This window comes from Pararhizobium sp. DWP3-4, assembly GCF_049898205.1.
Classification (GTDB): domain Bacteria; phylum Pseudomonadota; class Alphaproteobacteria; order Rhizobiales; family Rhizobiaceae; genus Pararhizobium.
Map to the genome: position 1 here is coordinate 56558 of NZ_JAFCXF010000013.1, position 56821 is coordinate 113378.

General features: G+C 60.9%; 54 protein-coding genes (2 of these 54 cut by a window edge). 26 read left to right on the top strand and 28 right to left on the bottom strand.

Annotation, left to right across the window (positions count from 1 at the left end; all coding sequences use genetic code 11):
- Nucleotides 1-401, top strand: the final stretch of a protein-coding gene (gene pncB, locus ACP7E6_RS25250) for a nicotinate phosphoribosyltransferase (protein WP_426232437.1). 904 nt of this gene lie to the left of the window's left edge; 401 of the gene's 1305 nt are visible here — the last part of the coding sequence; its start codon lies beyond the left edge, outside the window; the stop codon is at nt 399-401.
- A 106-nt stretch (nt 402-507) separates the two neighbouring features.
- Here pncB and ACP7E6_RS25255 read toward each other — a convergent pair whose 3' ends face one another.
- On the bottom strand, nt 508-771 hold the full coding sequence (locus ACP7E6_RS25255) for a hypothetical protein (RefSeq protein ID WP_426232438.1): 264 nt from the start codon (nt 769-771) through the stop codon (nt 508-510).
- A gap of 128 nt (nt 772-899) precedes the next feature.
- On the opposite strand from ACP7E6_RS25255, the gene ACP7E6_RS25260 reads away from it, so the two are divergent.
- The 5 genes from ACP7E6_RS25260 (at nt 900) to ACP7E6_RS25280 (ending at nt 6496) form a co-directional block, all read left to right on the top strand.
- Nucleotides 900-1607, top strand: a complete 708-nt coding sequence (locus ACP7E6_RS25260; protein WP_426232439.1) for a TetR/AcrR family transcriptional regulator — start codon at nt 900-902, stop codon at nt 1605-1607.
- 111 nt (nt 1608-1718) lie between these two features.
- Complete coding sequence (locus tag ACP7E6_RS25265) at nt 1719-2540, top strand: N-formylglutamate amidohydrolase (protein WP_426232440.1); 822 nt, start codon at nt 1719-1721, stop codon at nt 2538-2540.
- Nucleotides 2537-4435 carry a flavohemoglobin expression-modulating QEGLA motif protein gene (locus ACP7E6_RS25270; protein WP_426232441.1) on the top strand — a complete coding sequence of 633 codons (1899 nt, stop codon included), beginning with the start codon at nt 2537-2539 and terminating at the stop codon, nt 4433-4435. Before ACP7E6_RS25265 ends, ACP7E6_RS25270 begins: the two co-directional genes overlap by 4 nt.
- Before the next feature lie 8 nt (nt 4436-4443).
- A complete protein-coding gene (locus ACP7E6_RS25275) occupies nt 4444-5490 on the top strand; it encodes a glutathione synthetase (protein WP_426232442.1) in 1047 nt (348 codons plus the stop codon).
- A 325-nt stretch (nt 5491-5815) separates the two neighbouring features.
- A complete protein-coding gene (locus ACP7E6_RS25280) occupies nt 5816-6496 on the top strand; it encodes a spermidine synthase (protein ID WP_426232443.1) in 681 nt (226 codons plus the stop codon).
- A 13-nt stretch (nt 6497-6509) separates the two neighbouring features.
- Here the strand turns inward: ACP7E6_RS25280 and ACP7E6_RS25285 are convergent, their stop codons facing one another.
- On the bottom strand, nt 6510-6878 hold the full coding sequence (locus tag ACP7E6_RS25285) for a hypothetical protein (protein WP_426232444.1): 369 nt from the start codon (nt 6876-6878) through the stop codon (nt 6510-6512).
- A gap of 324 nt (nt 6879-7202) precedes the next feature.
- Here ACP7E6_RS25285 and ACP7E6_RS25290 point away from each other — a divergent pair, with 324 nt between their 5' ends.
- Both ACP7E6_RS25290 and glgA read left to right on the top strand, forming a co-directional pair.
- Nucleotides 7203-7439, top strand: coding sequence for a DUF2934 domain-containing protein (locus ACP7E6_RS25290; RefSeq protein ID WP_426232445.1), 237 nt, complete (start codon nt 7203-7205; stop codon nt 7437-7439).
- 260 nt (nt 7440-7699) lie between these two features.
- The gene (gene glgA / locus ACP7E6_RS25295; RefSeq protein WP_426232446.1) at nt 7700-9178 is read left to right on the top strand and encodes a glycogen synthase GlgA; all 1479 of its coding nucleotides are present in this window, start codon (nt 7700-7702) and stop codon (nt 9176-9178) included.
- A gap of 38 nt (nt 9179-9216) precedes the next feature.
- On the opposite strand, the gene glgX is transcribed toward glgA, so the two are convergent.
- Both glgX and ACP7E6_RS25305 read right to left on the bottom strand, forming a co-directional pair.
- A complete protein-coding gene (gene glgX / locus ACP7E6_RS25300) occupies nt 9217-11304 on the bottom strand; it encodes a glycogen debranching protein GlgX (protein WP_426232447.1) in 2088 nt (695 codons plus the stop codon).
- On the bottom strand, nt 11304-11582 hold the full coding sequence (locus ACP7E6_RS25305) for a hypothetical protein (protein ID WP_426232448.1): 279 nt from the start codon (nt 11580-11582) through the stop codon (nt 11304-11306). The genes glgX and ACP7E6_RS25305 overlap by 1 nt, the downstream gene beginning before the upstream one ends.
- 11 nt (nt 11583-11593) lie before the next feature.
- Between ACP7E6_RS25305 and ACP7E6_RS25310 the strand changes: the two genes are divergently transcribed.
- Entirely contained in the window at nt 11594-14833 is a 3240-nt protein-coding gene (locus tag ACP7E6_RS25310; RefSeq protein WP_426232449.1) for a PAS domain S-box protein, read from the top strand.
- A gap of 162 nt (nt 14834-14995) precedes the next feature.
- Nucleotides 14996-17146 carry a mechanosensitive ion channel family protein gene (locus tag ACP7E6_RS25315; RefSeq protein ID WP_426232450.1) on the top strand — a complete coding sequence of 717 codons (2151 nt, stop codon included), beginning with the start codon at nt 14996-14998 and terminating at the stop codon, nt 17144-17146.
- A 5-nt stretch (nt 17147-17151) separates the two neighbouring features.
- On the opposite strand, the gene ACP7E6_RS25320 is transcribed toward ACP7E6_RS25315, so the two are convergent.
- The 5 genes from ACP7E6_RS25320 to ACP7E6_RS25340 all read right to left on the bottom strand — a co-directional run bounded on the left by ACP7E6_RS25320 (nt 17152) and on the right by ACP7E6_RS25340 (nt 19060).
- Nucleotides 17152-17472, bottom strand: a complete 321-nt coding sequence (locus ACP7E6_RS25320; RefSeq protein ID WP_426232451.1) for a type II toxin-antitoxin system PemK/MazF family toxin — start codon at nt 17470-17472, stop codon at nt 17152-17154.
- A complete protein-coding gene (locus ACP7E6_RS25325) occupies nt 17466-17720 on the bottom strand; it encodes an AbrB/MazE/SpoVT family DNA-binding domain-containing protein (protein ID WP_426232452.1) in 255 nt (84 codons plus the stop codon). Before ACP7E6_RS25325 ends, ACP7E6_RS25320 begins: the two co-directional genes overlap by 7 nt.
- Nucleotides 17721-17858: 138 nt before the next feature.
- Nucleotides 17859-18239 (bottom strand): DUF6481 family protein, encoded by a 381-nt coding sequence (locus ACP7E6_RS25330; protein WP_426232453.1) that lies wholly within the window; start codon nt 18237-18239, stop codon nt 17859-17861.
- Between the two features lie 218 nt (nt 18240-18457).
- Complete coding sequence (locus ACP7E6_RS25335; RefSeq protein ID WP_426232454.1) at nt 18458-18844, bottom strand: hypothetical protein; 387 nt, start codon at nt 18842-18844, stop codon at nt 18458-18460.
- Nucleotides 18845-18850: 6 nt separating this feature from the next.
- The gene (locus ACP7E6_RS25340; RefSeq protein ID WP_113242549.1) at nt 18851-19060 is read right to left on the bottom strand and encodes a cold-shock protein; all 210 of its coding nucleotides are present in this window, start codon (nt 19058-19060) and stop codon (nt 18851-18853) included.
- Nucleotides 19061-19525: 465 nt separating this feature from the next.
- Here ACP7E6_RS25340 and ACP7E6_RS25345 point away from each other — a divergent pair, with 465 nt between their 5' ends.
- Entirely contained in the window at nt 19526-20458 is a 933-nt protein-coding gene (locus ACP7E6_RS25345; RefSeq protein ID WP_426232455.1) for a VOC family protein, read from the top strand.
- Between the two features lie 11 nt (nt 20459-20469).
- Complete coding sequence (locus tag ACP7E6_RS25350; protein WP_426232456.1) at nt 20470-21069, top strand: alpha/beta hydrolase; 600 nt, start codon at nt 20470-20472, stop codon at nt 21067-21069.
- A 150-nt stretch (nt 21070-21219) separates the two neighbouring features.
- On the opposite strand, the gene ggt is transcribed toward ACP7E6_RS25350, so the two are convergent.
- The 4 genes from ggt to ACP7E6_RS25370 all read right to left on the bottom strand — a co-directional run bounded on the left by ggt (nt 21220) and on the right by ACP7E6_RS25370 (nt 26697).
- On the bottom strand, nt 21220-22965 hold the full coding sequence (gene ggt / locus ACP7E6_RS25355) for a gamma-glutamyltransferase (protein ID WP_426232457.1): 1746 nt from the start codon (nt 22963-22965) through the stop codon (nt 21220-21222).
- A gap of 116 nt (nt 22966-23081) precedes the next feature.
- Nucleotides 23082-24458 (bottom strand): FAD-binding oxidoreductase, encoded by a 1377-nt coding sequence (locus ACP7E6_RS25360; protein ID WP_426232458.1) that lies wholly within the window; start codon nt 24456-24458, stop codon nt 23082-23084.
- Between the two features lie 16 nt (nt 24459-24474).
- A complete protein-coding gene (locus ACP7E6_RS25365) occupies nt 24475-25647 on the bottom strand; it encodes an alpha-hydroxy acid oxidase (protein ID WP_426232459.1) in 1173 nt (390 codons plus the stop codon).
- Nucleotides 25648-25803: 156 nt separating this feature from the next.
- A complete protein-coding gene (locus tag ACP7E6_RS25370) occupies nt 25804-26697 on the bottom strand; it encodes a CPBP family intramembrane glutamic endopeptidase (RefSeq protein ID WP_426232460.1) in 894 nt (297 codons plus the stop codon).
- Between the two features lie 28 nt (nt 26698-26725).
- On the opposite strand from ACP7E6_RS25370, the gene ACP7E6_RS25375 reads away from it, so the two are divergent.
- On the top strand, nt 26726-27160 hold the full coding sequence (locus tag ACP7E6_RS25375) for a copper resistance protein (RefSeq protein ID WP_426232497.1): 435 nt from the start codon (nt 26726-26728) through the stop codon (nt 27158-27160).
- Between the two features lie 116 nt (nt 27161-27276).
- Here ACP7E6_RS25375 and ACP7E6_RS25380 read toward each other — a convergent pair whose 3' ends face one another.
- Both ACP7E6_RS25380 and ACP7E6_RS25385 read right to left on the bottom strand, forming a co-directional pair.
- On the bottom strand, nt 27277-28194 hold the full coding sequence (locus ACP7E6_RS25380) for a dimethylarginine dimethylaminohydrolase family protein (RefSeq protein WP_426232461.1): 918 nt from the start codon (nt 28192-28194) through the stop codon (nt 27277-27279).
- A 2-nt stretch (nt 28195-28196) separates the two neighbouring features.
- The gene (locus ACP7E6_RS25385) at nt 28197-29783 is read right to left on the bottom strand and encodes an amidohydrolase (protein WP_426232462.1); all 1587 of its coding nucleotides are present in this window, start codon (nt 29781-29783) and stop codon (nt 28197-28199) included.
- Nucleotides 29784-29941: 158 nt separating this feature from the next.
- Between ACP7E6_RS25385 and ACP7E6_RS25390 the strand changes: the two genes are divergently transcribed.
- From ACP7E6_RS25390 to ACP7E6_RS25415, 6 genes are all read left to right on the top strand, one after another.
- Complete coding sequence (locus ACP7E6_RS25390; RefSeq protein WP_426232463.1) at nt 29942-30838, top strand: LysR substrate-binding domain-containing protein; 897 nt, start codon at nt 29942-29944, stop codon at nt 30836-30838.
- Nucleotides 30839-30956: 118 nt separating this feature from the next.
- On the top strand, nt 30957-32030 hold the full coding sequence (locus tag ACP7E6_RS25395) for an ABC transporter ATP-binding protein (protein ID WP_426232464.1): 1074 nt from the start codon (nt 30957-30959) through the stop codon (nt 32028-32030).
- Between the two features lie 67 nt (nt 32031-32097).
- Nucleotides 32098-33177, top strand: a complete 1080-nt coding sequence (locus ACP7E6_RS25400; protein ID WP_426232465.1) for an ABC transporter substrate-binding protein — start codon at nt 32098-32100, stop codon at nt 33175-33177.
- Nucleotides 33178-33362: 185 nt separating this feature from the next.
- The gene (locus ACP7E6_RS25405) at nt 33363-34190 is read left to right on the top strand and encodes an ABC transporter permease (protein WP_426232466.1); all 828 of its coding nucleotides are present in this window, start codon (nt 33363-33365) and stop codon (nt 34188-34190) included.
- Between the two features lie 4 nt (nt 34191-34194).
- On the top strand, nt 34195-35001 hold the full coding sequence (locus tag ACP7E6_RS25410) for an ABC transporter permease (protein WP_426232467.1): 807 nt from the start codon (nt 34195-34197) through the stop codon (nt 34999-35001).
- A 78-nt stretch (nt 35002-35079) separates the two neighbouring features.
- Nucleotides 35080-36693: a 5-guanidino-2-oxopentanoate decarboxylase gene (locus ACP7E6_RS25415; protein ID WP_426232468.1), complete on the top strand. Its 1614-nt coding sequence runs from the start codon at nt 35080-35082 to the stop codon at nt 36691-36693.
- A 12-nt stretch (nt 36694-36705) separates the two neighbouring features.
- Here the strand turns inward: ACP7E6_RS25415 and ACP7E6_RS25420 are convergent, their stop codons facing one another.
- Nucleotides 36706-37914, bottom strand: a complete 1209-nt coding sequence (locus ACP7E6_RS25420; protein ID WP_426232469.1) for an MFS transporter — start codon at nt 37912-37914, stop codon at nt 36706-36708.
- Nucleotides 37915-38034: 120 nt separating this feature from the next.
- Between ACP7E6_RS25420 and ACP7E6_RS25425 the strand changes: the two genes are divergently transcribed.
- From ACP7E6_RS25425 to ACP7E6_RS25445, 5 genes are all read left to right on the top strand, one after another.
- Entirely contained in the window at nt 38035-38601 is a 567-nt protein-coding gene (locus tag ACP7E6_RS25425; RefSeq protein ID WP_426232470.1) for a TetR/AcrR family transcriptional regulator, read from the top strand.
- A 141-nt stretch (nt 38602-38742) separates the two neighbouring features.
- Complete coding sequence (locus tag ACP7E6_RS25430) at nt 38743-38892, top strand: demethoxyubiquinone hydroxylase family protein (RefSeq protein WP_426232471.1); 150 nt, start codon at nt 38743-38745, stop codon at nt 38890-38892.
- On the top strand, nt 38885-39313 hold the full coding sequence (locus ACP7E6_RS25435; protein WP_426232472.1) for a demethoxyubiquinone hydroxylase family protein: 429 nt from the start codon (nt 38885-38887) through the stop codon (nt 39311-39313). The genes ACP7E6_RS25430 and ACP7E6_RS25435 overlap by 8 nt, the downstream gene beginning before the upstream one ends.
- A gap of 97 nt (nt 39314-39410) precedes the next feature.
- Entirely contained in the window at nt 39411-39644 is a 234-nt protein-coding gene (locus ACP7E6_RS25440; protein ID WP_426232473.1) for an AbrB/MazE/SpoVT family DNA-binding domain-containing protein, read from the top strand.
- Nucleotides 39641-40045 carry a type II toxin-antitoxin system VapC family toxin gene (locus ACP7E6_RS25445; RefSeq protein ID WP_426232474.1) on the top strand — a complete coding sequence of 135 codons (405 nt, stop codon included), beginning with the start codon at nt 39641-39643 and terminating at the stop codon, nt 40043-40045. The genes ACP7E6_RS25440 and ACP7E6_RS25445 overlap by 4 nt, the downstream gene beginning before the upstream one ends.
- Nucleotides 40046-40392: 347 nt before the next feature.
- On the opposite strand, the gene ACP7E6_RS25450 is transcribed toward ACP7E6_RS25445, so the two are convergent.
- The 3 genes from ACP7E6_RS25450 to ACP7E6_RS25460 all read right to left on the bottom strand — a co-directional run bounded on the left by ACP7E6_RS25450 (nt 40393) and on the right by ACP7E6_RS25460 (nt 45865).
- On the bottom strand, nt 40393-43566 hold the full coding sequence (locus ACP7E6_RS25450) for an efflux RND transporter permease subunit (protein WP_426232475.1): 3174 nt from the start codon (nt 43564-43566) through the stop codon (nt 40393-40395).
- A complete protein-coding gene (locus ACP7E6_RS25455) occupies nt 43563-44717 on the bottom strand; it encodes an efflux RND transporter periplasmic adaptor subunit (protein WP_426232476.1) in 1155 nt (384 codons plus the stop codon). Before ACP7E6_RS25455 ends, ACP7E6_RS25450 begins: the two co-directional genes overlap by 4 nt.
- Nucleotides 44718-45124: 407 nt before the next feature.
- Complete coding sequence (locus ACP7E6_RS25460; protein ID WP_426232477.1) at nt 45125-45865, bottom strand: SDR family oxidoreductase; 741 nt, start codon at nt 45863-45865, stop codon at nt 45125-45127.
- Between the two features lie 122 nt (nt 45866-45987).
- Between ACP7E6_RS25460 and ACP7E6_RS25465 the strand changes: the two genes are divergently transcribed.
- Together ACP7E6_RS25465 and ACP7E6_RS25470 are read left to right on the top strand one after the other, a co-directional pair.
- A complete protein-coding gene (locus ACP7E6_RS25465) occupies nt 45988-46887 on the top strand; it encodes a LysR family transcriptional regulator (RefSeq protein WP_426232478.1) in 900 nt (299 codons plus the stop codon).
- A gap of 185 nt (nt 46888-47072) precedes the next feature.
- A complete protein-coding gene (locus tag ACP7E6_RS25470; protein WP_426232479.1) occupies nt 47073-48293 on the top strand; it encodes an adenylate/guanylate cyclase domain-containing protein in 1221 nt (406 codons plus the stop codon).
- 1 nt (nt 48294) lies between these two features.
- Here the strand turns inward: ACP7E6_RS25470 and ACP7E6_RS25475 are convergent, their stop codons facing one another.
- The 9 genes from ACP7E6_RS25475 to ACP7E6_RS25515 all read right to left on the bottom strand — a co-directional run.
- The gene (locus ACP7E6_RS25475; protein ID WP_426232480.1) at nt 48295-49533 is read right to left on the bottom strand and encodes an RNA polymerase sigma factor; all 1239 of its coding nucleotides are present in this window, start codon (nt 49531-49533) and stop codon (nt 48295-48297) included.
- Nucleotides 49533-49886 carry a YciI family protein gene (locus tag ACP7E6_RS25480; protein WP_426232481.1) on the bottom strand — a complete coding sequence of 118 codons (354 nt, stop codon included), beginning with the start codon at nt 49884-49886 and terminating at the stop codon, nt 49533-49535. Before ACP7E6_RS25480 ends, ACP7E6_RS25475 begins: the two co-directional genes overlap by 1 nt.
- Nucleotides 49887-50065: 179 nt before the next feature.
- Nucleotides 50066-50632 (bottom strand): isochorismatase family protein, encoded by a 567-nt coding sequence (locus ACP7E6_RS25485; RefSeq protein ID WP_426232482.1) that lies wholly within the window; start codon nt 50630-50632, stop codon nt 50066-50068.
- Between the two features lie 57 nt (nt 50633-50689).
- Nucleotides 50690-51286, bottom strand: a complete 597-nt coding sequence (locus tag ACP7E6_RS25490; protein WP_426232483.1) for a class I SAM-dependent methyltransferase — start codon at nt 51284-51286, stop codon at nt 50690-50692.
- Between the two features lie 105 nt (nt 51287-51391).
- Nucleotides 51392-52462: an ABC transporter ATP-binding protein gene (locus tag ACP7E6_RS25495; protein ID WP_426232484.1), complete on the bottom strand. Its 1071-nt coding sequence runs from the start codon at nt 52460-52462 to the stop codon at nt 51392-51394.
- 4 nt (nt 52463-52466) lie between these two features.
- Nucleotides 52467-53300, bottom strand: a complete 834-nt coding sequence (locus tag ACP7E6_RS25500) for a carbohydrate ABC transporter permease (RefSeq protein WP_426232485.1) — start codon at nt 53298-53300, stop codon at nt 52467-52469.
- A gap of 4 nt (nt 53301-53304) precedes the next feature.
- Nucleotides 53305-54246: a carbohydrate ABC transporter permease gene (locus ACP7E6_RS25505; RefSeq protein ID WP_426232486.1), complete on the bottom strand. Its 942-nt coding sequence runs from the start codon at nt 54244-54246 to the stop codon at nt 53305-53307.
- Nucleotides 54247-54357: 111 nt separating this feature from the next.
- A complete protein-coding gene (locus ACP7E6_RS25510) occupies nt 54358-55617 on the bottom strand; it encodes an ABC transporter substrate-binding protein (RefSeq protein ID WP_426232487.1) in 1260 nt (419 codons plus the stop codon).
- Between the two features lie 44 nt (nt 55618-55661).
- Nucleotides 55662-56821: the 3' portion of a PLP-dependent transferase gene (locus ACP7E6_RS25515; RefSeq protein WP_426232488.1), read on the bottom strand. 13 nt of this gene lie beyond the right edge of the window; the window shows 1160 of its 1173 coding nt (coding positions 14-1173); its start codon lies off the right edge, out of view; the stop codon is at nt 55662-55664.

The following is a 56821-nucleotide window of genomic DNA, read 5'->3' on the forward strand; positions in this document are numbered from 1 at the left end:
CCGGCTTCCGGCCCGACAGCGCACCGCCGATCGAAGGCGGCGAAAAAATCATCGCCTGGTGGAAGAAGATGGGACGCGATCCCAAGGAAAAGCTGCTGATTTTCTCGGACGGTCTGGATGTCGAAACGATCCTGGAAACCTACCGGCATTTTCAGGGGCGCGTGCGCATGAGTTTCGGCTGGGGGACCAACCTGACGAACGATTTTGCCGGCTGCGCGCCGACGCAAATCAGCGGCCTCAATCCGATTTCCATCGTCTGCAAGGTCAGCGATGCCAACGGCCATCCGGCTGTCAAACTGTCGGACAATCCGCGCAAGGCGACGGGCGAGCCTTCGGAAGTCGAACGCTATCTCACGTTCTTCGGAACGGAAGATTTTGCCGAGCTGGACGTCAAGGTCTGAGCGTGGGCCGCCGAAGGTGATCCCATAAAAAAACCCAGCCGGCGGAGGTGCCCGGCTGGGTCTGTTGCGCATTCTTTTGAGGGATGCGCCGGGAGAACTGGTCTCGTTACGCGCTCATACGTAGACAGTCGGAGCGCGAAGCGAGCGGATGGACCATCGACAGCAGGCGGCGCTTGGGAGCCGCGAGCAGGTTGGCCGTATGATTTTTGGCGCTCACCGTTCCCGGCTGCATCTGGCGAAGGGCGCTGGCAGCGGAGTAGAGAAGCGTTTTCATTTCATTGGTCGTGACGCCATCCGCACGCATAACGGCACGGATCATCGGGTCCAGCAGGACCTCATGGATGGTCAGATCACTGTTTGCCTGGTGCATTGGGGTATTCCTTCGGGTTCGTCGTCTTTTCCGGCGGGCGGATCCCGGCCGGTGTCTTAAACTTGACATCGTTGCATTGCGGTGTTACTAGTAAGTAACATTCGAATAGTTACCGACCGGTCACACCTATGTCAAGAAGCCTCGTCAATAAAAATTCGAAATCCGTATCGTCTGCGAAACCGGCAGATGTAAGGCTGGAAAACGGTGACGCTGTGCAGGTGCGCCAGGCGCCGCGCGATCGTATTGTTTCAACGGCTTGTGAGCTGTTCCGGCAACACGGCATCCGCGGTATCGGCGTCGATGCGATCGCCGAAGCTGCCGAGACCAACAAGATGACGCTCTACCGTCATTTCGGCTCGAAAGACGACCTCATCTGCGAGACATTGCGGTTCACCTCGGAAAAAGCCGCCGCCTTCTGGGATCAGCTCGAAGCCTCCCATCCAAACGATCCGATGGCGCAGCTTCACAGCTGGGTGAAAGCCCGGGCACGGTGTCTAGCCGACGATAAATATGGCTGTGACCTCGCCAATGCGGCGGTTGAACTGAAGGAGCAGGGCCATCCCGCCCATGCGGTGATCGAAAACTTCAAGCTCGACCAACAACGCCGTCTTGAAAAGCTTTGTCGCGATGCCGGCGTGAGCGAGCCGGAGCTGCTCTCCGATACCCTGTCCATGCTGATGGAGGGCGCGCAGGTGAGCAAGCTGGCGACCGGCAGCGAAGGCCCGTCGATGCGCTTCTTGCGCGCCTGCGAGGCGGCGATCGCCTCTTTCCGCCAGCCGGCGAACGCTGCGTTGGCTCCGACGCCTGAAACGGCCTGTACGATCTTGCCCGCATAGGATGATGGCCGCTTACATCGAAGCTTTCGATGGAACAAATTGGCGTCGCGTCCATTTACTCGGTGATTGAAAAGCGTTGCCCTCTTGCTGCGCGTCAACGAGAAGGACGGCATGCCCCCTTTCCAAGACTATATTGTCGATCCGGACCCCACGGCCTGGTGGTCCGCCCACCGTGGCGCCTCACCCATTATCGGCACGGCCATTCACAACGGCCATCATATCCGTAGCGGACTGCAGGATTACCTTGGTCTCAGCGCCGATCAGCGGCTGCGGGAAGAGGATCCGTTCACCGAATTCTTCATCCGCGATCTGCCCAACCGCATCATCGTCCACCGCTCCCGCTTCGAGATCGATATCAACCGTGCCCGTGAAGGCGCCATCTATCTGTCGCCGGAACAGGCCTGGGGATTGCAGGTCTGGGCGCAGCCGCTGCCGGATGATGCAATCGCGGCTTCGCTTGGCGTGCACGACGCCTATTATGCCATGCTGGAAACCTATCTGCGCGGCATCGAGCAACAGTATGGGGCCTTCGTCCTTCTCGACATTCACAGCTACAATCACCGCCGCGACGGCGCCGATGGCCCCGAAACGCCGTTTGAAAAAGCGCCGCAGATCAACATCGGCACGTCGTCGATGGATCGCCAGCGCTGGGCACCGGTCCTCGATCCGTTGATCGAACAGTTACGCAGCTTTGAATTTCGTGGCCGGCGCATGGATGTTCGTGAAAACGTCGCCTTTCAGGGTAAAGGCGAGCAGACGCGGTTCGTCCACGAACGGTTTCCGGACACCGGCTGCGCCATCGCCATCGAGTTCAAGAAATTCTTCATGGACGAGTGGACCGGCGAGCCGGATATCGAGACGCTGAAGGCGATGCGGGACATGATCCGCCTGTCGCTTCCCGTTCTGCATGAGACCCTGAAGGTGCGGTCATGACCAACCCGGGCCATAAATATGGCGATGCCGGTGCCGGTTACCCAAAATGGCTGGGGGAAATCCTGGACAGCATCCGCATCGGCAAATCGGTGCGCAAGGATTTCGGCAATGGCGGCCGCCTTCATATCGACCGGCCCTTGCCCTTCCTGTCCGTCCATATCGGCAAGGGCAGGGACGATCTTGCGGCAAGAGATATTGCCGCTGCCAACGCGTCCTATCTGGTGGTCGACGACATCGAGGACGCCCTGCCGATCATAGAGGCGGTAGGAGCGGTTCTGAGCGAGCGTTTTGGCGCCTTCCTGCTCTTGGACATCGACGAACTCGATCATGACACGCTGATCACCGATGACGCGCCTTATCTGCCACCCTTCGAGATCCGGATTGCCTCGACAGATGACATGGGCGCTCAAAAAGCGGCGACGGCGTTGGCAGAGGGCGCCGACCTGCGACAGGTCAAGTTCCGGACCCCGCACGTCGATCGGGTTGACCTCAAGGCGGATTCCCAGGCCGCGACCCTCGCCGGGCAAACCGGCTTCCCGCTTGTCGCCTTCCGGTTCGCGCCGATCTACCGGCAGCCTGAATCGGGCAACATCTATCCCGACTTGCGCGAGCGGCTGGTCGCCAACATCTTCGACGCCGGCCTGAAGGCGTTCGCGGCCTTTGTCGGCGCGACGCAAAGCCTGAAGCTGACGACGCACCGGGCGCTCGGCCGCAAGGCTTTCGTCGATGCCGTCAGCCGCGCCGACCGCAGCATCGATGACGTTGCTTCAAGCTTCGATTTCCTGCTGGCGGTCACGCCGATCAATACCGATGCTGCCTGGCAGGGGTTCAAGGCGGGCAAGTTCAAGAAGGAACCGCAATTTCTTTACAGGCCATTGTCGGTGCAGGTGGAGGCCGAAAAACGGAAACTGTTTTCCGTCGCTTTCGACCGCTTCGAGGATCCGGTTCTCTACCATCTCTACCGGGAGAAGCAGCAGGAACTGGATCTGCAACTGTCGCTGATCTCAGCGCGCGAAACCCGACGCTTCGTCGAATATGGCCGTGCCCTCTATGGTCCGGTGGAGCCGTCGCTCTATCGGGCGGCGACCGAGATCCTGGCGAAAACGGCAGTGCTCGGTGGCGATGGCGATGATATCGAGAGCGATCCCCACACCGCCGATTGTCATGAGGTCGAAGCTGCGGCCCGTGCGATGATCGCAGAGTATCACCGCCAGTATCCGGGTTTTTCGGCCGAGGTCGAATTGCGGGACGACCTGCCGTCCGGCATGCTGGTTTCGGGCGAACGCCTGCTGATTTCCCGCCACACCCTGATGCCAAAGGCCCGCGTTCATGCGCTGTTGAGTCACGAGATCGGGGTCCATCTCCTGACCTATTTCAACGGTTCGGCGCAGGGGCTGCGGCTCTTCCGCTCTGGCCTTGCCGGGTACGAGGGCATGCAGGAAGGCCTTGCCGTGTTTTCCGAATACATGGCCGGCGGCATGACCGTCGGGCGGCTACGGCTGATCGCCGCCCGTGTGGTAGCCTGTTCGGCGATGCTGGAGGGACGTCCGTTCACCAGCACCTACGCCATGCTCGTCGATGAACATGGGTTCGGTCCGGTTGCCGCCTTCCACCTGGCCATGCGGCTCTATCGGGGCGGCGGGCTTGCCAAGGACGCGATCTATCTGCGCGGCCTGCTGGAATTGCTCAGCCACCTGAAGTCGGGCGGTGCGCTGGACCCATTCTGGATGGGCAAGATTTCCGCTTCGCATTTCCGGGTGATGCAGGAGTTGAGCCTGCGTGGCCTGCTCAAGGCGCCCGTCATCCGCCCGGCTTTTCTCACCCATCCGCAAGCACAGGTCCGCCTCGACAAGGCGCGGGCAGGACTGAACCCCCTGGATATGATCATCAGTTAGGAGCCACCATGCGCGTCGCATTCTTCGTCAACTCGATCGAGAGTGAGGAACCTTTTTTCAGCACCACCGCATTGGCAATGGCGGCACTCGCCCGTGGCCATGACGTCTGCTATATCGCGCCGGGCGATTTTGTCCTGCGCCCGGATGATAGCCTGATGGTGCGGGCGACGACGGTCGCCGCCGGAAAATACAAGAACGCCCAGGCTTTCCACGATCATTTCCAGGGCAAGGACGCCAAGGTCCAGACGATCGATGTGCGCGAGGTCGATGTCATCTTCCTGCGCAACGATCCGTCGCTCGATTCCGACGACCGGCCGTGGGCTGCCCATATCGGGGCGATGTTCGGGCGGCTGGCGAGCGAAAGGGGATCGATCGTCGTCAACGACCCCGCCGGTCTGGCGCTGGCTCAGAACAAGCTCTATTTTCAGGGTTTCCCCGAGGCGGTGCGCCCGGAAACGCTGATCTCTAAGAGTATCGAAGAAATCCGCGCCTTTATCGCCAATCATCGCAAAGGCGTTATCCTGAAGCCGCTTCAAGGGTCCGGTGGCAAGAACGTCTTCAAGATCGCCACGCCCGACGATGCCAATCTCAACCAGATCTTCGAAGCCGTCAGCGGCGAGGGTTACCTCATCGCTCAAGGCTATCTGCCGGAAGCCAAGGCGGGCGATATCCGGTTCTTCATGATGAACGGCAAGCCGCTCGAACGCGATGGTGCCTATGCAGCCTTCCGCCGGGTTCCGGCCAAGGGCGAGGTCCGGTCCAACATGCACGCGGCCGGAACGGCCGAGGCCGTTAAGATCACCGACGAGATCCTCGCCGTTGCCGAGATGGTTCGCCCGAAGCTGATCGAAGACGGCATGTTCCTCGTCGGGCTCGACATCGTCGGTGACAAGATCCTCGAAATCAACGTGTTCACGCCGGGCGGGCTTCCGGAGATCGCCGCCATGCATAAGGTCAATTTTTCCGACGACATCATCGAAGCGCTGGAGACAAAGGCGGCCATCCGCAAGGCCTATGGCGGTGCCATGTCGAACCGGGCATTGGCGACGCTGTAGAGCGCTTCATCTTTAAACGGAAGCGATTCTGTTGGCTCAAACGGCCGCTCCACACGAAGGGTGGCGCAGAGCGATGCCGATCCATCGGTCAAGCCATCCGACACAGTGGACGGCCGTTTTCAGCCAACCCGAAGGGCCGGATGAATTTCGGCCATTACCGGCGGCGGCCGTCTCGACCGCAGCTTATGCTGCGCTCTTCGCCAACCGCCTTGGTCCTGGCCGAAATTCCTTCCGGCAGAATGCTTCCGTTTAAAGATGAAGCGCTCTCGGCTGTTTTCGAGGCCCATTTGTGCTATCGCGGGCGCCTCAACGATTGGAAGCGCCCGTGATACCCTGGACCCTGATTGATACCGCGATGATGCCCGATGGCGGCGGCGAGCTGCGGCTGAAGCAACGCGGCAGCGAATTTTCCATCATGCTCGGTACGATCGAACTGATGAACAACCGGTTGAGCGGTTCGGAAGAGGCACTTGCCCGCCTGTCGTATGAGCGGGTCCGCAGTCATCCACGTCCGCATATGCTGATCGGCGGGCTTGGAATGGGGTTTACGCTGAGAGCGGCACTGGCTGAACTCCCCTTGGACGCCCGAATAACGGTCGGAGAGCTTGTGCCTGCCGTTGTTGCCTGGGCACGCGGACCGATGGCGGAGGTGTTTGCCGGTTGTCTTGATGACGCACGGGTATCGATCCGCGAAGGCGATGTCGGTCGTCTTATCCAATCTGCGGCCGGCGAATACGACGCAATCCTGCTTGATGTCGACAACGGTCCGGAGGGGCTGACCCGCAGTGCAAACGATGATCTGTACAGCGTCGGCGGTCTGCGCGCAGCGCGCACGGCACTGAAGCCAAACGGCGTTCTATCCGTCTGGTCATCAGCCCCGGATGCAGCCTTTACCCGCAGGCTGAAACAAGCCGGCTTTGCTGTCGAAGAACTGTCGGTGCGCGCCAGCACCAAGGGCCGCGGTGCCCGGCATGTGATCTGGATGGCGACGAAGACCGGCCGCTGACCTTGTCCAGCCGTTAAAGGCCTTCGCGCTCCAGCAAGATGCGTACCTCGTCGAAGCGGCGTTTGTTTTCCTCATTCTTCTCTTCAGCGGAATAGCAGGTGCTGGCGAGACAAAACCGCTTCAGTCCGAACGGTGCCTTGGCGTTGTCAGACTGGCATTCGATCGTATCGACCATGTCTTTTTTCTCGACGCCGTCGCGCGTCGAATAGGTCATACGCGCGCCCGGTGGTTTCAGTTCCGGGAAGGACTGGACAACGCCCGTATGCAGGGTGTCGGTCATCAGCAGGTTCTTTGCCACCTTCACACAGAGATCTTCAACCTTCATCGACTGAGCTGCAGCCGGCGAGGCGAGCAGCACCAGGGCAAACACGAATTTTTTCATGACACACTCCTATATCGCCGGCCCCCAAAGCCGATACGCTCGACTTAACGGCGATGGTCGCTTTTGGTTCCACAGAAGATGGTGCAAAACGCCTTCATGGGTTGTGATAACCATCGCCCGTACGCCGATTTAGCGTAGCAGAATGCGAATCGTTTTTAACCGCGTCCATTTCGCAATCTTGGGAGCGTGTAATTGCGTTGCAAAACCCGTCCGGTTCAGCCATCGCCGGGATGCACACGATAGAATCCGCCAGGGGCTTACCGGGCGGAACCAAGCGCTCTCGTCGCAGTTTTCTATCTGGCCACGTTGCAAGGAGAGAAGCAGATGACGGATATCAGTGAAGACGACATCAAACTGCGGGCTTACGCTCTGTGGGAAGCCGATGGCCGCCCTGAGGGCAGTCATGACATGCATTGGTTGCAGGCATTGAGGGAATTGACCGAGGAGGCCGATGCGGCGGCGCAAGACATCCAAGCGCCGGTCAAGACCTCCAAACTTTCCGTCGTAAAGAACGAAACCCCAATCATACCCATCGCGCGTAAACGCGGCAAGACTGCCTGAGTTTCGACAGTCCGTGGGGTGCCGTGGGATCGACACTCCACGTCTCGGCGCCAGGGTCTCGCGGCACCACCCTTCCGGCGCGCGAGAGGCAATGGAAAGTTCAGCCGTTCCAGCCGATTGTTTTTGCGATGCAAAATTTTTCGCACCGCGCTGCGCTTTTCTGCGGACAGCGGCGTCACTTTACAACATCATGGGGTTCGCCGACGTGCTCGTGAATGTGCGTTGCAGTGCCAACCGGTGGTAAAAGGAACGTGACCCGCGTGAAGATACTTTCGGTGACGTCGGAAATTTTCCCATTGATCAAGACCGGCGGGCTTGCGGATGTGACAGGCTCGCTGCCAAAGGCCCTTGAGGGCTACAATTGCTATACGCGCACGCTGGTTCCTGGTTACCCGCAGCTGTTTGCAAAACTTCCCGATGCCAGGCAGGTCTATTTCTTCCCCGACTTGTTCGGTGCCCCGGCCTCGCTTCTGGAAGCCCGGTACGAGAAACTTGATCTGCTGATCCTCGATGCGCCGGCCCTCTACAATCGTCCCGGCGGTCCCTATCTCGACGAGACTGGCCGCGATCATCCGGACAATTGGAAACGCTTTGCAGTCTTGTCCTATGTGGCATCGGCCATCGCAGGCGGATTGCTTGCGGACTGGTCTCCAGATGTCGTGCACACCCACGACTGGCAGACTGCATTGACCTCCGTCTACATGCAGTATTCGAGCAATGCCAAGAAGGTTCCGAGCGTCCTGACCATCCACAACCTGGCATTCCAGGGGCAGTTTCCAACCTCCGTCGTCAGCCAGATCGGTCTGCCGCCGGAAGCCGTGTCGCTCGATTGCCTCGAATATTACGGCGATGTCAGCTATCTGAAGGGCGGTATCCGCACTGCCAGCGCCATCACGACCGTCAGCCCCACCTACGCGCGCGAAGTCATCGGGCCGGAGCTCGGCATGGGCATGGCCGGTGCGCTGAGTTCCCGTCCACGGACATTGACGGGAATCGTCAACGGCATCGACATGGAGATCTGGAACCCGGCCACGGACGCCTACCTGCCGGTCAACTACGATCACAAGCGGATCAGGCTGCGCGGTCAGAACCGTGCCAAACTGCTGGAGACCTTTCGGCTCGACGACGGCCCCGGGCCGGTCTTTGCCGCCGTGACGCGGCTGACCTGGCAAAAGGGCGGCGATATGCTGGCCGAGGTGGCGGAGGAAGTTGCCGCCCTCGGCGGCCGGCTGATCGTGCTCGGCAAGGGCGAGGAGCATATCGAGACGGCACTTCTGGCCATCGCCGGCCGCCATCCCGACCGCATCGGCGTGCGCATCGGCTATGACGAGGCCACCGCCCATCTCATCCATGGCGGCTGCGACGTCATCATCCAGCCGTCGCGCTTCGAGCCCTGTGGTCTCACCCAGCTTTATGCCTTGCGGTATGGTGCCGTTCCGGTTGTGTCGCGCACGGGCGGTCTGTCGGAAACGATCATCGATGCCAACGACGCGGCGATTTCCGCCCGGGTGGCGACCGGCTTCCAGTTTCATCCGCCAACGGCCGAGAACCTGCGGCTGTCCATCCATCGCGCTTTTGCCGCCTATCGCGAGCCAAAAAAATGGGCGCGTCTGCAGAACCAGGGCATGAAGGCCAACTTCTCCTGGGAGCGGAGCGCCGAACAGTATGCGGCGCTCTACACCCAGCTCATTCCCGGCCGCAGGGCGCGGCCTGCCCAGAGGGCAAAGGCTGCGGAATAAAGCGCCCGTTGGGCGCGCTGGTTAGCCGTTATGCCGTGTCACACGGGATGAAGCAGTGTCAGGCTGCGAGCTGGAAGCTCCAAGACGGTTTGGGCGTCTTTCGCGGTCTCAGTTTCCGAAACGTCCGCTGTGGAGAGTGCGAAAGCCCACGTCCCGGACGGTGACCCCGGCAGCGTGAAGGGCACAGGCCCATCATGCGGATTGAAGAGGATCAAGGTCTCGGACCAGACGCCTTCGACATGCTTGAGGTCTGCACGGGAAAGAAGAACACCGAGCGTCGTGCCGCCCTGGTCCTGCCACTGCTTTTGCGTCTGCTCGCCGCCGCCGGGATTGAGCCAGGTCACGGTCATGCCGTCACGCCAGCTTTCCCGGCGAAGCAGGGGTTGGGCGGCACGTAGCGCCGTCAGTTTCCGGACGAAATTGCGCAATTCTTCAGCGCTGTCCGGCAGATTGTCCCAGTGCACCCAACTGATCTCGTTGTCCTGGCAATAGCCGTTATTGTTGCCCATCTGGCTACGGCCGAATTCATCGCCGGCAAGCAGCATCGGCGTACCGTGGGATAACAGCAGCGTGGCCAGCAGATTGCGCTTCTGCTGGTCGCGCATGGCGTTGATCGCGTCGTCGCCGGTCGGCCCCTCCGCACCGTAATTGTCGCTGCGATTGTGGCTGTGTCCGTCCTTGTTGTCTTCGCCGTTCGCCTCGTTGTGCTTTTCGTTGTAGGAAACCAGGTCATTGAGGGTGAAGCCGTCATGGGCCGAGATGAAATTGACGCTCGCCCAGGGCCGCCGTCCGCGCTGGTCGTAGATATCGCCGGAGCCGAGCAGGCGCGCGGCGAAATCGGGCGCCGTGCCGTCGGTATCCTTCCAGTAGTCACGCACCGTGTCCCGGTACTTGTCGTTCCATTCGGCCCAGCCCGGCGGAAAGCCGCCGACCTGATAGCCGCCCGGACCGATGTCCCACGGTTCGCCGACCAGCTTGACCTTGGAGAGCACCGGATCCTGCGACACTGCGTCGAAAAAGCCGCCGCGCTGGTCGAAACCGTCCGGCTCCCGGCCAAGGATGGTGCCAAGATCGAAGCGGAAGCCGTCGATATGCATGTCTTCAACCCAATACCGCAGCGAGTCCGTCACCATCTGCACCACGCGCGGATGCGAGGTGTTGACCGTATTGCCGGTTCCGGTGTCGTTGATGTAATAGCGGTGATCGTCGGGCAGCGTCCGGTAGTAGGAGTAATTGTCGATGCCCTTGAGCGACAGGGTCGGCCCGAGCTCGTTGCCTTCTGCAGTGTGGTTATAGACCACGTCGAGGATGACCTCGATACCGCCGTCGTGCAGGGCCCGCACCATATCGCGGAAGCCGTCCATGCCACGCGGGCCGTAGTAGCGGTTCGCCGGCGCAAAAAAACCGAGGCTGTTATAGCCCCAGAAATTGCGCAGCCCCTTTTCCGTCAGATGGCTATCATCCGGGAAGAAGTGGATCGGCAGCAGTTCGACCGAGCTAATGCCGATGCTCTTCAGATAGTCGACGATCGCCTTGTGACCAAGCCCCTCGAACGTGCCGCGCAGGTTTTCGGGAATGGCCGGGTGCAGCTGGGTGAAGCCCTTCACATGGGTTTCGTAGAAAATCGTCTTCGACCAGGGAATGTCGGGGCGGCGATCGGCCTTCCAGTCGTAGGATTTCGGATCGATGATCCGGCATTTCGGCATGCCAGCGGCGCTGTCGGTGTCACTGAAGGACAGGTCCTTGTCCTCCGCTTCGACATCATAGCCGAAATGCGCCTTCGACCAGGCGATATCGCCGACCAATTCGCGGGCATACGGGTCGATCAGCAGCTTGTTGGCATTGAAGCGATGGCCGTTTGCCGGATCATAGGGGCCGTGGACGCGGTAACCGTACAGCGTGCCGGGCTTCAGGCCGGGGACGTAGCCGTGCCAGACTTCATTTGTGTATTCCGGCAACTCGATCCGCGCCGTCTCGATCGACCCGCTGTCATCGAACAGGCAGAGTTCGACGCGCTCCGCATGCGCCGAAAACAACGCGAAATTCACGCCGTCCTTGTCCGGCATGGCGCCAAGCTGCTGCCATCGGCCCGGTTCCGTCCTGTACTGGCTCACCTTGGTATCCATTAAAAAACCTCTTTCGCAAATTTGCTCACGATAATTGTGCAACGCATCATTTTGTTCCATCCGAAGGCGTCAAAAGGCGGATAATTGATGCATCTTGAGCCATGACAGCGCGATCCTCCTGCCGGATGATGGTTGCCGCGCCATACTAAAGGAAAGAATGTTTGAGGCCTCTCTGAAAAATGGCGAAAATCTGCCGGTGCCCGATTGATGTGCGGATAAAACGCGCTATCTAGCCCCTGCTGACGATTGATTTCGCGGCTCGGGGCTCCTCTTTTCATTTCAGGTTTTCATGCAAGCGCCTGCATCCGACACGCGATACCCGTTCCTCGCCGAGGGTGGCGAACTCGCACAGCTGATCCGCCAGTTCGACTGGGCAAAGACGTCGATCGGGCCGCTGTCGAGCTGGCCGGAAAATCTGAAATCCATTGTTGCCATCATCCTGCGGGCCAAGGTGCCGATGATCCTGCTGTGGGGCGAGGATGGCGTGATGATCTATAATGAGGGCTATGCCGCCTTTGCCGGCCAGCGCCATCCGGTTTCGCTGGGCTCGAATGTGCGGGAATATTGGCCCGAAGTGGCGGAATTCAATGCCAATGTGCTCAAGGTCGTGCGCGGTGGCGGGACGCTCGCCTATCGGGACCAGCATTTGGTCATCGAGCGGAACGGTTCGCCGGAGGACGTCTGGCTCAATCTCGACTACAGCCCGGTGCCGGACGGAAACGGTGTGCCGGCTGGCGTGCTGGCGATCATCAAGGATACGACCCAACGCGTCCGAACGGAACAGCGGCTGCGCATTGCACAGGAGGCGGGCGGTGTCGGCACGTTCGAATGGTATCCGCACACCGGCATGCTGGATGTCTCGGACGAGTATCGCCGGATCTGGGGACTTGCCCCCGACGTCGTGGTCACCGACAAGCTTCTGGTCGGCCTTCTGCATCCGGACGACCGTGCCAATAGCGGCCCGGCAAAACTGAGCCAGAGCAATCCGCTCGACTATGTCGAGTATCGCCGGGTCGATCCGAAAACCGGCGAGGTCCGCTGGATCGCCCGGCGTGGCGAGGTCGTGTCCAGCCCGGAAAGTGGGCAGAGGCGGTTCATCGGCATCGCTTTCGATATCACCGACCGCAAGTGCGCTGAGGCTGCCGTGCGTGAAAGCGAGGCGCGCTGGCGCGGATTGTTCGAGCAGATGCAGGAAGGCTTCTTTGTCGGCGAGGTGATGCGCGACCACCAGGGCCTGATCTACGATTTCCGGTTTGTCGAGGTCAATCCGGCCTTCGAAAGGCATTCCGGGGTGCCGGTCGACAGTGCCCTGGGGCGCAGCGTCCGCGACGTCATTCCGGCGATTGCGGATGACATATTCGAAGCCTATGCCGAGGTCGTCAATACCGGCATGGCCAAGGTTTTCGAAGTTCAGGTAGCAGCCCTGGACGGCCGCTGGTTCGAGGTTCGGGCACGCAAGGCGGGGCCGGACAGATTTGCTGCTCTCTTCGTCGATATTTCCAGCCGCAAGCTTGCCGAAAGGGTGGTCGCCGAGAGCGAAGCGCGGTTCCGCAATTTGGCCCAGTCGATGCCCAATCACGTTTGGACCGCCGAGCCGAATGGCCAGCTGGACTGGTTCAACGACCGCGTTTACCGCTACAGTGGCGCGCCCGCCGGCACGCTGGATGGGGATGGGTGGGGAGCCATCGTTCATCCGGACGATATCAAGGACGCCGCCGAAGCCTGGGCGGCGGCACGTCATATTGGTCAGCAGTACGAAGCCGAATTCCGGCTGCGCCGCCATGACGGTGCCTATCGCTGGCATATCGCCCGTGCCGTGGCGCTGCGGGACCGCTCCGGCAGGATCGAAAAATGGATCGGCACAAATACCGATATCCAGGAGCAGAAGGTTGCCGAAGCCGCGCTGGCGGAACTGGCTGCGACGCTCGAACAGCGGGTCGAAGCCCGGACATCAGAGCTGATCCAGACGCAGGATGCCTTGCGCCAGAGCCAGAGGATGGAGTCGATCGGCAATCTGACCGGTGGCGTCGCACACGACTTCAACAATCTCCTGCAGGTGATCAGCGGCAATCTGCAGCTGCTGGTCAGCGAAGTGCCGGGCAACGAGCGGGCCGAACAGCGCATCCACAATGCCATGGCCGGCGTCGCCCGCGGGTCGAAACTCGCCTCGCAATTGCTGGCATTCGGCCGCCGCCAGCCGCTTGCCCCGAAGGTTGTCAATATCGGCCGTCTGGTGCGCAATCTCGATGACATTCTGCGCCGATCGCTTGGCGAAGCGATCGAGGTCGAAACGATCATCGCTGGTGGCCTATGGAACACCCATATCGATCCGGGCAATGTCGAAAACGCCATCCTCAATCTCGCCATCAACGCGCGCGATGCGATGAATGGTAGCGGCAAACTGACGATCGAGGCGGGTAACGCCTATCTCGATGCCAAATATACCGAGGCCTACGACGATGTTCCGCCTGGGCAATACGTGCTGCTCGCGGTTACCGATATGGGCACCGGGATGTCGCCGGAAACGCTCGAAAAGGTCTTCGAGCCGTTCTTCACCACCAAACCCGAGGGCCGGGGCACCGGGCTCGGCCTGTCTATGGTCTATGGTTTCGTCAAGCAATCCGGCGGCCATATCAAGATCTACAGCGAACTTGGCCATGGCACGACGATCAAAATCTACCTACCGCGCTCGACGCAATCGGAAGACCTGATTGTCGAGCGCGAAGCCGGCCCCATTACAGGGGGCAGCGAAACGATCCTCGTGGCAGAAGACGACGAAGCGGTGCGTGAAACCGTCGTCGCCATCCTTACCGATCTGGGTTATCGGGTCTTGAAAGCCAAGGATGCGCAAAGCGCCCTGACGGTTATCGAAAGCGGCGTCTCGATCGACCTTCTGTTCACTGACGTCGTCATGCCTGGAACGTTGAAAAGCCCGGAGCTGGCCCGCAAGGCCCGGGAGCGGCTGCCGCAACTGAGCGTCCTGTTCACCTCCGGTTACACGGAAAACTCGATTGTCCATTCCGGACGGCTGGACGAAGGCGTCGAACTGTTGAGCAAGCCTTATACACGCGAGGCGCTTGCCCGCCGTATCCGTCATGTCCTGGCAAAGGCACCGGCGGCGCCATCGGCCCCTGAACCGCCGGTGGCGCAGGCCGAGTACACCCCGCAACCCGGCGAAAAACAGACGATCCTGGTCTGCGAGGACGATTGGCTGATCCGCGCGAGTACGGTCGACATGCTGGAAGACCAGGGCTACACCGTGTTCGAGGCGGCCGACGCCAAGACGGCGCTTGGAGTTCTGTCCGAACGGCCAATCGATGTGCTCGTCACGGATGTTGGGCTTCCCGACATGTCGGGGGTGATGCTGGCGGAGCGCGCCAAGGCTCTGGTCGCCGGGCTGCCGGTGATCTTTGCCACCGGCCACAGCGATGTCGAGGGCGTGACGCCCGGACCGAACGTGCAACTGGTCGTCAAACCCTTTTCCGGTGAGACGCTGGCTGCAGCCATAGCTTACGTTACGAAAGGTTAGCCTCCGCAGAAGCTCATGCCCGAAATCGGCCGTACGGCGTAAAACCATATGCGTTGTATTTGCGTCGCGCGGATGCAGGTGACAAAGGCCCCGGTGAATGCTCTAACACTCTAAAATGTACGTAAGTGCATGTGGGGTGGAATGAGTTGAGGGGTTCCGCACGTGAAAAAGTCTCGTGACATCCGGCTGTTGGTTTTGCAGTTTTGGTTCGTTGTGGCCTTGGCGTTTGGCGCAGCCACATCGTCTATCCAGCCCGTCCTTGCACAGGCTGCAAGCCCGCCGGCTTCGGCGGACAAGGTGGATCAGCTGATCAAGCTGCTGGATGATCCAGAAATCCGCGCCCTGCTCAACAAGCAGATGGCCGCACCGGTTGTCGAGCCCGATACGGACATGTCCGCCACAGCGTTCAACGCCTGGGGGGACCAGGTCCGGGATCATCTGCGGCGCATCGGAGAGGCCATTCCACTGGTTCCCTCCGAGTTCATGCGCGCAGGCAAAACCATCGCATCCGATATCAACGGCCACGGTCCCTTCGGCGTGTTCCTGCTGTTTCTGACACTGGTGCTGATCGGCTTTGGTGCTGAATGGCTGTTCCACCGTATCGCGCGTCACAACCGCGCGCATGCGAGTTTGGCTCATGCAAACGGCGTGCGTGAAAAACCCTTGTACGCGGCCGGCCGTCACCTCTTTGCCTTGCTGGCCCCTCTGGTCGCCTTCAGTCTCGCCAGCCTTGGCCTGTTCATGGCGATGACATGGCCACCGCTGCTCGACGCGATGATGCTGCCGTTGCTTTTGGGTGTTATTGCCTGCCGTTTCGTCATCCGTATCGCCAGGTTGCTGCTGCTCGGACCGGACACGGCAAATGGCGTTGAAGGCGGGGCCGGTCTGGCATCGACCGATCATGCGTCGGGAGCCTTCTGGTACAAACGCATCTTCCGGTTCGCCTGCATCCTGTTCGCCGGCTGGGCGCTGGCCGGCGTCATGGCGGCGCTGAACATCATGCCGGCGGTGCGGGGCGTGGTGGTTTATGCGCTCGGCCTCGGATTGCTGCTTGTCGCCATCGAAACCGTCTGGAACCGGCCGGCGGCGATCGCACGGCCGCATGGCCGCGGGGCGATGGAATGGGCGCTGACATTCTATCTCTGCCTGCTATGGGCGCTGTGGGTCGCCGGTCTGGTCGTCGTTCTTTGGCTGGGTATCTACGCACTCGTTCTGCCGGGGCTTTTGAAAGCGACCACTGCGATGGCCAGAAACGCATTCGCAGGCCAGCCAGACATGCCCGGTAGCGGCAATCCTATCATCGAGGTGCTGGTGGAACGCGGCGCCCGGGCGGTTATCATAACGCTCGCCGTGCTCTGGCTCGGCGTCATCGTCAGCAAGCGATCCTCGATGTTTACCGGTGAGGCGATGACCGATCGTCTGATCCAGGGTGTTCTGGCGGGCGCGGTCATTCTGCTTGTCGCCGACATTCTCTGGCAGATCGTCAAGGCAGTGATCAACCGCACGCTGGAACAAGCGCGGGCTTCCGCTACGGGCGATACGGCACATGCGGCGCGAAACGGACGGCTGCTCACACTGTTGCCGCTGCTGCGGACCGTGCTTGCAGTCGTTATTGCGGTGATCGCGGTGTTGATGGTGCTCTCTGGGCTTGGGGTTCAGGTCGCTCCGCTGATCGCTGGTGCAGGGATCTTTGGCGTGGCGATCGGCTTTGGATCTCAGACCCTCGTCAAGGATGTGATCAGCGGCGTCTTCTACATGATGGACGATGCCTTCCGGGTCGGGGAATATATCCAGAGCGGCAGCTACAAGGGAACCGTGGAATCCTTCAGCATCCGATCGGTTCGGCTGCGCCACCACCGTGGCCCCGTCTTCACCGTGCCCTTCGGAACGCTGGGTGCGGTCCAGAACATGAGCCGTGACTGGGTGATCGACAAGTTCACGATCTCGGTCGGGTACGACACCGACATCAACAAGGTCCGCAAGATGGTCAAGGGCGTCGGAGCGGCGCTGCTTGAGGATGAGGAATACGGGTCGATGATACTGGAGACCCTAAAGATGAAGGGTGTCGAGCAGTTTGGTGATTACGGTATCAACCTGAGTTTTGCGATGATGACCAAGCCCGGATACCAGACGACGATCCGCCGGAAGGCCTATATGATGATTCGCGAAGCGTTCACCGCCAACGGCGTCGTCTTCGCCTCGCCGACAGTTCAGGTCGCAAGCAACGATCCATCGGCGGCTGCAGCTGCTGCTGCGACCGTGAAGGCGGCAATGGAGCAGAAAAAACTGGCAGAGAGCGGCGAGGGCGCCTGAGCGTCTTATTCCTCGTAAAGCGCTCGTAGCGTCCTCAACGTCTGTCTGAGGATGGCGGCTGGGACGGTACCCAGGCGTTTGACGAGCCGTTTTTTATCGAGTGCGCGGGATTGTTCCAAGAGGATAAGCTCATTGACGCCCTGAAAGGTGACAGGGACCCGAAAGCCTGCTGGGTGGCCGCCGGACGTCATCGGCGCTACGATGACGGTGCGCAGGTGGTCGTGGATTTCAGCTGGTGAGATGATCAGGCACGGCCGGGTTTTTTGAATTTCGCTACCAATCGTGGGATCGAGTGCTGCGAGCCAGACCTCACCGCGCGTCACCATGTCAGAGCAGCATCGTCTTCATTGCCAAATTCAGGCCATTCGGGGATATCGTTCCCAGACGCAGCCAGTTTCCTGGCATCCTCGGCCCAGCCCTGGCGAGGTGGATTGATCACACGCTCAATGACGATCCGCCCAGCTTCTACCTTAAGCTCAACACTGTCGCCGGCTTCGACGCCGAATTCGACGAGAAGCGGCTTGGGAATGATGACACCTGCCGAATTGCCGAATTTTTTCACCGCGCTCAACATCGCACTTTCCCGCTCGTTCGGTTGACGTATATCATCCAAACGGGGTCGTTACAACAATGTGATAACGGGTAAGGGTGCGGGAGTTTTCGGCCATGCAGCCAATGAGGAGGCCGGACCTTGTCCGGCCTTCACTCGTAATTAGCGCTGGCGGGCCTTGCGGGCGGCATAGCGGCGATCGCGTTCGGCCTTGCGTTCGGCCTCGTCGGCGACAACGCGGGCAATGCGGTCACGGGCGGCTTCTTCGCGGGCGATGGCTTCAGCGCGGGATTCCAGTTCAGCGGCTGCCGTCAGTGCTGCAGCTTCAGCGAGCTGGCGCTCGTTTTCTTCCTGCTTCAGGCGGTCGCGTTCGGCGCGGCGGGCTTCGCGCGCAGCCGTATTGGCCTGCCGCTCGGCGAGCTTGGCTGCCAGTTCCGGATCGTCAGCCTTCGGTGCCGATGCATACTTCTTCAAAAGCTGCTGCTTGGCTTCGGCTGCGGCTTTGCGCCGATCGGCAAAGCCATTATCGGATGCGTGTCTCAATCTTCGTCGTCCTTGTTTGCGGATTTATGGTTGGTCGTGATGGCCGGGACAGAAAGCGTCGCCGTGCCAGCCGACATAAGTCTCGTTTCGCATTTTGCGCTTCCCCAAGATAGAGTGGATGCAGCAAAAAAATAGATATGCGGCGGACTTTTCTGTCCTGTCTTAATAAGACTGAATGATAACAGCCATATGGCGGCTGGGAAAGCCTCAATAGAAAATCAGCGTTTTGTTGACTTCTCTGATGCCGCAGCCTTGGCGGTTGCCGCAGCTTCTTTTTCCAGCCGCAATTCGCGCAACCGCAGTGTCTTCGCATCACGCGCGGCGGCGACCGCATCGATTTCCGAGATCGTCCGGGTGCGGGCCATGAACTGGGTCTGTGTACGGCTGAATGCCGATTCCGCCTGATCGCGGATTTTTGTCGAATTTTCGGTCAAAATCAAATCCTGGTGCTGTCGCACCGGCGCTTCGCCCAGATCGTTCTGTCGAATACGGTGCGCATAGTGGCTGTTCAGCCAAGAAAAAAGGCCAGGCGATTTGCCTGACCTTCCGTTGGATATTGCCTCGTCAACGATGCCAGTACATCCGTGGTCACCGGAGAGGCTCAATCCGATTTAGGCAGCCTGGAGCTGGCAAGCGGACATTTTGCCCGACTTGTTGTCGCGTTCCATCTCGTAGCCGATCTTCTGGCCTTCGACGATTTCGCGCATGCCGGCACGCTCGACAGCGGAAATGTGAACGAAAACGTCCGCGCCGCCGTTGTCAGGCTGAATGAAGCCGAAGCCCTTAGTGGAATTGAACCATTTAACTGTGCCAGTGGTCATAACGAACCCTTTCAATAGCAACATGTATCCGTCACCGTGCGACGCACGGAGAACATTAGTCTCGATTTTTGAAGGGGAAGTTCGTCAGAGACGCGTCGAGCGCGGGCAGAAACAAATATCAGTCAAACAACTATCGATGAACGTTGATATAGGCTGTCCTCTCCAGCTTGTCAACTTTTAGTTTTTCCCGCATTTCATGACCATTCTTTAGATTGCAATTATTTCTTCTTCCCGCGCCTTCAATAATCCCGCAGACCATCTATCCGCAGCCCCGCGCGCTTTCCCTGTTTTGATGGCCGGCGCGACAATCCACGCACAATGATCAGTGTTTCCTTGAACAGTAATTTTTGACTGTTCAGCAAATGAAGACAATGCGTGCAGCTCTGCGTGTCTACCGTTCTTGAAGAAATGGGCACATCTATAACGGCGACACGAAGCTCATCTCGGGCAGAAAGGGACCAGATCATGATCACTCAGATCAAAGGACTGCATCACGTCACCTCGATGGCGGCAGACGCCCGTACCAATAACCAGTTTTTCACCGACACGCTCGGCCTGCGACGGGTCAAGAAGACCGTCAATTTTGATTCGCCCGATGTCTATCATCTCTATTACGGCGACGAGACCGGCACTCCCGGTTCGGTGATGACCTATTTTCCGTTCCCCGACATGGGGCCTGGCCGTCCTGGAACCGGCGAAGTCGGCACCACGGTTTTCTCCGTTCCCGAGGGCTCGCTCGATTTCTGGAGCGACCGGCTGTCTCAGCGCCGCGTTTCGGGGATGAAGGCCGAACAGGCCTTTGGTGAAAAGCGCTTGAACTTTGCAGGGCCGGATGGCGACGGTTTTGCCTTGGTGGAGGTCCGGGATGACAAGCGTCCGGCCTGGACCGCCAACGGAGTGTCTGAAGATCACGCGATCCGCGGCTTCCACTCGGTCGCCATGCGTCTTCGCGACGAAGGGGCTACAGTCGAGCTGCTGAAGTTCATGGGTTACGAGGCGCTGGACGCCAGGGATGGGGTCACCCGGCTGATCGTGCCAGGCGGCAATGGAGCAGGCCTGATCGATCTTGAAACCATGCCGAACATCCAGCGCGGCCTGCAGGGCGCGGGCTCCGTGCATCATGTCGCCTTCTCGGTCGAAAACCGGGAAAAGCAGCTGGAAGTGCGCAAGGCCCTGATGGATACCGGGTATCATGTCACACCGGTGATCGACCGCGATTATTTCTGGGCGATCTATTTCCGCACGCCGGGCGGCGTCCTGTTCGAGATCGCCACCAACGAACCGGGTTTCGACCGCGACGAAGATACGGCACATCTGGGTGAAGCACTGAAGCTGCCGCAGCAGCACAAGCACCTGCGGCCCATTCTGGAGCAGCAATTGCAAAAGCTCGAAGGCTGAGGAGAAATACTATGACCGATTATGGCTATGTGCACCGCCTGAAGGCCGGTGCGCCCGGAAATCCGATCTTCTTCGTCCTCCATGGAACCGGTGGCGACGAGCGGCAGTTCTTCGACTTCGGCAGCGATGTCCTGCCCGATGCGACGATCGTCTCGCCACGCGGCGACGTGTCGGAACACGGGGCGGCGCGCTTCTTCCGTCGTACCGGCGAAGGCGTCTACGACATGGCCGATCTCGCCCGCGCGACCGATAAGATGGCGGCGTTCGTCAGCACGCTGGCGCAGGAACACAAGGCCTCTGAAGTGATCGGCCTTGGCTTTTCCAACGGCGCCAACATTCTCGCCAACCTGCTGATCGAGACCAGCCTGTTCGACAAGGCGATCCTGCTGCATCCGCTCATTCCCTTCAAGCCGAAGGACAATCTGGCGCTTTCAGGCAAAAAGATCCTGATCACCGCCGGCCAGCGCGACCCGATCTGCCCGGCTCCGTTGACGCAGGCGCTTGCCGATTATTTTGCCGCCCAGAAAGCGATCGTCGAAACGGAATGGCACACAGGCGGACATGACATCCGCCCGAACGAGGTCGAGGCGATCAAGCGGTTTCTGGGGTGAGGTTTAGCTTACCTCCCCCTTGAGGGGGGAGGTCGCAGCGTAGCTGCGGGTGGGGGTGATCACTGCGAACGCCATAAGCAATAGCATATGCCGCAGGTCACCCCACCCCGTCGCTTCGCGCCGACCCTCCCCCTCAAGGGGAGCGTATTCTCAATATCCCTTTGCAGCCCCCGAGGTCGCGCGGCTGTCCATCGCGCCGTTGTAGCGGGCGCCGCCGCCCTCTTCGATCTCCGCCAGATTTTCCCCGCCGACGAGGATGCCGGCTGCCTGGCCCCAGACCGGCCAGCTGGCATCGATCCCGACATCATGGCCCATTTCCGTCAACAGTTTCAGCGTATCGGACGAGAGAGCAAACGGTTCCATATAGACCTTGTCGGGCAGCCATTGATGATGGATGCGCGGGGCGTCGATGGCTTCCTGCAGGCTCATGCCGTGGTCGATGACGTTGATGATCGCTTCCAGCGTGATGGTGATGATACGGGCGCCGCCGGGGCTGCCGATGACCATGAACGGCTTGCCGTCCTTGGAGATGACCGTCGGGCTCATCGACGACAGCGGCGTCTTCTTCGGTTCAATCGCGTTGGCCGCGCCCTGGACCAGGCCGTAGAGATTGGGCGAACCGGGCTTGGAGGTAAAATCGTCCATCTCATTGTTAAGCAGGATGCCGGTTCCAGGCGCCACGACGCCGGCGCCGAACGAGCCGTTCAGCGTATAGGTGACGGCAACGGCGTTGCCATCGTTGTCGATGATCGAATAGTGCGTCGTCTCGGTGCTTTCGCCCATGCCCTTCGGCATCAGGTCCTTTGAAATCCCCGCTTTGAACGGATTGATCTTGGCGCGGATTTCCTTGGCATAGGCCTTGTCGGTGAGCTTTTCGACCGGGTTTTCGACGAAATCCGGATCGCCGAGCGCTGAGTTGCGGTCGACATAGGCATGGCGCATCGCCTCGACCATGGCATGCACGGTGTCAGCCGAACCATAGCCGAGATAGGAGATCGGGTAGCCTTCCAGCACATTGAGGATTTCGCAGATGATCACGCCGCCCGAACTTGGCGGCGGCGAGGAGGCGATCTCGTAGCCGCGATAATTGCAGGTCACGGGCTTGAGTTCGCGGACCGAATATTGCTCGAAATCCGCCTTAGCGAGAATGCCGCCGGTGGCAGCGCTCGCCTTGACGATATCGTCGGCAATGGCGCCCTTGTAGAAGGCGTCGGGGCCTTTTTGCGAAATGCTGGTCAGGCTTGCGGCCAGTTCCGGCTGGACCAGGGTTTCGCCGATCGAAAAGGTCTTGCCATCCGGCTTGAGGTAGATTGCGGCGGCGGCTTTGTCCTTAGACAGTTTCTTGGCGCCGTTCTGCAGCGAGGCGACGTCGCCCTGGTCGAGCACGAAACCGTCCTTGGCGAAACGGATGGCGGGCGCCAGCAACTCTTGCCGTGACAGCGTGCCGTATTTTTCACGCGCCGTCTCGAAGCCCATGACCGAGCCCGGAACGCCGACGGCCAGATAGCCGGCGGTACTGGCACCTTTGACGATCTCGCCCTTATCGTCGAGATACATGGTCTTGGTGGACGCGAGCGGCGCGCGTTCGCGAAAGTCGAGGAAGGTGGTTCTGCCGTCCTTCAGCCGGATGGTCATGAACCCGCCGCCGCCGATATTGCCGGCCGTGGGGTAGACAACGGCCAGCGCATAACCGACGGCAACCGCCGCATCGACGGCATTGCCGCCCTTCTTCAACACCTCGACGCCGACATCGGACGCGAGATGCTGAGCGGTGACGACCATGCCATGCTCAGCCTTGACAGGCTCGGGCGAGGCGGCGAGCGCTGCTGACAATGGCAAGAGGGCAGTGGAAACGATAAGCGCGGCAAGCGCGCCGGTACGGGGCAGAGGCAGCATGGTGTTCTCCCGGTTCCGGTTTTCGGAGCAGCCATCTTTGCCGAGATTGGCCGGCAATGCCAGTCTTTGCTGATGCCGCTCCAAGATCGAATATCGCCGAGGCTTTCTTTCGCGCGCTATCGCGGCGGAATCACCTTGCCGGGATTCATGATGCCGTTGGGGTCGAGCGCCGTCTTGATGCGGCGCATGACGCCGATCTCGGCCTCGCTGCGGGAATGGTCGAGGAAATCGCGCTTCAGGGTGCCGATACCGTGTTCGGCGGAGATCGAACCCTGGTATGTGCGGACGAGATCATAGGCGATGGCGTCGATTTCGTGCAGGTCGTGCTCGCTCGGTGTCTCGGTCCAGACCGCCACATGCAGATTGCTGTCGCCGACATGGCCGAAGAACGAGACATGGGCGGCAGGAAAGCGGGCGAGCAGCGCTTTCTCGCAATCGCCGGCGAAATCGTCGAGCTGACCGACCGGCAGGCTGACGTCGAGATTGATCAGGCCGGGCAGCAGATGATCCATCATATGACCTTCGCGCACCGACCAGAAGGCACGGGCTTCCTTTTCCGACTGGGCGACCAGCGCGTCGGTGACGATGCCGTCGTCGAAGGCCTGGCCGAGGAACGCCTCGAAACGGTCCTTGTCCTCATCGCTGCCATCGACATCCTGCTCGATGATGACAAAAAACGGATAGGCTTTGTCGAAGAACATCAGGTTGAGCGCCTCGGCGTTGAAGCGGAAATAGCTTTGCCACATGGCCTCGAAGGCCGACAGGCCGGAAAGCCCGCGCTGGGCGGATTTCAGCAGCGAGACGACATGCGCATAGCTTTCGATGGCGCACAGCGCCGTCAGCCGAGCGGCAGGCAGGGGACGCAGGCGCAGCACGGCGCGGGTGACGACGCCCAGCGTGCCTTCCGAGCCGATGAACAGCTGGCGCAGATCGTAGCCGGTATTGTTCTTAGTCATGCGGTTGAGCGACGACAGCACGGTGCCGTCGGCAAGCACGGCCTCGACGCCGAGCACGTTGTCGCGGGTGACGCCATGGCGGATGACGCGGATGCCGCCGGCATTGGTAGAGATATTGCCGCCGATCTGGCAGGAGCCACGGGCGCCGAGATCGATCGGCAGCAGAAAACCGGCAGTTTCCGCGACCAGCTGTGCCACTTCCAGCGGCGTGCCGGCCAGAACGGTCATGGTGCCGGCGGCCGTATCGACGTCCTCGACGCCCGACATGCGCTCCAGCGAAATCGCGATATCGCCGGCGCGCGCATTGGCGCCGCCTGCAAGACCGGTGAGGCCACCCATCGGCACGACGGGCTGGCGGTGGCGGTCGCAGATGGCCAGGGCGGCCGAGACTTGTTCCGTACTTGCGGGACGCAGCACGGCAAGCGGCAGAAACCTGCCGGTGCCGCTGGCATCACTGCGGTAGCGGCCACCGATGGCATCGCCGGTGAGCACGACGTCTGTGCCAAGGGCTTCGATCAGGTCGTCGATGACGGTCATGGTTCTGGTCTTCGCTTCAGCCCTGCCGGGCACTGAGAGGGGCGGGCGCATAGAGGAAGGCGGGCAGCTCGGCGACTGTGCGGCAGCCGAGCTGGGCCATGGCGCCGGACAGTTCGGCCTTGAGGATATCAATCAGGTGATCGCCTCCAGAAGGGCCCATTGCAGCGCTGGCAAAGACGAAGGGGCGGCCGATCAGCACGAAATCGGCGCCGAGCGCCAGCAGACGCGCCACGTCGAGGCCGCAGCGGATACCGCCGTCGGCAGCGATCAACGCATCGGGACCCAGCGCGCGGCGGATTGTTGGCAGGACGGAAACGGCGGTAGGCGCTGCATCGAGCTGGCGGCCGCCATGATTGGAGACGATCAGGCCGTCGGCACCCATGGCCAGATAGGCCTGCGCTTCCGAAACGTCGAGCACGCCCTTGATCAGCAGCCTGCCCTTCCAGGCATCGCGGATGCGGCGGACACGCTCGGCGCCGAGATGACCGGTCATGACGCGGCCGACGAATTCCGCTGACTGTTTCAGCGACGAGCCGTTGGGATAGTAAGGCGACAGGTTCTCGAAATCGGGAATGCCGTGGCGCAGCACATGGCTTGCCCAATGCGGATGGGTGGCGATCTGGAACATCGTCTTCAGATCGAGGATCGGCGGCACCGACATGCCGTTGCGGATATCGCGTTCGCGGCGGGTGGGCGCGGGGATGTCGATGGTCAGCACCAGCGTCTGATAACCGGACCGGGCAGCACGCGCGATCATGTCGGCTTCCATGGTGGGATCGTTGGGCGGGTAGAACTGGAACCAGCCATTATCGCCGGTGATCGGTCCGATGGTTTCCATGGCGCGGTTGGCGAAGGTGGAGAGCACATGCGGAATATTGTGGGCCTTGGCCGCCTTGGCCAGCGGCACTTCGCAGCCGGGCCACAGCAAACCGGCAAGGCCAAGCGGGGCAACGCCGAACGGCGCGTCGAACCGTTTGCCCAACAGCGTGACGCTGAGATCAGGCGAGGGCGCTTCCGAGAGATAACGCGGCATCAGTTCGATCGTGTCGAAGCTGTCGGCATTGCGCCGGACGCCGCTTTCCCGGCCAAGGCCGCCGATCAGATAGTCATGCACGAGCCCCGGCATGCGCCGCGCGGCCGCCTTCTCCATATCGGGGATGCAGGGAAAACGTCTGTGAAGGTTTGTCATGCTTGGTCCGGATGCTCCTCGATTCGGTGGGGACTTTAGCGGCTTTAAAGGGATGGCGGAAAGGCCCTGAGAGGCCCTGCTTGCAATCGTTCAAGACGGCATCCTTCGTTCCCATGCGGCTCCATTGCATTGTGCCGGTATTCTGCAAGCCCGCATTTAGGCAGTGCCACTATTCGATGGTTCGGTGCCTGACCCGCGGAGAAGATAGAGGCCGTAGAGGGGGAGAACCGATGCCAGAATGTAGAGCTCTGTAACGCTCCAAAGCTGGCCGCCGGGACTGGCATCAAGCATGAATATGCAGAAATCCCAGCCCGCATGCAGCAGGATCACCGGATAGAGGGAACCCGTCCTGATTCGGACGGCAATGAACAAAACACCGAGGCAAAAGGTGAAAATCGCTTGCGGGATTGCTGCGATGAAGCCCGTCGACAACCCATTCAGCAGATGGACAAAACCGAACAGCAGGCTGGAAATCAAGACGGTTGACCGGATCGAGCAGCGCGACCGTAATGCTTTGAACAGGATGCCGCGGAACATCAGCTCTTCGGAAATACCGATCAGGAGAGTGTTGATAAAGATGGAGGCCGTGACACCTGGGGCAGGAACACCGAACAACATCATCACGCAGCAGAAAAACGCGATGTGGACCAGCGGTAACCACAGCACAGACAGCGATCGTATTGAGACCGGCGCATTGAGCCCGAGGTCGTTCCAGCGGCAGATGAATGAAATACCCAGGAGGAAGACGATCGCAGCGACAAAGGCTGTGTGCACGCCCTGGCCAAGCGGATCGGTGCCGGAGCCATTGAAACCGGCGCCGATGGCGCCACCGATGATGGTGATCGCGGTCCATACCGCAAGGACAATCAGGGACAAGCCCAATCGGTTGTTCGCTATGCCCATCGGCTCACCTGTTCCTCGCATCGCTTTCCGGCGGGCTGCTACGCAAGCTCCGGACCTGGCTCCTATCGCCAAAGTCACCGCCGGTGGAAGAGTGCGGTGCATGTTCAGCCTCTTGTCAGGTGAAACGTTGAGAGAGGCAAGCGGCATCTGTCGCCACGTAACGAAGGACTTTTACATGGTTAGAATTCCACGCGCTATCCTGGCTACCATCGCAGCCACTGCTTTGACGTTCATGGCTTCTTCCTCCTGGGCCGACACGACGATCAAGGTTCTTGAAAGTGGCGAGGGCGGCGGCGCAATGTCTCTGAAACTTGATCCGGCAATTGCCAGCCCCGGCCCGGTTACCTTTTCCGTCCACAACGATGCCATCTCCGAAGAGCACGAAATGGTTGTGGTGAAGCTCAAATCTGCGGATCAGAAGATCCCCTTGATAAAGGCCAAGCATCGGATCGATGAAGATCAACTCAAGAGCATGGGCGAAGTCTCCGACTTGAAGCCGGGCGCCAGCGGCGAGCTGAAAGCAAACCTGAAACCTGGAACCTATCTTGTCTTCTGCAATCTCAAAGGGCACTACGAGGCCGGTATGCAGACGATGCTGACGGTGAAATAAACACCGAAAACGAAGCAATCTGGCAATGTTAAAGCCTCGAGTGGCATTTTCGGTCATTGCAGCCGGCATGTTCTCCCGTCGATGCGGAGACTATGCCGGCTGATCAGATGAAGTATTTACGCTGCTTCCCTGACCAGCGCCTGAGCCATGCAATGAATGCCGCCGCCGGTCTTGGAGATTTCGCTCATGTCGATGGCGGCGACCTCAAAGCCGCGGGCGCGGAGTTTTTCGATCAAGGTTGTCGATGATGTCGGGGCAATGACCCGGTCTTTTCCGAGCGACATGAGGTTGCAGCCCAGCGCCATCGTGTCCTGGAAGGGAACGTCGATGATTTCGTGGCCCTTGGCCTTCAGCCAATCGACTATGCCAGGCTCGGTGCAGGCAAGGCAGACGGCCGTCAGCTTGGGAGCGATCGGCACGACCATCAGGTCGATATGGACGTAATATTCGTCGATGAAGGCGAGGCGGGTTTCCCAGCCCTCCTTTTTGAACCAGTCCTCGACCTGGCGGGCGCCTTCCTCCTGCGTGCGGGCGCCGCCGCAGCCGATCAGCACGACGCCGTCCTCGATGACGTTGAAATCGCCGCCCTCGAAGGTCCCTGCCGTCACCATGTCGTAGATCGGGATGCCGAGCTTTTCATAGGTGCGGATGGCGGCGTAGTTTTCGCCGCGCCGCCACCAGTTGGCCATGGCGGTGATGATGGCGCCATAGGGGGTCATGACGCTTGAATCGCGCGAATAGACCTGCATCGGCAATTCCGGCGTCGGTTCGTGCCAGTGGATTTTCACGCCGAAATGCTCGTAGGCCGAAACCAGCTCCTTGTGCTGCGATTGCGCCACCTGAATATTGCAGGGAGCCTCGCGCAGGTGCTTGCGCGACAGCGAACTGGTCGACAGATGCCTGAGATGCGCCGGCGAACCGAGCAGGACGTCGGTCAAAGGATCGGTTTCATTCTTGAAGCCCCAGCGGGTGAGCGGCGCGGTGCCGCCCTTCGGGTTGCGGCGCTGAAGCGAAAAAGGCTCGTTGAACTGCATGATCATGCCTCCGGGGTTGCGGGTTTGGGGATCCACCAGTCGCGGCCACGAGCTGTGGTCACATATTCGGGCCAGCGGAAATGGATGGGTGGTTCGTAGTCGCAAAGCGGCGGGATCCATCTGGATCCGCCTATGCCGCCGCCGGTGCGCTCGATGAACTCGGTTTTGGCCGTTTTGCGAACGGTATCGTCTTGCAAAAGCCGGACAGCCGAGAGGGCAATGGTCTTTGCGGCGCAGAGCACGGTCGGGTCGATGGTGGCGGGTATGCCGCCAAGCGCATTGGAGACCCAGACGGGATAGGTATAGCCGGGCGGGGCTTTCAGCGCCGGGCGGGCGATGTAGAAGCGGGCGGTCGGGGCGTGCCAGCTCATGTCGGTGTAATCGTCCGAGGTGGAATTGAGCTGCGATGGGGCCAGATCGCGCCGCAGGATGGCTTCAGCGTCCTGCGGGGCAATCAGTTTTTCCATCTCGTCGATGAATGGATGGTCCATTACTTCCACGCCGAGATTGGTCTGGATTTCGCGGGCGGCGGTCTTTGCCGTCTCATCCCAGCGCGGCGGCCCGACGGTTTGAAGGGCGTCCCAGACGAGGTTGGCCATTGCGTGGTTGGCAAGGCCCGGGCGGGATTTCGACACCCAGTGGCGCTCGTAGCGGCAGCCGGTCATGGCGGCGGCGGCATTGGCATTGCGGTCGAGCACCGAGGTTACCTGCTCGGCCATGGCGATGGTCGGCACGCGGATCATATACTGGATTTCGGCAAGGCCGGCCGGCAGGTTGTCGGCGGTTGCTTGGCCCGCCGTCAGGATCGCCTCGCTGATCGACCAGCCGCCCTGATGGGTGAGCATCGAGTCCCGCAAGGCTTTGGACGCCATGTACATGGTCATCAGCGCATCGTTGGCGCCCGGTGCGCGCACGGCGGAATGCGATTGCGGGATCGGCGCATCGTCGCTGCGGCCCCAGGCTTCCGGCTGGTCGCAGACGAAGCGGTAGATCATCGAATAGGCCGCACCGCAGTGCGTGTCCCAGCGCACCGTATTGCACATCGGCAGCATGTAGAACGGGTGGAAGGAGAACATGCCGTCCAGTCCGTCATAATAGCCCTTCGCCGCATGGATCGGCTTGGAGCCGCGTACCTTTTCGGCTGGTTCGCCGGTGAAGCGCAGGGTGCCCTTTATGTCATGCCGCTGCATCGCCGCCTTGGTGGCCAGCAGGCCGCCGAGCGAACCGATGCCGAGCGCCGAATGCGGGTCGGTATGGCCGCCAGCCTCGAAGCTCAGGTTTTCACGCGGCTCTCTCCGTGTCGTTGCCGCCTGGCAATTGCCGGGTACGGCGTCGTATTCTGCGTACATGCCGATGGTGGGGCCGGGACCGTTGCTCCATTCGGCGCAGAAGGCTGTCGGCATGCCGGCCGAGCCTTCCTCGACGGAAAAGCCCCGTTTGCGCAGCAGATCGACATACCAGGCGGCGGATTCATATTCGCGCCAGGCCGTTTCGCCGAACGAGAAGATCCGTGCCGTCCAGTCCGACAGGTCGGCCCGGAGGGTCTCGACATAGGTCAAAGCAGATGTCTGGGCGGCGGATATCGGCACGGGGGCTTCGTTTCGCTGGAGAGATCGGCTGAGCTGCTGCAGTCAGTTAAGCGCCGATCCGATCTTCGAAAAAGTGAAATGTTTTCCCGCCTTCGACAAATTAAGTTCGCCAATGCTCAAAATCCGGACTAGCCTTCGGTTAGATCAGGAGGGCGCCTATGCAGAGAATTCCATCGACACAGGCTTTGCGTGCGCTGGAGAGTTTTGCACGCCACGGCACGGTCTGGAAGGCCGCCGACGAGCTGAACCTGACGCGCAGCGCCATCAGCCATCAGCTGCGTCTGCTGGAGCGGGAACTCGGCTTCCAGATCTTCAATCGGGTCGGTACGCGGATCGAGCTGACCGAGCAGGGGCTGGGATATGCCGCCGATATCAGGCAGGCGCTGAACGCCATTGCCGGGTCGGCCTCGCGCCATGCCAGCCGCGGTGTCAGCGGCGCGATCACCGTCAGTTGCCCGCCGGGCTTTGCCTCCAACTGGCTGTGCAGCTATATTTCGCATTTCCGCGACGCCTATCCGGACGTTCGCATTTCCATCGTCACGCCGCGCCGGCTCGACGATATCAGCAACCCCGATGTGGACGTGTTCATCGCATTCGGGACGGGCAACTGGCCGTCGATGCAGGTGGAACTGATCATCGAGGTGGAGTTTGCGCCGCTGTGCAGCCCGGTATTGCTCAACAAGATCGGCGGACTGAACGAGCCGAGCGATATCAAGAAGATGTGCCTGCTGCACCTCACCGATTACGAGGACTGGGAGACCTGGCTGGCGCTGGCGGGGGTCGATCAGAGCTATGCCTCGACGGGCATCGTGTTTTCCGACATGAACCTGGTTTTTGCCGCCACGCTGTCGGGGCAGGGCGTCGCCGTCGGCGACCGTTTCACCTGCCGGCATGCCATGAACAGCGGCCAATTGGTGCAGCCGTTCGATATCAGCATCAATTCCAGCCGCTCCTATTATCTGGTGACATCGGAGGCGAAAGCCGACAACCAGGCCGTCGTGGCTTTCAGTTCATGGCTGCGCTCGCAGATGCTTAAAAATGACGCAGATGCCTAGCCGTCCGCCCATGGATCGGGCGGGTTTTGGCAAATTATATTTGTCCAAGCGGGGAAAAGATTTCGTTTGTCCTGTTGCTAAAACACTCCTACGATTTCGATGTTGAAAAGGAGCGTCGATGAAGAGCGGACACGAGGCGGCCGAAATCACAGCAAGCGGGATAGGCAAGGCCTATGGCGATTTCCATGCCCTGCGTGACATCTCGCTGACCATCGGCTCCGGCGAATTCCTGACGCTTCTTGGACCTTCCGGCTCCGGCAAAAGCACGTTCCTGATGATCCTGGCCGGCTTCGAAACGCCTTCTTCGGGAACCCTTCGCAAGAACGGCGCGGACATTACCGGCATTCCCGCCGAAAAACGCGCCTTCGGCATGGTCTTTCAAGGCTACGCGCTGTTTCCGCATATGACGGTCGAGCAGAACATCGCCTTTCCGCTGCAGGTTCAGGGACGCCCGGACAACGATATCAAGCGCAGCGTCAATACGATCATCGATCGCGTCGGGCTGCGCGGACACGAGAAGAAGCGGCCGTCCGGATTGTCCGGCGGCCAGCAGCAGCGTGTCGCCCTGGCGCGCGCCCTGGTGTTCGAACCCTCCGTTCTTCTGCTCGACGAACCGTTTTCAGCGCTCGACAAGAACCTCCGCTCCTCGATGCAGGAAGAAGTCCGTCGGCTGCATCAGGAGACCGGGACCACCTTCGTTTTCGTTACCCACGACCAGTCCGAGGCCTTGGCGCTCTCGACCCGCATCGGCATCTTCAATCACGGGCAGTTGCAGCAATTGGGCACGCCGAAGGATGTCTACGAGCGGCCGGCCAACCGCTTCGTGGCGGAGTTCCTCGGCGACGTGAACTTCCTGTCGCTGTCTTCGGTGAAGGCCACGGCTGATGGGGCAGAGGGATTGTTCGAGGGACATCCGATGCAAATCTCGGCGCCCGGCCAGGCCGTCAGCGAGCATTTCGCCATCCGGCCAGAACATATGGTGATGTTCGAGCAGGCGCCGGAAGAGGGCAATATGCTGAAGGCCGAGATTGGCGAAATCACCTATCTGGGAGCGGAAACGCGCTTTGGCCTGAAGACGCCGGGCGGCATCGATCTGGTCTTGCAAATGCCGACGCGCGAGGTGAAGAGCGCCTTCCAGCCGGGGCGGCAGGTCTGGGCCGGATGGCCCGCCAACCAGGGTTTCTTTCTGTAAGTGCTTTGCAGTGCATGACACGAGCGACGCCGATAAAGGCGCGCCGCAAAAACCAGAGGAGAACGGCATGAGCGAAATATTGGCAGATGGCGGCATGTCCCGCCGCAGATTCACCCAGCTGGCAGCACTGTTTCTGTCGGTCAGCCCGATCGCACTTGGCGCGACGCGCGGCTGGGCGGCGGAAGGCGAACTGATCTTCGTCAACTGGGGCGGCGATGCCGGTCCGGCTTACGACAAGGCCTATGGCGCGCCCTTCAAGGAAGAAGCCGGCATCACTGTGAAGCAGGACGGCTCCGGCCCGACGGAAGGTGCTGTCGCGGCACAGTTTTCAAGCGGCAAGCCGGCCTGGGATATCGTCGATATCGATCCCTTTTCGGCAGAAGCGCTCGGCAAGAAGGGCATGATGGAGCCGATCGACTATACGATCGTCGATAAGACGAAGATGCGCGAAGGCTTTGGCTGGGAGTTCTCCGCCTCGACCTATTTCTTCTCCTATATCATTGCCTATGACGCCTCGAAATTCGGCGACAAGGTGCCGACCGGCATGGCCGATTTCTTCGACGTGGAGAAATTCCCCGGCAAGCGCTCACTCTACAAATGGGGTGCGGGCATGTGGGAAGCGGCGCTTCTCGCCGACGGCGTCGAGCCGGCCAAACTCTATCCGCTCGACCTTGAGCGCGCCCACAAGAAAATTGCCGCCTTCAAGGACAACGTGGTTTCCTATTGGGGCGGCGGCGCCGAAAGCCAGTCGGTGCTTCTGAACGGCGAAGCCTCGATGGCGTTGATCTGGTCGACCCGCGCCGGGCTGATCGAAAAGGATTCCGGCGGTTCGATCAAGTTCGTCTGGGACCAGGGCCTGATTTCGCCCGGCGCCATGGGCGTGATCAAGGGCAATCCGGGCGGCAAGGACAATGCGATGAAGTTCATCGCCTCGGCGCAGGATCCGAAGAAGCAGATCATCATGTTCGAGATGCTTGGCCAGGGCCCGGCAAACCCGGCCGCCGATGCGCTGCTGACGCCGGAACAGGCGCGTCTGAGCCCCGTCGATCCGGCCAACATGTCCAAGCAGATCGCGCTCGACATGGCCTGGTATGAGACCAATTACGGTCCGGCGCTGGATGAGTATACGAAGATCATCTCGGCTTAGACGGCCTTCTTTCTCTTCTCCCCAGCGGGGAGAAGTGCCGAGTGAAACGAGGCGATGAGGGGGCGGCAAATTCAGATCGTGCCGCCCCCTCATCCGGCCCTGCGGGCCACCTTCTCCCCGGCGGGGAGAAGAGGGAGCCTGCCGCCTCCATCGTACTAAGCTCGCATCCAGAAAGGAGAGCCGCCATGAAATCCGACAAATTGAAACCGGCGCTCCTGCTTGGCCCCCTCGTGCTGTTTCTCGGCCTTGCCTATCTCGTGCCGTTCCTTGGCGTCATGCAATGGAGCGTCACCCTGCCGGAACCCGGGTTTTCGCAATATGGCAAGGCGGTCACCGATCCGTTGATCCAGTCGGTGTTTTTCCGCACGTTCCGCATCTGTCTGATCGTCACCGTCTGCGCGGTGACTGCGGCTTACGCGATTGCCTATGTCTGGGTGCGCGGCACACCTGCGCAGCGGCTGGTGACGGAACTTTGCATTCTCATTCCGTTCTGGATTTCGGTGCTGACCCGCGCCTTCGGCTGGGTGGCGCTTTTGTCCAATCGCGGACTGATCAACACCTGGCTGCAAGCGGCCGGCATCATTTCCGAGCCGCTGACCATGGTGCGCAACGAGTTCGGCGTCGTGCTCGGCATGGCGCATTTTCTCATTCCGTTTGCGGTGTTCCCGATCGCCTCCGCCATGCGCAGTCTTGACGAGCGCGTATTCTTGGCCGCCCGCGGCATGGGCGCATCGCGGCTCAGAATCTTCTGGTCGATCTTCGTGCCGATGACGCTGCCGGGCATTCTCGGTGCCGGGCTGATGGTCTTCGTCTTTGCGCTCGGCTTCTTCATCACACCGGCGATCCTCGGCGGCGGCCGCAGCGTCATGATCGCCGAGCTGATCTACCTGCGCCTGTTCCAGAGCCCGGACTGGGGGCTGGGTGCTGCCATCAGCGTCATCCTCATGCTGATTGTCGGCGCGCTTTTGATCCTGATGCTGCGGCTGGTGCGGCCAAACAAGATGCTGGGTTGAGCCGATGTCGATGAAACCCACGCCGATTGCCGTTTTCCTCGCCTTTGCGGTCGCGTTGTTCCTGCTCCTGCCGCTGATCGCTGTCGTGCCGGTGTCGTTCACCCCGGCACGCTTCCTGTCGATGCCGGCCGATGTCTGGTCGCTCCGGCACTACCAGGCGCTGCTCGACAATCCGGCCTGGCTGCAGAGCATCTGGCTCAGCCTGCGCATCGGCATCCTGAGTTCGGTGATCGCGACACTTTTGGCACTGATGTTCAGCCTCGGCATCTGGATGTTCCGGCCGTGGTTCGGCAGCCTGCTGTTCGGCTTCGTGCTGTTGCCGATGGTGGCGCCGCCGGTGGTCTCGGCGATCACGCTGTATTTCTTCCTGACGACGCTATCCAAGGTCAACGATGTCGTCGCCTATGATACCTGGGTGGGTGTCGCCATCGCGCATGCGGTGATGATCGCGCCGTTTGCGGTTGTCATGGTAACGGTTGCGCTTGCGCAGGTGGACCGGCGGATCGATCTGGCCGCGCGCGGTTTCGGCGCCTCCGTCAACCAGCGGATCTTCAAGATCATCCTGCCGAACATCAAGTTCGGCGTGTTCACCGCCTTCTTCCTCTCCTTCGTGCTCTCCTGGGAGGAGATCGGCGTGACGCTGTTCATCACCAGCGTCGATGCGGTGACCCTGCCGCGGATGATGTGGATGGGGCTGCGCGACAATATCGATCCGGCCATTGCCGCGATCTCGGTGATCCTGATCGTCATCGTCATCTCGGTCATCCTGGCGAAGACCGCTGTCACCTTCAAATTTTCCAAGAAATCCTGACGGCGACGTTCGTTGGATATTGCGCGCTGGCAGACTATACAATTGTATAGCAAGAAACGAAAAATAAGAGGTATCCGCATGATCAGCACCGGCATGTATCTGACGAAACTGCTGACATCCTATGGCGTCGATACCGTCTTCGGCATTCCGGGCGTGCATACGGTCGAGCTTTATCGCGGGCTGGCGGGAAGCGCGATCCGGCATGTGACGCCGCGCCACGAACAGGGGGCGGGTTTCATGGCCGATGGTTATGCGCGAGCCACCGGTAAGCCGGGCGTCTGCTTCATCATCACCGGGCCGGGCATGACCAATATCGTCACCGCGATGGGCCAGGCCTATGGTGACAGCATTCCGATGCTGGTGATCTCGACCGTCAATGCGCACGGCCGGATGGGCTCGGGCGAGGGCTGGCTGCATGAGCTGCCCAACCAGCAGGCGCTGGTCAGCGGCGTCTCAGCCTTTAGCTGCACCGTCAACCGGCCGGAGGACCTGGCGCCGGCTTTGGCGCGGGCCTTCGCGATCTTCGACGGCGCCCGGCCCCGCCCGGTGCATATCGAGCTGCCGATCAACGTCATGCTCGCTTCGGCGGAGCACCTGACCGTGCCGGAAAATCCTGTTCGCCTGTCGCGACCTGTTGGTGACGCCGGCGGATTGAGGGCAGCGGCAACATTGCTGGACGGTGCGAAGGCACCGGTCATTCTGGTGGGCGGCGGCGCAATCGGTGCGGCGGCGCAAATCCGCGCGTTGGCGGAAAAGCTCGATGCGCCGGTGGTGATGACCACCAATGGCCGGGGCATCCTGCCGCCGGGGCATACGCTGGCGGTCAACCTTTCGGCGAGCATGCCGGCCACCCGCGCGCTGATCGAGGCGGCCGATGTGGTGCTCGGCATCGGCACGGAGCTCGGGCCGACCGATTACGACATGTATGAGGACGGGCTCTTTTCCATTCCCGGCGCCTTCATTCGCGTCGATATCGATCCGGCGCAACTGATGCGCACCCGCGCACCCGAAATCGGCATCGTCGGCGATGGGTCGCGATGTGCGGCGGCTTTGCTGGATTTGGTCTCAGTGGGGTCGCGGGAAGGGGCTGCGCGGGCAGCGCAAGTGGAAACTCTCGTTCATCGCGACGTTCCGGCCGCTTTGCTCGACGACCTGATCATTCTCGAAACGATCCGCGATACCTTGCCGGGCGTGCTGATCGCCGGGGATTCGACCCAGCTCGTCTATGCCGGCAATACGGCCTATGAGGCGGCCTCGCCCGGTTCCTATTTTAATTCGGCGACCGGTTACGGCACACTCGGCTACGGCCTTCCGGCGGGCATCGGCGCCAAGATCGGACGGCCGGAGCGGCCGGTCGTGGTGCTGGCGGGAGACGGCGGCCTGCAGTTCTCGCTGGCCGAACTCGCCTCGGCGATGGAGGCGAAGGCGCCCGTCATCCTGATGCTGCACGACAATGGCGGTTACGGCGAAATCAAGTCCTACATGGTGTCGAAAAACATTCCGCCGCTCGGCGTCGATCTGCACACGCCGGATTTCATCGCCATCGGCCGGGCCTATGGCTGGCACGCGGAGCGGCTGGAGAGCTTCGAGGCTTTGAAACCAGCGCTAGAAGCGGCGCAGGGGAGGGATATCCCGACCATGCTGGTGTTCGGCGACCCCTTTCGCGCCCAGGCGGCAGGCGGCAAGCGTTAACCGGACCGCCAGTCACTCGGCCGGCTGCACCCGGGCACGCGATAGTGCGGCATAACCGCCGGATGTCAGAAGGATGATGACGCAGACATAAATGTCTGCCGTCATGGTGAGCCCGACCGCCCGCGACAGGAAGCCGGCCAGGATTGCGGGAATGCTGAAGGCCAGATAGCTCTGGACGTAATAGGCGGACAAAAGCCCGGCGCGCTCCTCCGGCTTGGCCAGCGGCATGATCGTGCTGACAGCGCCAAGGAAGCAGGACCCAAAGCCGGTCCCGGCGACGATCGTGCCGGAAAACAGCAGCGCCACAAAACCGGTGTGGACACCGGCGACGACGATCAACAGCCCGGACAGCATCGTAAAGACCCCAAACGTCAGGTTGGCGCGGGCCGGCTTCTGCCGCCGGAAGAAGACGGCGAGTGCGCCGCTGAGGGTGAGCGCTGCAACCGTCAAACCGCCTGTCATCGGTGAATGATTGCCGGTGGCGGCACCAACCAGCGACGGCATCAGCGACAGGTAGAAACCGCCGAGCGACCAGATCGAGATATTGATCGGGGTGATCGCCATCAGCGACGGGCGGACCTGCGGCGGCACGCCGACATGCGGGCGCAGCGATGCCAAAGCACCCGGCTTCGATTCGGCTGTTTCGGGAACGCTCCAGACGAAGACGGCCTGTGCCAGCAGAGCGGCGAAGAGGAGGAGATAGACCAGACGCATCGGGTCGGGCGCAAACTGCACAAGTGCGCCGGCGCCGAGCGCACCGACAGCCATGCCGAGCAGCGGCGAAATGCTGTTGACGATCGGGCCTGACATCTTGTTGGCATCGACCAATGCCGCGCCGATGGCGCCGCTGGCAGCGCCCGTAGCGATACCCTGAACGATGCGGGCCGCGATCAGCCAGGAGGGGCTGTCGGCCAGCATGAACAGAAGCATGGAGGCTGCCTGCAGCAGGATGGCGGCGAAGATGACGGGGCGGCGGCCGATATGATCGGACAGCGAGCCGACGACGAGCAGCGTCGTCAGCAGGCTGAACGCATAGACGCTGAAGATGAAGGTGAGCAGGATCGGCGAGAAGTGCCAGTTCTCCTGATAGAGATGATAGAGCGGCGTCGGTGCTGCCGATGCGGCGAGGAAAGTAATTAGCGTTGTCGCATGGAAGCCTAAGGCCCAGCGCCGTCTGGCGCGAGAAAGGCCGCCGGAAACAGGTTCACTTTTGCTCGACATGCGCTATTGTCCCTAAAAGCTAAGATGTTGCGTTAGCTTTCGTAGCGCGGAACAGATATAAAAGCAAATTATTTGCGTTAGTGGTTTTTGCGTGGCGAGTGGAAAGCGGAGATGACGCCGATGAACATACGCGAAAATATCAGGCCGGGCGGGCGCAGCGCCCGCGTGCAGGCCTCGGTACATAAGGCCGTGCGCGGCCTCCTGTCGACGATGGACCGCAGCGACGTGACGATCCCGCTGATTGCCACCGAGGCTGGCGTCACGCCCTCCACGATCTACCGGCGCTGGGGCGACCTGCAGGAGCTGCTTGCCGACGTTGCTGTCGAGCGGTTGCGCCCGGATGCGCCGCCGAAAGATACCGGTTCGGTGCGCACCGACCTGACGCAATGGGCCGAGCAATATGCCGACGAAATGGCCTCCGGCCCGGGCCGGGCGATGATCCGCGACGTTCTTTCCAGCGTCGCAACGGACAGCCGCAATGCCGGAAAATGCTGCGGCTATACCCGCGAACAGCTGCAGGTCATTGCCGGGCGCGCCCGCGATCGCGGCGAAGACTTTCCGGATGTGGAAACGGTGATCGACATGCTCGTCGCCCCAATCATGTACCGCATCCTCTTCGACGACGTGCCGCCGGCATCCGATAAGGTTTTGGGGCTGGTGGAGAGCTTGTTACCGCCGAAGCGGTAGGCGCGTGCACCGAGTGACGATCTATTGACGGAATCTATAGGGAATTGCCGCTAGGGTTGTGACTACGCCGGGGCGGTGTTGTGTCGCCAGACGCGTGCGGGAGTGCCGATGCTGCAGGGCAGGATAGATGCGAAGACAGTTATGACGCAGCGCGATGCATTGACGATCACGCGCATCGTCCGGGTCAATCATGCTGGAGAGTTTGGCGCGATCCGGATCTATTCGGCGCAGATCCCTGGTGTCTGGTTGGTTCTGGCCGGATTGCGTTCCGGCACTCGTCGATATGCTTGAGGATGAAAAGCGTCATTGCACCTTGTTTTGCGATGCCATGCCAAAGCGGAAATCACGGCCATGCCAGATTATGCATTTCTGGAGCTACGGTGGCTGGATGCTGGGGTTTCTGACGGCACTGCTGGGGCGGCAGGGTATTTGGGCGTGTACGGCTGCCGTCGAAGCGGCGGTGCATCGTCACCTTGATGACCAGCTGCATTTTCTGAAAGGGCGCGATCCCGAATTGAGCGACATCATCCTATCCATCCGCGATGAGGAAATCGCACATCTGCGCCATGCTGAAGAGCGGCTGAAATCAAGGAGCGTTGTTTTTGCTGCATTAAGGGGCATCATCTCCGTGGCGACGAACACCCTGATCTGGCTGTCGACCTGGGGGGATTCGACGCGGATGGCATGGGCTTTGAAAACTGATGGCAAGTGACGTTATCCCTGTCTGGGAGCGTCGAGAAATCACCGCATCTTGAAGTCGACCACCCGATGTAATACCTTTGTAAAAACATTCCTTACCGAGGTGCATGATGAGCGCGACAGTGACGACGAAGGGGCAGGTGACCATTCCGAAGCCGGTGCGGGATTTTTTGGGCATCGTGCCGGGGACCCGGGTAGATTTCCAACGCGCGGCCGACGGCAGCGTCGTGCTGACGCGCGCCGACGAAAAACGTCCTGCCAGCCGCTTCAACAAGCTGCGCGGCCATGCCGGCAAGGGCTTGAGCACCGATGCGATCATGGCGCTGACGCGCGGTGACGAGTGACGCTGGTCGATACCAATATCCTGCTCGACGTGGTGACCGACGATCCGGACTGGGCAGACTGGTCGATCGAGCAACTGGAAGCTGCTGGCCTGCGCGGACCGCTTCTCATCAACGACGTCGTCTATGCCGAACTTGCGGTGCGTTACGAGCGGATCGAGCGGCTGGAAGCGTTTCTCTCCGAGGCGGGGATCGAGCTCGCGGCGATGCCGCGCCCGGCTCTGTTTCTGGCCGGAAAAGTCTTTCAGAAATACCGCAAGACGGGTGGGTCGCGTGCCGGTGTCCTGCCGGATTTTTTTATTGGCGCACATGCGGCTGTTGACCGGCTGGACCTGCTGACCAGGGATACGGGCCGGTACCGGACGTATTTTCCAACGGTGAAGTTGATTGCGCCGGATCGGTAGGGGCGTTGGGATTGCGGTGAGGATAGCGACTTAACGAACAAGCCGTCCGGAGTCTGACAATCGTCGAAAGCGCCAGACCCTAACGCGAATTGTTTCCTGTTTTTGGCACGCTTTTGCTCGCCGTCGTCCCGGACTTGTTCCGGGATACAGCCACGGCGCGTCTGCGCCGTGAACAGACTTAACCCAACGTAAAAACAGTTCTCTCACCGCGCAGACGCGCGGTGGCTGGATGCCTGTGACAAGCACAGGCATGACGGAGGGGAGGGTGGCCACCCTTCCCCAAGCGGAGCGATTGGCCGCCCTCCAACAGAAAAAGGCCGGACAATCTCTGCCCGGCCTCTCAGCCCTCAAATCATCCCCGATTCCGGCGGAACGGGCTTTTCCTTCGGCTTGTAGCCGACCGACCTCAGCGCGACGTAGAACACCGGGGTCAGGAACAGGCCGAGAATGGTGACGCCGAGCATGCCGGAGAAGACGGCGGTGCCGAGCGACTGGCGCATTTCCGCACCCGGGCCGGTGGCGATCATCAGCGGCACGACGCCGAGGATGAAGGCAAAGGCGGTCATCAGGATCGGCCGCAGGCGCAGGCGGCTGGCCTCGATGGCCGCATTGACCGGGTTCATCCCGTCATCCTGCGCCTGGCGTGCAAACTCGACGATCAGGATGGCGTTCTTGGCCGCAAGACCGATGAGCACGATCAGCCCGATCTGGGTCAGAATGTTGTTGTCCTGCCCCCTCAGGTGAACGCCGATCAAAGCCGCAAGCACCGCCATCGGTACGACGAGGATGATCGCCAGCGGCAGGATCCAGCTTTCATACTGGGCCGACAGCGCCAGGAAGACGAAGATAACCGAGAGGGCGAAGATGAAAATCGCCGTATTGCCGGTGTTGCGCTCCTGGAACGCGAGATCCGTCCATTCGAACGAGGTGCCTGGCGGCAGGATCTGGGCGGCCAGAGCCTCCATCTTGTCGAGGGCTGTGCCGGTCGAGACTCCGGGTGCCGGATTGCCCTGGATCGGGACCGATACATACATGTTGTAGCGCTGGACAAGCGAGGGGCCGGTGGTGTCGCGGATATCGATGAGCGTTCCGAGCGGCACCAGGGCGCCGGTGGCGGAGCGCACCTTCAGGTCGAGAATATCCTCCCGCTCAAGCCGGAACTGCTGGTCGGCCTGCGCCCGCACCTGGTAGACGCGGCCGAAGGCGTTGAAATCGTTGACGTAGGAGGTGCCGAGATTGATCGACAGCGTCTCGAAGATGTTGGGGATCGGCACGCTCAGCGCCCGCGCCTTGTCGCGGTCGATCGCCAGGAAATATTGCGGGCTGGAAGCGGAGAAGGTGGTGAAGACGCCGGTCAGGCCTTCTGTCTGGTTGGCGGCGCCCATCATCTGATACGCGAGACCGAGCGCCCGGCGCATGTCGGAGCTTTCTCGATCGACGATCTGCATCTTGAAGCCGCCGGAATTGCCGATGCCGCGGATCGATGGCGGCGGCACGGCGATGATGAAGGCTTCCTCGATGCTCTGCATCGTACCGTAGAGCTGGCCGATGATCTGGTTGGCACTATAGCCGTGCTTCAGACGCTCCTCGAACGTGTCGAAAGCGGCAAAGACCACGCCGGAATTGGACGCGTTGGTAAAGGTCGCGCCGTTGAAGCCGGAGAAGGCGACGGCGTTCTTGACGCCCGGTACCTTGAGGATCATGTCGGAGGCGCGCTGGATGACGGCGTCGGTCCGGGCAAGCGAGGCGCCTTCGGGCAATTGCACGACGACGATCGCATAACCCTGGTCCATCGTCGGCACGAAGCCGCGCGGCACGATCTGTGCCATGTACCAGGTGCCCGCCAGCAATCCGAAAAAGACGATCAGGCTGGCGCCAAGCGCGATCCGTGTCGAGACGAGATGATGGACAACCCAGGAATAACCTTGGGTCATCCGGTCAAAACCGGTGTTGAAGCCGTTGGCAAGGCCTCTGGCGACACGCGTGATCGGATTGCGGGTTTCGTGATGTTCCTGATGCGGACGCAGGATCAAGGCGGCAAGCGCGGGCGAAAGCGTCAGCGAGTTCAGGGCGGAAATCGCCGTTGCCACGGAAATCGTCACCGCGAACTGCAGGTAGAACTGCCCGGAAATGCCGGGGATGAAGGCCGTCGGCACGAAGACGGCGATCAGCACGAGCGAGATGGCGATGACGGCGGTGCCGACCTCGTCCATCGTCACATGCGCCGCCTGTTTGGGCGTCATTCCCTTGGCGAGGTTTCGTTCGACATTTTCCACCACGACGATCGCATCATCGACGACGATACCGATCGCCAGCACCAGGCCGAACAAGGTCAGCATGTTGAGCGAGAAGCCGAAGGCCAGCAGCAGTGCGAACGTGCCGATCAGCGAGACCGGAATGGCGATGATCGGGATCAGCGCCGTGCGCCAGGACTGCAGGAAGATCAGCACCACGATGGCAACCAGGATGGCGGCCTCGAGGATGGTCTTGTAGACCTCGTTGATCGATTCCGAGATGAATTCCGTCGGGTTGTAGACGATGGTGTATTCGAGGCCGGGCGGAAAATCCTTCTTCAGGGTTTCCATGGTCGCCTTGATCTGTTCGGCAGCCTCAAGCGCGTTGGTGCCCGGGCGCGAGAAGATGCCCATGGCGACGGCAGCCTTGCCGTTCAGATAGCTGTTCGTGACATAGTCCTTGGCGCCGAGCTCGATGCGGGCGACGTCCTGCAACTGGACGAGACGGCCGCTCGCCGTCGATTTGACGATGACATAGCGAAACTGCCGGGCATCGCTGAAGCGCCCCTCGGTGGTGACGGTGTACTGGAAAGCATTGTTGCCGGCGTTTGGCGGTCCGCCGATCGATCCGCCGGATACCTGGACGTTCTGGTCGCGCAACGACTGCACCACATCGCCCGAGGTCATGCCGTAAGAGGCGAGTTTTTCCGGGTCGAGCCAGATGCGCAGCGCATATTCACGCTCGCCGAACAGGATGACGTCACCGACGCCCTCCAGCCGGACGAGCTGATCGCGCGCGCGGCTGCGGGCATAGTTGGAAACGTAGAGCTGGTCGTAGCGCTCGTTCGGCGAGATCAGGTGGACGACCATCATCAGGTCGGGTGAACTCTTTGCCGTGGTTATGCCGATGCGGCGGACTTCTTCCGGCAGGCGCGGTTCGGCGATCGAAACGCGATTCTGGACGAGCACCTGTGCCTTGTCGAGATCAGTACCGAGCTTGAAAGTGACGGTCAGCGCCATCGATCCGTCGGCGGTCGAGTAGGACGACATGTAGAGCATGTCCTCGACGCCGTTGATTTCCTGTTCGAGCGGGGTCGAAACCGTATCGGCGATGGTCTCGGCATCGGCACCCGGATAGGCGGTGCGGATGACGATGGTCGGTGGGGCGATTTCCGGATATTGGGCGACGGGTAGCTGAAAATAGGCGATGCCGCCGACGATCAAGAGGACGATCGACAGGACCGATGCGAAGATCGGCCTGTCCACGAAGAAATGGGCAAATCTCATTGGCCGTTCTCCGTCGCCGCGGCGGCTTCAGGCGGCAGGACAACCAGTTTCGGTGCAACGATGACGCCGGGCCGCAACCGTGTCAGACCATTGACAACGAGCGTTTCATCCCCCGTCAGGCCCTCGCGAATGACGCGATAACCATAGAGCCTCGGTCCCAGGCGAACCGGTTTGGTCGCGAAGCTGCCGTCCTCGGCAACCACGTAGACGACGCGCTGATCCTGGTCCGCGCCGATCGCCTCGTCGGGAACGAGGATGCCCTTGTAGGTATTGGAGGCGCTGACCTCGACGCGGCCGAACAGGCCGGGCTGCAGGATGAATTTCGGATTGTCGAAGCGGGCGCGCACCCGCATCGTGCCGGTTTCCTGGTCGATGCGGTTCTCGGCAAAATCCAGCTTGCCCTTGAACGGTTTCTCGGTGCTGTCGGCGATGGTCACGGAGACTTCCAGGGCGCCGCCGCCCTCCTGCAGATTGCTGCCATGGTCGCGCGCCACGCGGGCATAATTCAGCAGGCGGCGCTCATCGACGTCAAAGTAGAAGTCGATTGGATCCAGCGACACGATTGTCGTCAGCGCGGTTTGGTCGGCCTGTACCAGATTGCCGACGGAGATCAGCCGGCGATCGATGCGACCGCTCAGGGGCGCAAAAATGGTGGTGTATTCCATGTCCAGCTTGGCCCGGGCCAGGCTTGCCTCGGCGCCGCGCAGGTTGGCCTGGCCGGACTGCAGCTCGCGGCGGCGGTCGTCCAGGGTGGATACGGAAAGCGTCCCCTTTTGCACCAGGGTTTCGGTGCGGGCGAATTCCGATTCGGCGAAGGTCAGTGTCGATTTCGCGACTTCCAGAGACGACGTGGCGACGTCGAGAGCGGTCTTGAAGGGGCGCTGGTCGATGACGAAGAGCGGGTCGCCCTTCTTGACGATGGCACCATCCTTGAAATTGACCTGATCGAGATAGCCACCAACCCGCGAGCGCAGCGTCACTTCATCGACGGCTTCGAAGCGGCCGATGAATTCATCGCTATCGACGACATCCCGGACCACTGGTTTGGCGACGGTGACGGCAGGTTTCGGTTGTTCCTGTGCTGAAGAGGCGGCTGCAGAGAGTGTTGTGCAGAAAAATAGTAGTGCCGGAACAAGGCAGTTTCGTACCATGGTAAGCCCCCTGAAGCGCATGAAACACGTATCCCACGCCGTTGCGCAGGAGGGTTTTCGACGTTTTTTTGCGGTCAGGCTTGCCGGACTTTATGTGATTTCAGGCAGTCTGGGCACAGGCATGACCAAGTCGCGTTTCGTTTAAAATCAACAATAATTTCAAGTCGGAAGATACTTTCCCGCCGGCTGCCCCAGCCATGGAAGCCGCAGCTATATCGAGCAGGCAAGGCTATCTTCATGCTCAACTTACATCATTCGGACATCGAGTCACCACGGAAAAATGTGTTCCGGCATGCGCGTGTCATCTGAGAATTTCTTCTGTTGGCCGGGGTGAGTATCATGGCGGCAGCGCGTCGCCGAACTGCGGAAAGCCGATGGCCAACAAAATGCGTACCGGCCGCCGCGGGTCAGATCATGCCGCCGTTGGCGCGCATCACCTGGCCGTTGATCCAGGAGCCGTCGGGGCCAACGAGGAAGGCGACGGCCGACGCGATGTCCTCCGGCGTGCCGAGCCGTTCCAGCGGGTTCATCTTCGCCATGCTGGCGATCAGTTCGTCGCTCTTGGCATTGAGGAAGAGATCGGTGGCTGTCGGGCCGGGCGCCACTGCATTGACGGTGATCGAGCGGCCGCGCAATTCCTTCGACAGAATGGCGGTCAGCGTTTCGACAGCGGCCTTGGTGGCGGCATAGACGCCGTAATTTTCGAGCTTCAGGCCGACGACGCTGGTCGAGAGGTTGACGATCCGGCCGCCGTTGCGCAGGCGCCTTGCCGCTTCCCTCAGCGTGTTGAACGTGCCCCTCAGGTTGATGGCGATCTGGCGGTCGAACAGGGCGTCGGTGCTTTCGGCGAGCGAAGAGAGCGCCATGATGCCGGCATTGTTGACGAGCGCATCGACGCCACCGAAGGCTGCTTCCGCCGCATCGAACATTTGGCGCACGGCTTCCGCGTCGCTGACATCGGCCTTTGCAGTCAGCGCCCGGCCGCCTTTGTCTTCGATTTTCCGGGCCAGCGCCTCGGCTGTAGCGGCATCGCCCGAATAGTTGATGACGACGGTGAAGCCGTCCTGGGCGAGGCGTTCGGCGATGGCGGCGCCAATGCCGCGCGAGGCGCCGGTGACGATGGCGACCTTGTTATCGTTATCGGACATTTTCTTTCTCCTTGATTAACCACGCCGCAGCGCGTTTTCGATGAGGAGAAGATGCAGCTTTTCATTCGGCGGATAATTAGCCATTCTTCGGCATCACTATTCGAAAATGGCGAACAATCCGGATGGACAGATTTGAAGCGATGCGGGTGTTTTCGCGCGTGGTGGAGCGGCGCAGTTTCACGCTTGCCGCCGAAGATACCGGCCTTCCGCGCTCGACCGTGACCGATGCGGTCAAACAGCTGGAAGCACGGCTGGGCGTGCGCCTTCTCCAGCGGACGACCCGCCATGTCAGCCCGACGCTCGATGGCGAGGCCTATTACCGGCGTTGCCTGACAATCCTGTCCGATATCGAGGATGCCGAAGGTGCGTTTGCCGGCACCAAGCCGAAAGGGCTGCTGCGCGTCGATGTGCACGGAAAGCTGGCGCGGCATTTCGTTCTGCCGGGACTGCCGGCGTTCCTCAAGGAATATCCGGATATCCAGATGTATATGAGCGAAGGCGACAGGCTGGTCGATCTGATCCGCGAGGGGATCGACTGCGTGCTGCGCGTCGGCGATCTGCAGGACAGCGATATGATTGCGCGGCGGGTCGCCCTTCTGGAAGAGGTGACCTGTGTCTCGCCGGAATACATCGCCCGCTTCGGCCTGCCGCAGAGCATTGACGATCTGAGCGGACACCAGATGATCGGTTTCTGGTCAACGGCTATCGGCGGGCTTCTTCCGCTGGAGTTCACGGTCGCAGGCGGCATCCGCAACGTTTCCCTACCGGCGGTGGTGTCGGTCAACGGTGCCGATACGCTGGCTGCGGCGGCGCGGCTGGGGCTCGGCATCATGCAGGCGCCGCGCTACTCGCTGGAAGAGGACCTGAGACAAGGCACGCTCGTTGCCATCCTGCCGGATAATCCGCCGTCCCGCACGCCGGTTTCGCTGCTCTACCCCCGCAGCCGCCAGCTATCGCCGCGGGTGCGCGTTTTCATCGATTGGCTGTCCCGTGAATTTGTCACACGCCAAGACGAAATTTAAAAAGGCTGCGGTTTAACCTTGCCTTTGGACTGCGGCTTACCCACATGCGCGGCAGCTTCAAAGACCCTCCCTTGCACGTTTTCCCCGCACGGCCCGTCGATCCGGCCGCTATCCCTTAAATCGATTCCGCGTCGATGGGTTATGCGCTAAATGTGTGATTGTCCGAAGGAATCAAGGAAATCAACATGAACGCAGACGATATCAGCGAGATTTCCGCCTGGTTGACGACGCAGGGCCTGAAGGGCACCGATGAGATGGACATCGTCAACGGCTTCTGTCAGCGCGTCCGCGCTGCTGGGCTTCGGTTAGATCGCGGCCTGGCGCTGATCGACACCCTGCATCCGGTCTACGAGGGGCGGGCCTTCCAGTGGGACAGCAAGGAGCCGGTGAAAGCGGCCTTCGAATATGGGCCGACCAACGAGGGTGTGTCGGCTGAGAATTGGGAGCGCTCGGCGTTCTTCCACCTGCGTGAGAAGAATCAGAACGAGATCCGCCGGCGCCTCGGTTTCGGCGATCCGGCCGATTTCTACATGCTCGATGTCATGCTGACAGCCGGCCACAAGGACTACGTTGCGATGATCCATCGCTTCGCCCAGGACAGCCATATCGGCGACATGGACTGTTTCTACTCGCACTGGACGACGATGGACGAGGAGGGCTTTCGCGACGAGGACCTGGCGACGCTGCGGCAGCTGGTGCCGGTTCTGGCGCTGGCGATCAAGGCGGGCTCGCTGACGCGCATCTCGCGCACAATTGCCGAGGTCTATCTGGGTGAGGACGCCGCCAAGCAGGTGCTTGAAGGCCGCATATCGCGCGGCAAGGCCGAGCGGATTTCTGCGGTTCTGTGGTTCTCCGACCTGCAGAACTATACACGCATCTCCGACAACCTGCCGCCGGACGAGATCATTCCATTCCTCAACGATTATGCCGATGCGGTGATTTCCTCCATCCATGAGGCCGGCGGCAATGTGTTGAAGCTGATCGGCGACGGCACGCTGGCGATCTTCAAGGCCGAGGAGCGCGAAGATGCCTGCGCCCGCGCCCTGCTTGCCGAGCATAATCTGCGCGAGAAGCTAAGAGGCTTGAACGAGCAGCGCATGCTCGAAGGCCGCCCCGTCACCGAGGTCTATCTCGGCCTGCATATCGGCGATGTCTTCTACGGCAATATCGGCTCAAGCGACCGGCTGGATTTCACCGTCATCGGCCCGGCCGTCAACGAGGTCAGCCGCATCGCCTCGATGTGCCGTTTCGTCGATCGCAGCGTCATCATGTCATCGCAGTTCGTTGCCGCAGCACCACCGCCGCGCAATTCCGAAGTGGTCTCCATCGGTCGCTACGCGCTGCGCGGCGTCAAGCGGGCCCAGGAACTGTTCACGCTGATGCCGCTGGAAAAGTCTGTCGAATAGCTCAGGCGTTTTCGGCTGCCTGAGCGCGGCGGTGCCTGAGAAACACGGCATCTGACGGATTGGACGCGAGGTTGATGGCGCGATCGTAGGCGGCGAGCGCAGCGCCTGTGCGGCCGCAGCGCGACAAAAGTTCGGCATGGGCGGCATGAAACGGCTGGTAGGCATCAAGTGCCGGCGCCAGCATTTCCAGAACGCGCAGTCCGGCTTCCGGTGCTCCGGCCTCCGCCAGCGCCACGGCGCGGTTCAACTGCACCACCGGCGTCGGCTCCATCCGCAACAGGCTGTCATAAAGCAGGACGATCTGGCGCCAGTCCGGCGGTTCGGACTGCACGTGCAGGGCGGCTATGGCCGCCTTGATCTGGAATGGTCCGGCAGCGCGGCGGGCCATCGCCCGGTCGAGCAGCGAAAAGCCTTCGGCAATCCGCCCGTCGTTCCAGAGCTTGCGGTCCTGCGATGCAATGGGCACGCTGGTTCCATCGGCGGCCAGCCGTGCCGCCCGGCGCGCTTCGGTGATCAGTATCAGGGCGAGCAGTCCTTCGATCTCGGCTTCTTCCGGGCGCAGGCTGTTCAGCATGCGCGCGAGATAGATCGCCTCTTCGCCGAGTTGCCGGACCCGATCGCCCGCTGCACAGGAATAACCCTGATTGAAGATCAGATAGACGACGGTCAGTACGGATTGCAGCCGTTCCGCCCAGGCTTCGGGGCCCGGCACCGCGTAGGGAATACCGGCCGCAAGGATTTTGGCGCGCGCCCGGGACAATCGCTGGCCCATGGTTGCCTCATTGTCGAGGAAGGCGTTGGCGACTTCGGGAGTGCTCAAGCCGCCAAGTGTGCGCAGAGTGAGCGCCACCTGGGTCTTGGGTTCGAGCGCGGGATGGCAACAGGTGAAGATCAGCCGTAGGCGCTCATCCGGAATGTCGTCGGTGCCGTCTTCGGCCGCTTCGTCCAGCGACAGCCGCGCGATCTCGGCGGTCTTGCGGTCTTCGCGGGCGGCCTTGCGCAACAGGTCGATCGCCTTGCGCAGCGCGACTTTCAGCAGCCAGCCCTGCGGCGAGGCGGGAAGCCCGGTCCTGCCCCAGTGCACGACGGCGGAAGCCAGCGCATCCTGCAACGCGTCCTCGGCCAGCTGGAAATTCTTCAGCCGGGCGATCAGCGCCGACAACAGCCGCCCCCGGTCCGTCCGTGCCAGGGCATCGATGGCCCGGGACACGGCTTGAGGATCGGGGGCGGCTCTGTGCATCAGGAATTATAGTCCATCAATGGCCGCACCTCGATGGTGCCATAGGCGGCCGAGGGGATCATGGCGGCGTAGCGCAAGGCGGAATCCAGATCGGGAACGTCGATGACGAAGAAGCCACCCAGCCGTTCCTTGGTCTCGGCAAAAGGGCCATCCATCGTTTCCACCTTGCCGCCGCGAACCCGCACGCTTGTGGCCGTATCAATGTCCTGCAGGCCTTCGCCGGAGACATAGACCCCTGCTGCTTTCAAGGTTTCGTTGAAGGCAAAGTAACCCTGCATCATGGTGTCGAATTCGGGTGTGCCATAGGCCGGTTCCAGCGCCGGGTCGGAATAGATCAGTGCCATATACTGCATCGTGGTTCTCCTCATGGATCGTGTAGTTTCAAGGGCCTGCGTGAAAGGGGCAACGGTCGAGTTTAATCTCGATGCTCCAAGAACGCTGGCTGATCGGGAATTTCGACATGGCCTGGATTTTTTTGCAGAACCTGGCAGACGATAGGATGGCGGCGAACGAGAGAGGGACTTTCGCCAGTTCAGGAAAAACGAACGTCCGTAACCGACGCGGCGATGGTGATCTCGTCACCGAGCGACCATTCCGTTGCCCGCGCCGCCATGCTGGCTGGAACCTCTGCCGATCCGCCGGGACCTGCAGGCACGTCATAGGTAGCGTGCCCATCATGCGGCAGGATCACACCATAGCCGCGTTGCATCGCCGCCCGGGCGGTCGCAGCCACGCACATTTCAGACAGCACACCGCAGAGGGCAACGGTTTGCACGGCCGATGCCGCGAGCAGGTCGTGCAGGGATGTGCCGTCGAAGCCATCGTCTGCGGATTTCCGCACGACGCTTTCGCCGGCAAGCGCCGGAAAGTGAAGTGCCCAGCCCGGCTGATGCGGCTCATCGGCCGTGCCTGGCTCGCCGTCGTTCCGCAGGAAAATAACCGGAACCTTTGCCGCGCGCGCCGAGCCAATCAGAGCCTCGACGGCTTTGAGCAATCCGGCATGGTCCGGGACAGCCTCGATCCCGGTGACGAAGGCCACTTGGACATCGACAACGATCAGGGCATCCGCCGTTGCCTCAACGCTCTCTGATTGCTCCACCAAAACGTACCTCGTTCGCTTTTATCACGTCGCAAAGATCGGGAAGTCGTATGGAGATCAGGACCGTCTCGCCGCCAGGACGTGGAGCCATTCGGTCGGCTTATTGTCATAGCCGCTTCCCGATTGCGCTTCGATCGAGATGGATGCCCAGCCCAGTTTGGCGTAGATGTCTCTCAACCAGCATTCGGAGGGATAGTTGTAATACCGGTCGAACTCGTCGCGGCCTTCGGTCTCTCCAGCCTTGAAGCTGGCATAGAAAACCCCGCCTGCCTTCAACGCAGCATGGATGCGGGCGAGGATATCCGGCAGTTCGGCTCTGGGGATGTGGAGAAGACAGGCATTGGCCCATATGCCGTCATAGGCGCCTTGCTCGTCGAGATCGCCGAACAGCAGTGTGGCAACCGGGATTCCCAGGCGTTTTTCTGCTTCGCGGGCAATTTCCGGGGTGCCGTCCGTCGGGCGGACGTCAAACCCTTCCGCGAGCATGAATTCGCTATCCTGCCCGGCGCCACACCCGAGTTCAAGAATGGTCGCGTGCGGCTGCAAATGCGAAAGAAAGAGCTCGATCCAGGCCCGGCTCGGCTCCACGCCTCTGGATGTGTATTTGGCGGCTTCCATTTCGTAGAAGCGCAGGGTGTTGGGATCGTGAGACATTGCTCTTTCAGGATTTTCTCATAAACCATTGTTTATATTGAAAATACTAAAAGTCGTTGACAATGTCAAAACCGGAAGTCGAACCCCTTTACCGCAGCCAGAAAGTCAGACCTTCCGCCCGGCCTCGTTGAAGAAATGCAGATTTTCCCCCGGAAGCCTGACATCGACCTCGCCATGCATGCCAAGGAAACGGCGGTCGAGCGTGAAGGCTTTGAAGGCGACCGGACCGAGTTTCAAATGGACGATGATGCCGAAGCCGGTGGGCTCGACCAGATCGACAGTGGCCTTGAGAACGTCCGGGCCTTCGGCGCCGAGGACCACATGTTCCGGCCGGATGCCGAGCGTGGCGCGGCTTCCGTCGGCGAGATTGGCGGTGCCACCGAGCGGCAGCACGATACCGCCGGTGAGGGCAAAGCTGGCGGTATCGCCGGTCACCATGTAGCGGCCTTCGAAGAAGTTCATGCCGGGTGAGCCGATGAACCCGGCAACGAAGAGGTTGGCGGGATTGTCGTAGAGTTCGAGCGGGCTGCCGACCTGCTGGATGATACCGCCATGCATGGCGACGATCCGGTCTGCGAGCGTCATGGCTTCGATCTGGTCATGGGTGACGTAGATCGAGGTGGCGCCGAGATCCTGATGCAGCTTCTTGATTTCGGCGCGCATCTGTTCGCGCAGGCGGGCGTCGAGATTGGACAGCGGCTCGTCGAACAGGAAGGCCTTTGGTTCGCGCACGATGGCTCGGCCCATGGCGACGCGCTGGCGCTGGCCGCCAGAGAGCGCTTTCGGACGGCGTTCCATCAGCGGATCGAGCCCGAGTTTCGTGGCAGCGCTGGCGACGACGGAAGCAATCTTTTCTTTGGCGGTTTTTCTGAGGCGCAGGCTGTAGCTCATGTTCTTCGCGACGCTCATATGCGGATAGAGCGCGTAGGACTGAAACACCATGGCGATGTCGCGGTCCTTTGGAGCGAGGTCGTTGACGCGCTTGCCGTCGATGCGGATTTCGCCATCGGTGACGGCTTCGAGGCCAGCGATCATCCGCAACAGCGTGGACTTGCCGCAGCCGGACGGGCCGACCAGAACGACGAACTCGCCGTCCTTGATCTCCAGATCGATGCCGTGCAGCACCGGATGGATGCCATAGGATTTGTGGATGGCGGCGATATCGATGGATGCCATGGGATCAGCCTTTCACGGCGCCGGCCGTCAGGCCCTGCACGAGGTAACGTTGGATCAACAGGAAGAACAGGCAGGCCGGGATAAGCGCCATGACGCCCGCCGCCATCATCTGTCCGAAGTCGACCGAGAATTTGGAGACGAAGGAGAGCAGCCCGACCGGGAAGGTCGCCGAATCGTTTCCGGAAATCAGCATCAGCGAGAACAGCAGTTCGCTCCAGGCGGCGGTGAAGACGAAGCCGAGGGTTGCGGCAATCCCCGGCAGCGTCAGCGGCAGGATGATCTGCCGGAACGCGACGAACTGGGTGGCGCCGTCGATCATCGCGGCTTCCTCGAGGTCCTTCGGAATACCGTCGAAGAAGGACTGCATCAGGAAGGTGGCGAAGGGTACGTTGAAGGCGGTGTAGACGATGACCAGGCCGGTGAGGCTGTTGGTCAGGCCGAGCGGGGAGAGGATCTTGAAGATCGGCGCGACCAGCATCACCAGCGGGAACATCTGCGTCAGCAGCATCAGCGTGATGATCCAGTACTTGCCACGGAAATTGAAGCGCGACATGGCGTAGCCGGCAAGCGAGGCGAGCACCGTGACGATGATGGCAGTCGAGCCGGAGACAATCAGGCTGTTCTTGAAGAAGGTCGGGAATTCGCTGTGTTTCAAGACGAAGTCGAAATGTTCGAAACTGGTTCGCGACGGCCACATCTTGATGCCCTCGGAATAGAGCAGCTTGTTGGGCGTGACCGAGACTTTCAACAGCCAGTAGAGCGGGAACAGCGCGAAGATCACATAGGCGAGAATGGCCAGACGATGGGCGAGGACGGAGAGGATGCGTTTGCCGGTCATGATCTCAATCCTTGCTCAACAGCCACTGACGCAGGATCACGATCAGCATGGAATAGGTGATCAAAAGCGCGAGCAGGACGAGCGCGATGGCCGAAGCGTAACCGAAATCCAGCCGCTTGAAGGCCTGGGTGAAGATGTAGCTGGCGACGATCTGGCTGCGGTCGGCCGGGCCGCCATTGGTCATGACGATGATCAGGTCGGCGAAATTGGAAATCCAGACCGTGCGCAGAAGCACCGTGATGGCAATCGTTGGAGCAAGGAAGGGCAGGGTGATCGAGATGAAACGCTGCACCGGTCCGGCGCCGTCAATGCTCGCGGCTTCGTAGAGGTCGCGCGGGATCGCCTGAAGGGCCGCCAGAAGCGTGATGGCGAAAAAAGGAATGCCCCACCAGACATTGGCGATGATCGGCCCCCACATCGACAGCTGTGGATCCGACAGGATGTTGTAGGGCTCGTTCATCAGGCCAAGGGCAAACAGCCAATGGGGAATGGGGCCGACGACGGGATTGAACAGCCAGGCCCAGTTGAGACCGGCGAGAAAGCTTGGAACCGCCCAGGGCAGGAAAACCAGCGCCTGGACGATGGCGCGGCCGTAGAACGGCTTGTCGAGCAACAGCGCAAGGATAAGGCCGAAGACGAACTGCAGCAACACGGACCAGCCAGTCCACCACAGCGTGTTCTTCAAGGCCCGGAAGAAATTCTGGTCCTCAGACAACGTCCTGAAGTGATCGAGCCCGATGAAGCCGCCGGACATCGGATTGAGCAGCTGGATATCGCGAAAGGCGTAGGAAATGCCGAGAATCAGCGGCACCAGCATGACGGTGACGATCAGGATCAGCGCGGGCGCGCTATAGAGATAGGGGGCGGAGGCATCGGCAAAACGCTTCTTCAGCGGCCGCTGGTCCCTGCGCGCGCCGCTATTGCGGGCTGCTGCATGTGAAGCCATCGTCAAATATTTCCAGTTCGCGGCGCGTCGAGGCGTGCCGGCTTTACCGTCGGGGTCATGGGCCGCAGGCAGCCGACATCATGTCGCTGCCTGCGGCTAAGGGCTGATGACTTATTTGCTCGCGAGGAACTTCTGTTGAGCCTTGGTCATGTAGTCAGCCCATTGCTTGGCCATTTCTTCCGGCGTGATATCGCCGAGCATGGCTTCCTGGCTGGTCTTGATCGCCATGGAATCCTTGAAGAAGGCGAATTCTTCCAGGTAAGTCGGCATGACGGTCGGAACGGCGTCCTTGTCGGCCAGTTCCTCGAACCAGCCCTTGAACTGATCCGTGGCGAAGAAGGGGTCCTTCTCGGCGGACTTGAGCGCCGGCAGGGCACCGATCTTCTTGTTCCACTCGATATTGCCTTCGGGGCCTTCAAGCGTGGCGATCAGCTTCCAGGACAGGTCCTTGTTGGCGCTGGCCGACATCATCGACCAGCCGGCAAAGCCGATGGTCGGGAATGTTTTGCCGGATGGACCCTTCGGCATGGTGGTGACGCCGTAATCGGCTGCATCCATGCGCTCGGCGATGGCGATCAGCGCGTCCGGATCCTGATCGAGCATCGCGCAGGTGCCGGTGTAGAAGCCGGCGACGATCTCGTTGAAGCCCCAGTTGACGCTGTCCTTCGGCGCATAGCCCTTCTTGTAGAGGTCGATCAGCCAGGTGAAGCCCTTGACCCAGCCTTCTTCGGAGAACTTCGATGTGCCGTCGGCGTTGAAATAGGTGTTGTCGCCCGCCATCGTGGCGCCCATCATCATCCAGCCATTCAGGCCGCCCGGACCGCCGCGCATGCAATAGGCATATTTGCCCGGCAGCTTCTTGATCTTTTCGGCCGCTGCGACGAAATCGTCCATCGTCTTCGGCGGGCCGTCGACGCCGGCTTCAGCAAAGATCTTCTTGTTGTAGAACATGGCGCGTAGATAAAAGCCGTAAGGCAGCATATAGGCCGTGTCCTTGACGTCCCGGCCAAGTTCAAGGGCGCGATCCGTCAGTTCCGGCGTCTGGTCCCAGGTCTTCAGGTAAGGCTCGAGGCTTTCGAGCATGCCGTTGTTGGCATAGAGCGACAGCCAGGTATCCGGCATTTCCATCACGTCCGGGATCTCGCCGGCAGACACCATGGTGGCGAACTTCTGGAAGGCTTCGCCCCAGGGCAGCGAGATGATCTCGACCGTGGTGCCGGGATTGGCGGCTTCAAATTTTGCGACGATCGACTTCAGCGTTTCGGTGCGCTCCGGGCTGGTGATGACTTCCACCAGCTTCAGCTTGGTATCGGCAAGTGCTGTGCCTGCCATCAGCGTGGCGACCATGGCCGCCGTAATCAGTTTCCTCATTTTCGTTTCCCTTTTATTGTTGGTTTAAGTTGTTTGCTGTCGTGTCAGCCTACCGATGCGGCAGTGATTGCCGCGTCGATATCGCTCCAGAGGGCCTCCGTTCCCTCCAGGCCGACATGGAGCCTTACCGACCGCGGACTGATGCCGAAGGCGACCGCGGAATTGGGTTGTGCTTTTTGCGAAAGGACGACTTCGCCCGGCACGATCAGGCTTTCATGACCACCCCAGCTGACACCGAGCTTGAACAGCTCAAGGTGATCCGAGAAGGTGCGGACATTGATGCCGTCCTTGAAGATGAAGGAAAACAGGCCGGACGTGCCCTTGAGGCCGGGCGGCAGGTGATTGGCAAGGCCGGGATAGTTGACCGACTCAACCGCATCATGCGCTTGCAGACGCTTGGCGATCTCGACAGTGGACTGTTCATGCGCCTTCATGCGGATCGGCAGCGTGCGCATGCCGCGGATCAAAAGCCAGGCATCAAACGGCGACAGCTTGCCGCCGAGATAGGGATAGGCTTCCGAGCGGATACGCCCGATCAGTTCCCTGGAGCCCGCGACAACGCCGGCGACGACGTCGCTGTGGCCGCCGAGATATTTAGAGGCGGAGTGAATGACCAGATCGACGCCCAGCGAAATCGGCTGCTGGAAGACCGGGCTTGCCCAGCTGTTGTCGATCGCGGAGATAATGCCGTGCGACTTGGCCAGCGCTGCGAGTGCTGCAACATCATGGGTTTGCATCACCCAACTCGTCGGGCTTTCGAGATAGAGAAACTTTGCGCCGGGCAGAGCCTTGGCGACTTCCTCCTCGTCGCGGCCATCGACATAGGTCACCTCGATGCCCATGCGCTTGAAGAATGTGCCGAAAAGGCGGTAGGCATCCGGATAGAGATGCTTGACCGCAACGATGCGGTCGCCGGGTTCGACGAAGGACAGAACCGTCGAAGAAATTGCCGACATGCCGCTGGCAAAGCCGATGGCGTCTTCAGCGCCTTCGAGTTTGGCCAGCATTTCCTCAAATATCCGCACGGTCGGATTGAGGCCGCGGGTATAGATCGGCCGGACTTTTTCGCCGCGATAGGAGGCGACCATGTCGTCATAATCGGTGAAGGTGAACAGCGACGTCTGCACGATCGGCGGCACGACGGCGTCATAGGCATTGCTCACGTCGTGGGCGACGATGAGGGAGGCTTCCTCGAACGGATCGA

Bases quoted from the DNA above. Each gene is read 5' to 3' on its own strand.
- ACP7E6_RS25405 (WP_426232466.1), top strand. From the start codon at position 33,363: ATGAAATCCGACAAATTGAAACCGGCGCTCCTGCTTGGCCCCCTCGTG.
- ACP7E6_RS25435 (WP_426232472.1), top strand. From the start codon at position 38,885: ATGCTTGAGGATGAAAAGCGTCATTGCACCTTGTTTTGCGATGCCATG.
- ACP7E6_RS25440 (WP_426232473.1), top strand. From the start codon at position 39,411: ATGAGCGCGACAGTGACGACGAAGGGGCAGGTGACCATTCCGAAGCCG.
- ACP7E6_RS25390 (WP_426232463.1), top strand. From the start codon at position 29,942: ATGCAGAGAATTCCATCGACACAGGCTTTGCGTGCGCTGGAGAGTTTT.
- ACP7E6_RS25320 (WP_426232451.1), bottom strand. From the start codon at position 17,472: ATGGTGACGCGCGGTGAGGTCTGGCTCGCAGCACTCGATCCCACGATT.
- ACP7E6_RS25380 (WP_426232461.1), bottom strand. From the start codon at position 28,194: ATGCAGTTCAACGAGCCTTTTTCGCTTCAGCGCCGCAACCCGAAGGGC.
- ACP7E6_RS25290 (WP_426232445.1), top strand. From the start codon at position 7,203: ATGACGGATATCAGTGAAGACGACATCAAACTGCGGGCTTACGCTCTG.
- ACP7E6_RS25415 (WP_426232468.1), top strand. From the start codon at position 35,080: ATGATCAGCACCGGCATGTATCTGACGAAACTGCTGACATCCTATGGC.
- ACP7E6_RS25260 (WP_426232439.1), top strand. From the start codon at position 900: ATGTCAAGAAGCCTCGTCAATAAAAATTCGAAATCCGTATCGTCTGCG.
- ACP7E6_RS25505 (WP_426232486.1), bottom strand. From the start codon at position 54,246: ATGGCTTCACATGCAGCAGCCCGCAATAGCGGCGCGCGCAGGGACCAG.
- ACP7E6_RS25510 (WP_426232487.1), bottom strand. From the start codon at position 55,617: ATGAGGAAACTGATTACGGCGGCCATGGTCGCCACGCTGATGGCAGGC.
- ACP7E6_RS25305 (WP_426232448.1), bottom strand. From the start codon at position 11,582: ATGAAAAGAGGAGCCCCGAGCCGCGAAATCAATCGTCAGCAGGGGCTA.
- ACP7E6_RS25470 (WP_426232479.1), top strand. From the start codon at position 47,073: ATGAACGCAGACGATATCAGCGAGATTTCCGCCTGGTTGACGACGCAG.
- ACP7E6_RS25275 (WP_426232442.1), top strand. From the start codon at position 4,444: ATGCGCGTCGCATTCTTCGTCAACTCGATCGAGAGTGAGGAACCTTTT.
- ACP7E6_RS25420 (WP_426232469.1), bottom strand. From the start codon at position 37,914: ATGTCGAGCAAAAGTGAACCTGTTTCCGGCGGCCTTTCTCGCGCCAGA.
- ACP7E6_RS25495 (WP_426232484.1), bottom strand. From the start codon at position 52,462: ATGGCATCCATCGATATCGCCGCCATCCACAAATCCTATGGCATCCAT.
- ACP7E6_RS25460 (WP_426232477.1), bottom strand. From the start codon at position 45,865: ATGTCCGATAACGATAACAAGGTCGCCATCGTCACCGGCGCCTCGCGC.
- ACP7E6_RS25475 (WP_426232480.1), bottom strand. From the start codon at position 49,533: ATGCACAGAGCCGCCCCCGATCCTCAAGCCGTGTCCCGGGCCATCGAT.
- ACP7E6_RS25265 (WP_426232440.1), top strand. From the start codon at position 1,719: ATGCCCCCTTTCCAAGACTATATTGTCGATCCGGACCCCACGGCCTGG.
- ACP7E6_RS25360 (WP_426232458.1), bottom strand. From the start codon at position 24,458: ATGACCGTCATCGACGACCTGATCGAAGCCCTTGGCACAGACGTCGTG.
- ACP7E6_RS25480 (WP_426232481.1), bottom strand. From the start codon at position 49,886: ATGCAGTATATGGCACTGATCTATTCCGACCCGGCGCTGGAACCGGCC.
- ACP7E6_RS25400 (WP_426232465.1), top strand. From the start codon at position 32,098: ATGAGCGAAATATTGGCAGATGGCGGCATGTCCCGCCGCAGATTCACC.
- ACP7E6_RS25285 (WP_426232444.1), bottom strand. From the start codon at position 6,878: ATGAAAAAATTCGTGTTTGCCCTGGTGCTGCTCGCCTCGCCGGCTGCA.
- ACP7E6_RS25370 (WP_426232460.1), bottom strand. From the start codon at position 26,697: ATGCCGCTTGCCTCTCTCAACGTTTCACCTGACAAGAGGCTGAACATG.
- ACP7E6_RS25395 (WP_426232464.1), top strand. From the start codon at position 30,957: ATGAAGAGCGGACACGAGGCGGCCGAAATCACAGCAAGCGGGATAGGC.
- glgX (WP_426232447.1), bottom strand. From the start codon at position 11,304: ATGGATACCAAGGTGAGCCAGTACAGGACGGAACCGGGCCGATGGCAG.
- ACP7E6_RS25425 (WP_426232470.1), top strand. From the start codon at position 38,035: ATGAACATACGCGAAAATATCAGGCCGGGCGGGCGCAGCGCCCGCGTG.
- ACP7E6_RS25465 (WP_426232478.1), top strand. From the start codon at position 45,988: ATGGACAGATTTGAAGCGATGCGGGTGTTTTCGCGCGTGGTGGAGCGG.
- ggt (WP_426232457.1), bottom strand. From the start codon at position 22,965: ATGCTGCCTCTGCCCCGTACCGGCGCGCTTGCCGCGCTTATCGTTTCC.
- ACP7E6_RS25345 (WP_426232455.1), top strand. From the start codon at position 19,526: ATGATCACTCAGATCAAAGGACTGCATCACGTCACCTCGATGGCGGCA.
- ACP7E6_RS25365 (WP_426232459.1), bottom strand. From the start codon at position 25,647: ATGACAAACCTTCACAGACGTTTTCCCTGCATCCCCGATATGGAGAAG.
- ACP7E6_RS25450 (WP_426232475.1), bottom strand. From the start codon at position 43,566: ATGAGATTTGCCCATTTCTTCGTGGACAGGCCGATCTTCGCATCGGTC.
- ACP7E6_RS25340 (WP_113242549.1), bottom strand. From the start codon at position 19,060: ATGACCACTGGCACAGTTAAATGGTTCAATTCCACTAAGGGCTTCGGC.
- ACP7E6_RS25375 (WP_426232497.1), top strand. From the start codon at position 26,726: ATGGTTAGAATTCCACGCGCTATCCTGGCTACCATCGCAGCCACTGCT.
- ACP7E6_RS25455 (WP_426232476.1), bottom strand. From the start codon at position 44,717: ATGGTACGAAACTGCCTTGTTCCGGCACTACTATTTTTCTGCACAACA.
- ACP7E6_RS25350 (WP_426232456.1), top strand. From the start codon at position 20,470: ATGACCGATTATGGCTATGTGCACCGCCTGAAGGCCGGTGCGCCCGGA.
- ACP7E6_RS25410 (WP_426232467.1), top strand. From the start codon at position 34,195: ATGTCGATGAAACCCACGCCGATTGCCGTTTTCCTCGCCTTTGCGGTC.
- ACP7E6_RS25490 (WP_426232483.1), bottom strand. From the start codon at position 51,286: ATGTCTCACGATCCCAACACCCTGCGCTTCTACGAAATGGAAGCCGCC.
- ACP7E6_RS25310 (WP_426232449.1), top strand. From the start codon at position 11,594: ATGCAAGCGCCTGCATCCGACACGCGATACCCGTTCCTCGCCGAGGGT.
- ACP7E6_RS25500 (WP_426232485.1), bottom strand. From the start codon at position 53,300: ATGACCGGCAAACGCATCCTCTCCGTCCTCGCCCATCGTCTGGCCATT.
- ACP7E6_RS25430 (WP_426232471.1), top strand. From the start codon at position 38,743: ATGACGCAGCGCGATGCATTGACGATCACGCGCATCGTCCGGGTCAAT.
- ACP7E6_RS25270 (WP_426232441.1), top strand. From the start codon at position 2,537: ATGACCAACCCGGGCCATAAATATGGCGATGCCGGTGCCGGTTACCCA.
- ACP7E6_RS25325 (WP_426232452.1), bottom strand. From the start codon at position 17,720: ATGTTGAGCGCGGTGAAAAAATTCGGCAATTCGGCAGGTGTCATCATT.
- ACP7E6_RS25255 (WP_426232438.1), bottom strand. From the start codon at position 771: ATGCACCAGGCAAACAGTGATCTGACCATCCATGAGGTCCTGCTGGAC.